Raw genomic sequence first — 57,671 nt, forward strand, 5'->3', positions numbered from 1 at the left:
CCTGAATAGGCTTCTTCTGCGCCTCGCGCGCGATTTCAATGTCCGATTTATAGCTCATTGGGCAAAACCCCCGGTTGGAAAAGTCTAACAACGTTTTGGTCGGAATGGTGCGTACCGTCTCAGATTCGTTTTTTCTTTAAAGTAAATAAATATTCCCTTGGGTCAATGCGCGAGTTGTAGTGGTCAAACAGCCCGTTGCCAAACTCACCATCAATGCCCAGCCACCAACAACCCAATTCAGGCGTATCTTTTCCGACCTTCACTAAGACCCAGCAGCCAATCTTCGACTATCAACTGCTCTGGAAAAGCACTGTTGAAAGGTCTTTTCAGCAGGTAATATCCTGACTCAGTTCGCACCGATGCACCCTGGACTGGTCTGACCAAAGCGCCGCTTTCAAGCAATGGGTCAACAAGATGGGCCCAGCCCAACGCAATGCCCAACCCATCAACCGCTGCCTGTACGGATAATGGGTAGGTGTTGAACGCGACAGCCTGTTCCATTGATGATGTTGATACACCATTGCCGCTGAACCACGCACGCCACGTCATCCATTCGGCATGCCCGCTGGTGACTTCAATAAGGTCAAGTTCCGGTAGCGCAGAAAGATCCGCCGCATTGGGATTGCTTTTTAGGTACTCGGGGCTGCAAACCGGAAAAACGGTTTCCCCGAACAAAAGCTTTGCCTCATACCCCGGCCAGTCGCCATCCCCTCGCAGAATTGTCAGGTCCATAGAATCTGACAGACATTCTGCGTCACTGTCAGAAGACACCAAAGAGATACGGATACGGCCATTGGACTTGTTGAACTTGCGAAGTTGCGGCATCAGCCAAAGAGACGCAACAGAATTGGTCGCCGAGATCGAAACCGTATTGGCCTGATGCTTGGCCAGCATGTCGCGGCTGACATCCCGCATCAGGTCTAGTGATTTTTCCACGGTTGCCAGAAGGATGGCACCCTGCTGAGTAAGGGAAACAGAACGATGCCCCCTTACAAACAAGGGCACGTCATAGTGCTGTTCCAGCAAGCGCACTTTGCGGCTGATTGCGGTCTCTGAGATGTTCAGCACCTTGCTGGCTTGCGCAAAACTCTGTGCCTTGGCAGCGGCTTCAAATGCCAACAAATAGTCTAGCGGCGGCAAGACTTTCCCGGTGACTGGCGCTTTTTTTGGCATTTGGGGGCCTTTTCCCGAGCTGGACGACGGCGCGATCGAAAACATTTGCCCGCATCTGGCAACATTCGATCAGGCAACTGTCTGTTAAGATAGCAAAAAGTCGGATTAGCCTCAAGAATTTATGGTCAAAGCCCCTCAAATTTCTGTTCTGCACATTAGACGATCTTGGGCAGAATGCATGAATTCGGGGCCGGAAGAGTCCTCAACTCAAAAATGAATGTCACTCAGGGAGCAAACATGAAACTTACAAACCTACTTTCTGCTGCAACCTTGGCAGCAGTAGCGGGAACTGGCGCGGCTGCCGAAGACAGCAGCGACCCGATCGTAATCCCCATTCACAACTGGTCCAGCCAGATCGTGATGTCGAACGTTGTAGGCCTGATCTTCGAAGAGATGGGCAACAACGTAGAATATGTCACCACCGACAGTCAGGCCGTCTATGAATCGGTACGTTTGGGCGATGTCGCGCTGGAGATGGAAGTCTGGGAAGGTGCCTTTGGTGCATCCTATCGGGCGGCACTGGAAAAAGGTGGTCTGCATGATGCGGGCGATCACGATGCGGTCACGCGCGAGGATTGGTGGTATCCGATGTGGACCAAGGAATCCTGCCCGGGCCTGCCGGACTGGCAAGCTCTGAACGACTGCGCGCACCTGTTCGCGACAGCTGAAACCGGCGACAAAGGCCGATATCTGGATGGGCCGGTCGACTGGTTGAAGCATGGTAAAGAACGCGCCGAAGCACTGGATCTGAACTTTACAGTGATCAATGCAGGTTCAGCCGCAGCCCTTTGGGCCGAAATTGGCGCAGCAGAGGCCGACAAAACGCCGGTTTTGGTCTTTAACTGGACGCCAAACTTCGCCGAAGCTGTTTGGCCAGGTGAGTTCGTTGAGTTCCCAGCATGGGAAGATGGTTGCGACAAGGATCCAGCCAAGGGTCCCAATCCGGAAGCGCTGTATGACTGTGGCAACCCTGCCAAGGGTTACCTGAAAAAGGCAGCTTGGGATGGCATGAAAGACAAGTGGCCGGCCGCGTATTGCGCCCTGACCGAGATTTCTTTCACCAACCCGCAGATTGCTGAGATGGCGAAGCTGGTCGACACTGATGAGCTCGAGCCGGAAGAAGCAGCCGAAGAATGGCTGGACGCCAACCGCGCCGTCATTGATCCTTGGATCAGTGCCTGCAGTACATAATCCGGTTGCATCCACCGAAACTGGCGCGGCCTTGAACATCTCAGCGATGCAAGGCCGCGCTCAACACGAAAGAAAGGCAGCCATGTCCGCCTCAGCGCCTGTCATCTCAGCCAAAAACGTCTGGAAACTGTTTGGGCCCTCGCCAGAGAGCTATCTGAAGTCTCTGACCGCTGACCGCAGTTTCGATGAGATCCGCGCGGATGGGTACATCGCCGGAGTCAAGGACGTCTCGATTGAGGTCGCCCGTGGCGAGATGCTGGTCATCATGGGCCTGTCAGGGTCAGGCAAGTCCACGTTGGTGCGGTGTTTTTCGCGCCTTCACGACATTACAGGTGGAACGATCGAGGTTGACGGTCAGGACATCATGAGCCTGAGCGAGCGCGAGCTGATTGAGCTGCGCCGTAACAAGATGGGGATGGTGTTCCAATCCTTCGGTCTGTTGCCACATCGCACGGTTTTGGACAACGTGGCCTTTCCGCTCGAAATGCGCGGGCAAGATCGCTACGACCGGCGCGAACGCGCACTGGAGGTCATCAAGTTGGTTGGCCTTGAAGGTCGGGAAGAATATTTCCCGCGTGAACTCAGCGGCGGTCAACAGCAAAGGGTCGGCATCGCCCGATCACTGGCGATTGAGCCGGATATCTGGTTTCTGGATGAGCCCTTCTCGGCGCTAGATCCGTTGATCCGCCGTGAAATGCAGGATGAATTCCTGCGTCTGCAAGAGATGCTGGGCAAAACCATCGTCTTCATCACGCATGACTTCGATGAGGCGCTGCGCCTGGCCGACCGGATTGCTATCATGCGCAATGGCGCGGTCGAACAGTGTGACACCCCCGACCAGATCGTGATGAACCCTGCCACCGAGTATGTGGCCAAATTTACCGAAGATGTCGACAAGGCCCGGGTCGTTCATGCGAAGGGGCTTGCAAAGCCCGTGAATGGTCATGCTTTGGAAGGCGCGCCGATCAATGGCGGCTCGACTATTCACGAATTGGCGCGGGTACTGGTAAATGACAAACGCATCCTGTTGCCGGTCGCGGATGACAAAGGCGTTGTCACCGGGGTTCTGGAACGTGACACCGCGTTGAATGTTCTGCTTGGAGCGGAATGATGGCGACGCTGTCCACCGACATATCGGACACAACGAACCGTCCGTGGGGGCAAACCAAAGTCCTAACCGCGCTGCTGGTCACCGCTATTGCACTGATCCTGGCTAAGGCAATTGGCATTCTGCCCGAGTGGCTGAATCGCATTCCTGAGGCTGCAATCCCACCAACGGCGCAGGTTTTGGATGAGATTTTCAACTTCATCCAAAATGACCTCGGTCTGATCTATGTCACCCGCTTTATTGCAGAAGGCCCGCTAGAGTTTCTGCTGGATACATCGGCGAACCTTTTGGAAGGCAAGCGACGCTGGCCCTATCTGGGCCCGATCCCATGGTCCGCAATTGCTGCTGTGGCAGCCGTCGTCGGCTATGCCGTGGGTGGCTGGCGGTTGGCCGCATTGGGTGCGGGAACCTTTATCTGGACCGCCGCAATCGGACAGTGGAAAATCGCCATGCAGACGATGTCCGTCATCGTGGTTGCGGCACCATTGGCTTTCTTGCTGGGTCTGGTACTGGGCATCGCGGCCTGGAAATACGGCTGGTTCGAGCGGTTGCTGAAGCCCATCCTGTCCGTGCTGCAAACCCTGCCATTCTTCACTTATCTCTTGCCAGCAGTGATCTTTTTTAAGGTCGGACCGACAGCTGGGGCCGTCGCAACAATTACCTTTGCCATCCCTCCGATGATCCTGATGACCACGCTGGGCCTGAAAAAAGTCAGCCCCGAAGTGATCGAAGCAGGTCAGATGTCTGGATGTACCAAATGGCAGATGTTGCGCCATGTTTATGTTCCGGCCGCGCGCACCGAGGTTCTGGTCGGCGTCAATCAGGTGATCATGCTGTGTCTTGCGATGGTTGTTCTGACCGCCTTTATCGGAATGCCCGGTCTTGGCGCGAAACTGCTGGCGATGATGGGTAGTTTCAAACTGGGCCGTTCTTTCGAGATTGGTGTCACCATTGTTCTTTTGGCTGTCACGCTGGATCGGATGTCGAAGGCCTTGGTCGTCAAGCAGCCGGTGCACTTCGAACGCGGGACACCTTGGTGGAAAAGGCATCAGATTTCGCTAGTCGCACTAGGTCTGTTTGTTGCATTTACTCTGCTGGCCCAGGTGTTTCCGATCCTGGCTGAAGTTGGTCGCAAGCAGCATCTAAGCCAGGGCAAGGAAATCGACGTGGTGATCAAGTCGTTCCTGGCCATAGACGCGATCAAGGGCACAACCGAATGGCTGCGCTGGTTCCTTAACGTCAAGGTATTGATCCCGTTCCGGAATACGCTACTCGCCATTCCGACGCCTGCTTTTATCCTGCTGGTTGTATCCTTTGCCTATTGGGTCGGTGGCCGAAAGCCCGGCATCTACGCTGCAATCTTCTTTACAATTGTCGCGTTCTCGGGCTGGTGGGATCGGTCGGTCATCACGCTCTATACTGTGATTTCGGCAGTCGCGCTGGCGACTATGATCGGTATCCCCTTGGGCGTTGTTGCAGCCCGTTCCAACCGCTGGTCCAAGAGCATCCTACTGGCCTGCGACACCGCGCAAACCTTCCCAAGCTTCATCTACCTGATCCCCGCGATCATGTTGTTTGGGGTCAATGATGTGGCAGTTGTGTTCTCAATCCTGATCTTCGCCGCCGTGCCGCTGATCCGGTACACGATTATTGGCCTCAGTAATGTACCGCCGGAAATGACCGAGGCGGCAGACATGTCCGGCTCGACCCGTCGGCAAAAGCTGATGTCGGTGCAATTTCCGCTGGCACTGCCGACAATGGCGGTCGGGTTTAATCAGGCAATCATGTTCGCCTTCTTCATGGTTATCATTGCCGCCTTCATCGGCACGCAGGATCTGGGGCAGGAGCTTCAGCGAACACTGGCGGGCACCGAACTGGGCAAGAACTTTGTGCTGGGTCTGAACGTGTCGCTGATGGCGCTGACCTTTGACATGGCAATCAGCAGTTGGGCCGAGAAGCGCAAGCGCGCTTTGGGGCTGGATTAACCGGAGTTTCGGAGATGAACGTAAAACCTGTATTTGAGGTCCCGTTCGAACGCAGCGGAGTTCTGGCCCCCGGCCTTCCGATCCTGCCACATGGAACGGAACGCCACCCGGTCCCCGGAATGGGGTCGCGCGCTGTTCCGGTTTCCAAAGGCGATACGATAACCTTGCTGGACCGCGACGGGATGCAACAGGCCGAGATGGTCTTCTTTGCCCCTAACCGGAGTTCTGATGCGGCCATGCTAGGTGCCTTGGGACATGGACGCCCGGATGGTTTGATTGCGACGCTGGCAAATGGATCACCGTCCGGTAAGAACGTACTACGCGCTTTAGAAGTTGCTGGATTTGACATCGGAAAAGGTGACGCGATCCGGGCGTTTACCGACGGGTCGCGCCCCGGTGACATGGTGCATTTCGTCGCTGAATGTGATGGTCTTCTGATCGTGGCTGCGCCCGGCAGGGCGATGCGTCCAGAAGATAACAACCCTCCCACAGATATCATCCTGTACATTCAGCGCACTGCACCCGGTTTGGCAAAACCCGATGTGGGACCACCCGAACCGCTGGCCGATCCGCTCAAGGACTTCAATATTCAGCCGGGCAATGCCCACTCGTACGAGGTCAAGGCTGGCGAGTTCATCCAGATTGTCGATATTCGCGGGCGTGAGTGCTCGGATTTTCAGGCCTTCAGCCGACGGGCACTGGATCAGGGGATCGAACGCGAGATTGATCCCACAACAACGCGTAGCCTGATGGGCAGCTTGTATCCAAAACCGGGGATTTTTTCGAAGTATTGGTCAGTAGATCAGGAACCTCTGATAGAGATCGTTCAGGATACGTGCGGACGCCATGACACGTTTGGCCTTGCCTGTACGGCGCGGTATTATGAAGATCTCGGTTACCCTGGCCACGTGAATTGCTCGGACAACATCAATAAAGACTTGGATCAGTATGGCATCAAACCACGTGGTGGTTGGCCTGCAATCAACTTCTTTTTCAACACGATGCTGGACGACACCAACGCCATTGGCATGGACGACCCCTGGTCGCGCCCCGGTGACTTCGTCCTGCTGCGCGCGCTGACAGATCTGGTCTGCGTCAGCACCGGCTGTCCCTGCGACATTGATCCAGCAAATGGCTGGAATCCAACCGATATTCAGGTGCGAACCTACAAGGCGACCGAGGATTTCAAAAGATCCTACGGCTATAGAAAATCTGCGGAGGCGGATGTGGAAGAAACCAAGAAAACTGCATTTCACGACTGCTTTGCACGGCACACCCGTGATTTCGTCGAATATAACGGCTATTGGCTGCCCAACACGATGACCAATCACGGCGCGATTGCCGAATACTGGGCCTGCCGCGACAAGGTTGCGGTTATGGACCTCAGCCCCTTGCGGAAATACGAAGTTGTCGGACCCGATGCAGAAGAGCTGTTGCAGCTTTGCGTAACCCGCAACATGAAAAAGCTGAGCGTTGGTCAGGTCGTCTATACGGCTATGTGCTATGAGCACGGCGGCATGATCGACGACGGCACCGTCTATCGTTTGGGTGAGACGAATTTCCGCTGGATCGGCGGGAATGATACCAGCGGATTGTGGCTGCAGGAACAGGCCCTCAAACGCAATATGAATGTCTGGGTGCGCAATTCAACTGATCAATTGCACAACATTGCGGTTCAAGGGCGGTACAGTCGCGACATCCTTTCCAAGATTTTTTGGACACCGCCTCAGCAACCGACGATCGAAGAACTGCCATGGTTCCGGCTTACCGTGGCTCGGGTTGATGATGTGCAGGGGACATCTGTCGTAATTTCTCGGACCGGGTATTCAGGTGAGCTGGGATATGAAATCTTCTGCCATCCCAAAGATGCTGTTGAGATCTTTGATCGCGTCTGGGAGGTTGGCCAGGACTATGGCATAGCTCCGCTTGGACTTTCGGCACTGGATATGGTGCGGATCGAAGGTGGCTTGATCTTTGCCGGGTCCGAATTCGACGATCAAACCGATCCCTTCGAGGCTGGCATCGGCTTCACCGTACCACTGAAATCAAAGCCCGACGATTTTATCGGGCGGCCAGCGATTGAAGAACGCAAGGCCCATCCTCATCGCAAACTGGTTGGTTTCGAGGTTGAGGGAGGTACGGTCCCCTCGCCCGGCGACTGTGTTCGTGTAGGGAAGGCGCAAGTTGGAGAGATTACCAGCGCGATGAAATCACCCATTCTGGGCAAGGTTATTGCGTTAGGCCGGGTTTCGGTCACTCATGCCGTCGTCGGAGCTGACATTGAAATCGGGCAACTGGACGGCCAGCAAAAGCGCCTGAAAGCCAAAGTCGTGCCTTTCCCGCATTTTGACCCAAAAAAGGAACGAGTGAAGGGCAACTATTCAATTGTTGATGTTCCTGATGCAGCAGAATGACGACTTTTTAACAAAAATATTGGTCACAGGGAATCTCCCGTCCGGGCGCAACGTATGCGATTGTTTGCCGTGCTAAAACTGCACGGCAACAGGAGTTCTGTCTGCCGCGCTCCAGCGTCCGATATCGAACCTCACAATAGTGTCTCGGTGTGTTTTTGGCTTTCACTTGTGACGGTTGTGTTCGTTCAACCAACCATTGGACTGGCTGCCGAATGCGCACAAATTTCTGCACTTGAAAGCTATGATGACACCGGGATTGCGCCTGTTGGGTCCGAATGCCAGCCATTCGATGGCTTGGGTAATTCCCGCGGCGTTTCGTGTTATTGGGAATTTCAGTTCAGAAGCGAAAGGGCCACAAACTACTTCCACGACACATGGGCTGAAGTAATGCGTTGTCGAGACGGTACGCCTGCTCCGATTGATAGGCAGGTCAATCACCCAGACAGCTATGAACTTAGAGAATTGAACGCCGGAATTCGTGTCTATCGGGTTGCCATAAAAGACAAGAGCCAAGAGAAGCGCACACTGGTTTTCCTGAGTGTCGAGCACAACAACTGAGGCGACTGTTTGACGTCAGTGCCTTTGGGATTGGTGGAAACTGCGTTTTAATCACAACCTTGGGTGTGCAAAATATTCTGCCCGTCGTCAGAAACCGTGATCTTTAATGACTTTGTTGCAAAATTTTTACCTGTCTGACTGAGGTGAGGCAATCGTGCTAAAGGCCTTACGGATTCAGACAAAGGCTAACCGCGACAATCATATTCAAGGGCGTGTATTTTCCAAAAGAAGTGATCCTGCAAGCGGTGTTCTTCCACCTCCGGCACTCAATTTCGGCCGCCCGATTCCAATTGATATGGTCAGGCGGAAATTCTTGAAAAACATCATTGAGCAAGATCAGTGCGCGTTCTTTGTCGATCCGACGATTCAAAGCGATCTGAAGCGCATCGAAGTTGATCTCGGCAAACATTTTAGCGGCCCGCAAGCCAGCAGAGCCGCCCAAGGCGCGGTTTGGACATCACCTTTCTGAGTGTCATCCAGACGGGCCGTTTGCCGCGCTCGTTCCGCCGTTCGTTTCGAACCATGGCAATCACTCGTCACGCGTAGGAACAAAGCTTCGAGGTCGTTAGCTTGGCTTTCACCAAGGCTTCTGCAAAAGTGACGGCGCAGGCAACACCATCGACGACCGGCAGGCCGAACTCTTCTGAAAGTTGCGACATGAGGTCCGTCATCCCCGCGCAACCCAGAACGATGGCTTCAGCCCTGTCTTCATCAATCGCCGCCCGAACTTCAGCCCGTATCTTGTCGACGGTCTTCGGGTCGTTTTCCTCAAGCTTCAGAACCGGAACATCCGAAGCCCGCACCCGAACACATCGGCGGTCCAGACCATAGCGCAACAGGTTCGCCTCTAACCCTGCAAGCGACCGGGACAATGTTGTAATGACGCTAAATTTTGGACTGATCATGGATGCGGCGTGATAGGCGGCTTCACCAACGCCGATCACTGGGGCAGACGTGACGCAGCGCACCGCATCAACGCCGGTGTCGTCGAAACAGGCTACCACGATTGCATCCACGTCCGGATATTGCGAAACGACGTCCAATAGGCCCGGCACACAGGTCGAAACATCCAGGTATCCCTGAATACTGGCCGGGCCATCTTGCGAGTTGACGGCCACTATCTCGGTTTCTGCATGCGCGACCGCCCGCGCCGCAGCCTCGATCTTTCGGGTCATGGAATTTGTGGTGTTGGGATTGACGACAAGCAGTTTCACAACATCCTCACACTTCTCCGCCCAGATAGGCAGCTTTGATCCGAGGATCGGTCAGAAGTTCCTTGGAATTTCCTGAAATCACGACATTCCCGGTGGTCAGCGCGTAAGCCCGGTGCGAGATCGACAAAGCCATTCGCGAGTTCTGTTCCACCAGCAGCACTGAAACGCCTTCGTCCCGATTGATGGCCACAATCGAACGAGCAATGTCCTGTACCAGTTTGGGCGCAATGCCCAACGATGGTTCATCCAGCAACAACAGGCGCGGTTTAGCCATCAGTGCGCGCCCGATGACCATCATCTGCTGCTCGCCACCTGACAGTGTGCCCGCCGATTGGGAATAGCGTTCTTTCAAACGCGGGAACCGTTCCAGTACGGATTCCAGCGTTTGATGGATACCTGCCTTATCCGACCGGGTGAACGCCCCCATCAGCAGATTGTCTTTCACGGTCATGTAGGGGAAAACGCGGCGTCCTTCGGGCACCATGGCGATGCCCTTGGATACGATGTCGGCCGGATTGGCCCCATCGATCTGTTCACCCTCGAAAGAAACCGACCCGGATTTGACCTTGGCCAGCCCGGTAATCGCCCGCAGGATCGAGCTTTTGCCAGCACCATTTGCGCCGATCAATGCAACCGTTTCACCCTGTTCCAGGTCAATCGACACACCTTTCAGCGCATAGACGTGATCGTAGTAGAGCTCGACATCCTTGAAATTCAACATCTTTGTCATGGCTCAGATCCCGATCTCGTCATCTGCGCTGCCCAGATATGCTTCGATGACTTTTTCGTTGTTCTGGATTTCAGCAGGTGTGCCTTCGGCGATCATTTCGCCAAAATTCAGCACAACAATCCGGTCGGAAATATTCATCACCGCAGGCATGTCGTGTTCCACCAAAAGGACGGTGACACCTCGGTCATCACGCACCTTTCGCACCAGATTGACCATCTTCATGGTCTCGTCGTGGTTCATTCCAGCAAAAGGTTCGTCCAACAGCAGGACCTTGGGGTCAGTGGCAAGACCAATTGCGATCCCCAGCGCCCGCAGGTTGCCTTGTGGCAGGTTCGAGGCCTGCTCATTGGCGATTTCCGTCATGCCAAGGAAGTCGATCAGATCGTCGGCATATTGCCCAAAGCTATCGACATCCTCATGCGCTGTCTTCGTGCCCCAGAAGTACCCCGCCAATGAGGCACGGGCCCGCAAATGCTGAGCAACGATGATGCTTTCGCGCACAGTCATCGACTTGAAGATTGTCGTTTCCTGAAACGTGCGGACAACTCCCTTACGCGCCACCACATGAGGCTTCAGGTTCGAAATCCTCTCGCCCTTAAACAGCACTTCCCCTGCCGTCGTGGGTAGAAAGGACGAGATCATCTTGAATAGGGTGCTTTTACCGGCGCCATTCGGACCGATCACCGACAGGATTTCGTTTTCATTGACGTTGAAAGAAATATCGCTGTTGGCGGTCAGACCGCCGAACTTTTTGGTGACATGGCGAACTTCCAGAAGATGGCTCATTTGTCGGCCTCCTTCTTTCCAGGCAGCCGAAGGCTAAGCAGGCCGTTGGGAAGAAACAGCATCAAGATGATCAACATGCTGGAATAAGCCAGCAGCTGGAAGCGGCCGAGCTCGAACAGCAGATCCCAACCAAAGTACAGAACCAGCGTGCCCAGCATTGGACCAAAGACATAGCCAAGCCCGCCAAGGAAGCAGTTCAGCATGAAATTCACACTATCGGCGACCTGAAAGCTAGAGGGATAGACCGACTGCGCGATTGAGCCGAACATCGCCCCGCCAATACCGCCCAAAAAGGACGAGATCGCGAACACGATGACCCGGATGTACGAGATATTGACGCCGATAGAACTTGCCAGCTCCTCGTTCTGCTGCATCGATCGGCACAGATGGCCAAGCCTCGAATTCACCAGCCGGTACATGGCTGCGAAGGTCAGTACCATCAGCACGCTGGCAGCGTAGTAGAAAGCCAACCTTGGGTTTTCCAGTGTCGCAAAATCCGGGATTAGGTTCAGCCCCAATACCGACACACTGCCGGGCAACGGGATCGAAGTGATGCCCTTGGCGCCGTTTGTGATTGGCAATGCCAGTGCAGTCAGCGTGACCACCTGTGTCAGCACCAGCGAAATCATGGCGAAGTAGACACCCCTAAGGCGCAGGATTGGAACCCCTATCACAACCGCCACAGCGGCGGCGAACAGTCCCGCCAGCGGCAGTGACAGCCAGAATGACATGCCTGCTTTTGTCACTAAAACGGCCGACACATAGGCCCCGATCAGGGCAAATGCCCCCTGCCCAATATTGATGCGCCCGATGTAGAAGGTGAGCCAGACCCCTGCGCTGGCGATAGACAAGAGCGCCACCGAGGTCAGAGTATAATACAGGTCGGACCGTCCGGAAGCCGCGATAAAGCCAGGTATTGCGATGAAAACGGCCAGTAGGAAGATAGCCACACCGGCCCATTGGATCATGTTGAGTTTCGGCACTGCGTTATCCCCACGGCTTGCCCATCAGCCCCTGCGGACGGATGGCAAGGAATATCATCAGCGATACGAAGATCAGCAGATAGGTGATGTCGCCATATTGCGAGAGGACGGCCAGACCGATGGCTTCGAGGAACCCAAGAATGATCCCACCTGCGATTGCGCCGGATATCACCCCCGCACCACCGATCATCACCATCATGAAGGCTTTGATCGAAGTCGGCCCGCCCATGCCAAGATTGACGCCCGTGATGGTCACCAGCAATCCACCAACCAGACCGGCCAGCATGGCGCCAAGCGCGAACCCGATCATCGAATACCGGGCGACGTTGACGCCCATCAATTGCGCTGCCGTCCGATCCTGCGCCAGTGCCCGCAGTGCTCGACCAGTTTTGGAATATTGCATGAACAGGATGAACGAGACGATCGACAGAATGGCCAGAACGCAGATCAGGATGCGATCATAGGGCATGATCAATCGGAAATCCCAATTGAAAACCCCATCAACAATTTTGGGGACTCCGCGCTGTTTCTCGCCAAAAACAAGCAGGATAACCGCGTCAAAAAAGAACGCCAAACCTGCCGCCAGAAGCATCGTGCTTTCCTCGCGCGAAGATCGGCGTATGACCGGCGCAAACAGAAAACGCTCGATCAATGCGCCAAGCACCGCAAGGGTGATGCAGGACGCCAACAGCGCCACCACAAACGGCAACCCCAGTTGGCCGTAAAATGTATAGGTGACAAAACCACCTAGAACATACATTTGTCCGTGAGCGAAATTCAGTACGTTCATCAGGGCGAATATCAGCGTCAGTCCAAGGGCGATCATCGCATATTGCGCGCCCAGATAGATGCCGTTTGCTAGTATTTGTTCCATGAGTGTCCCGCGTAAGGTTCGGGTATCCCGGGCTGATTATTAGCCCGGGATAGTGAGTGGTTTGTTAGGTTATTGCCTGAGTTGGGAGTATTGCCTCAGTCGACTTCAGCAACAAAGAGCGTTTCAAACGCGCCATCCTGATAGACATTGACGACCAGTGGAACGGCAATCTGCCGCTTTTGTCCAAAGGACGTTGTCCCCACATAGCGCATCTTTGCGTCGCCCTTCATAAAGGGATTGGGGGCTTCGAACGTGTCCATCGTTGTCTGGAACACCGCGACATCTTCAATGCCGGCCGGGTTCGCATTCAACGTCGCTAGAATGTACTCCAGCGCATAGACCTTGGTGTTGGACTCGTCATTGTATTCGCCGAACATATCAGTATAGCGTTTGACGAATTCCTTCATGTCATCCGATGCAATCTCAGGCGTCGACGCGCCGCCAACCGAAATGAACCCGTTGGCCAAGTCTCCTGCCCCCTCGCGCAGAACCGTCGCATCCTGCGCAGTTTCGGTTGAGATAATGCCTTGGAACCCAAGTTCACGCGCCGAACGGATCAGCTGCGGGGCATTGGCCGGGGAAACGCCGGACAGGACCAGCAAGTCAGGCTGTGTGCGCATGACGGGGGTTAGAACCGGAGTGAAATCCGTAGTGTCCACCTGATAAGTTACGTTGTCAGAAACAACCTCAAGCCCCAAAGCCTTGGCAGCTTCGATACCTCCATCCCGTTGGCTCAGCGGATCGGATTCGTTCGCGGCCACAAAAGCAACGGAGTTTACGCCCTTTTCATCCTTGAGGTATTTGTAGATCGCGGGACCTGATTGATAGTTCGCAACCATGCCCAGAACGGCGTTTGACGCCGGGGCCGAATACAGCTCTTTCGGGAAAGCATAGGGGAAATACATGATCCCTTGGGCTTCGGCGACAGGTCGCACCGCTGCAGCACCGTCATCAACGTTGGGACCGACCACATAGTGGATACCTTCTTGCGCCATCTTTTCCATACCGGCGATCGCGCGCTTGGGGTCCTTTTGGTCATCAAAGGAAACGATTTCGATATCGTAAGTGGTGTCTCCGATCTTGTAACCGCCGGATTCGTTTATCCAGTCGGCCCGCGCCTCCATCGAACGTTGATTTGATATACCCCAGGCTGCCGCCGGACCAGAGGTCACGCCAACAAAGCCTATCTTCAGCACCGGGTTTTCGGCCCAGGCTGTCGATCCAAGGACGGATGCGACCAAAGCCAAAGCAACAGAAGATTTCATCAGATTTCTGCGTTTCATTATTTCCTCCCTACTGAGGTCTCAGCGCCTCTTTCGAGCGCTTGCAAAAACAGACAGTGTCATCGGTCGAATCCCGGTGAACGGGTTAAGTTCTGCATTGTTAACAATCTGTGTCAACATTTTTTGTCATCAGTATCATTGATATTGTCAACGCAATTCCGATATATTGTCAGAAGAAAACCTTGCAGCTATTAACAATTTTCAGACCACTTCCACCGGTACGGAACGAGATGACAAACCAAGCTGAAGACAAGCTCGACACCTTGCGAACCGATCCAGACGAACAAATGATCGTCGACCGGATTTATTCAGCCGTCATGGAACAAAAGCTCGCGCCCAGAACCAAGCTGAGCGAATTGGCATTGTGTGAAACCTTTGGCGTCGGACGCATGCGCGTGCGCCGCGCGTTGCTGTTGCTCAGCAGTCAGGGGATCGTCGACCTCCAGTCTAATCGCGGCGCCTATGTTGCCTGCCCCAGTGCTGATGAAGCCCGCGAGGTTTTTGTTGCCCGCCTGATGATTGAAACCGGGATCGTGCGGGAACTGGCACGCGACGTTGGCGAAACTGGCGTTCAAACCCTGCGCGCGCATGTCGAGAAGGAAGAAGTCGCGCGCAAAAACGATGACCGAACCGAAATTATTAGCCTTTCGGGTGCCTTTCATGTCGAGCTGGCGAGGTGCCATGAGAACTCGGTTCTGACCCGCGTTGTACGCGAATTGGTAACCCGAACTTCATTGATCGTAGCACTGTTCGGAACAAACCAAGCCTCAACCTGCCCGGATGATGAACACGCATCTATTATCGATGCTATCGTTAGCGGAGACCCGCAATCCGCTGAAGACGCCATTCGTCATCACCTCCTGCATGTTCAAAACAGTTTGGATCTGGAGCAGACCCAAAAAGCAGAACCTGACTTGGTCAAGATTCTAACCGGGCGTATGTGATTTGGGTCTGTCAAAATTCTTCTAGAGCTGCAAAATGGAACTGTTCAGTCGACTATCCAGCTAGTTGGGCGAGCTGCTGAAACGACGAGACACCGGGTGTGAATTACCTTTAAGGATCATTTTGACCAGCTCGATGCCAGCCAGGGTCGATGCAGCTAAATCGAGAGACGTGAGACCCAAAATCGGTTTGATCCGACGCTTGATGAACCGATGGTCTTGTTCAATCACGCTGTTGAGTTATTGCCGCCTGACCATCTCGAACGGGATCGGGCAGCCAAAACCTTTCAATATCTAGTTTAGGCTTTGTCCAAAAGTTCTTTAGTAAATGAAGGCCGGTGGAAGTTTCAGTCCTAGTTAGCTAGCTTCGCAAACGGGTTGATCGGGCCGATTGCGACTCCAAAATGGCCCGCTCTAATCATCTGCGCGGCTTTGATCCCATCCAGCGTTGCGGTCGCAATTCTACTTTCGACGGCGTGCATTTCCAGCAACAAAGGGTGCACCTTTGAATGAGATTGTCAGGGCCTGCTACAATCGATTTTGAGCAAGCGGCTATCAGAAATGCCTGCCGCCCGACAGACAGTCAATAATTGACGACAAAACCTGGCTGCAATGGATCATATTTCTGGCATAAAAGACAGTTTTTGTACTCGTTTGCCATAAGTCTGCTTTGACGAATCTGCGCCGTGGGATTCGACTGCATTACCAAGGTCTGGAATGAGCCGCTTTGAACATCACCGTCGCGAATGCCCGCAATTGGGTACTTGGCGGCCAAGATGTCCAATACGCAATGTCGCCAAGTCACTTCAAATTTGCAGTCGACCTATGCCGATTTGTTCTGCGCCTTTTTGCCTGTCTTAGTTGGTCGCTCCCCATGTTGTCCGGCAGTGCCGTTAAGCGCTTGATGCCAAGCAGGCTTCTTGACGGGATTTGCACCCGGGCGCCTTGCCTTAGGTTTTTTGGATTTAGGCATTGGGTGTCCTCTTTTGGTTCCAGACAGGCTTATTAGGTTTGAGACCGGATTGATACTACCCAGTGCGGGCTTAGACATGATTTTAGGCAAGAAGAACCAAAGCAATCCGATCGTACCTCCAGGTGAAAACTCATCCGGGTTTGTTTTGCCCCAAAACATAACAGGTCATTTAAGGATGCTGCGTCGTGCATATACAGCGTGCATTCGGGTCTAAGGAATTGCCGAAACTGTGCAGATTTGCGTGCTGCGGTGCGGTTGGAGATCCGCACGTTCTTGTCCGCTGCGGCGAGGTTGCCAATCCAGCGACGCCGTCAGTGTAATCTGGCGCGTACCAGATAGGCTTCGACGGTATCACCACCGAGCGCACGAATGGCCTCCAATCGGTGAAGGCCTTCGATCAGCACAAACCTTTTGTTGTCTGCTCGTATTTGAATCGGGGTTTTCTGGCCATTTTTCAGGATATCTTCGGCCAGCGTAATAACTTTTTTCTTATCAAGTGATTTTACACGCTTTACAGGTACATAGATCAATTCGAGCGAATATGATTTTTTCTCTAGCATGATCTACCTTCACAACCTTTCGTGCATTTAAACTGGTTCAGCGTTTTCTTGGAAAATGGACACTGATACATACCTCATAGAACCGAACGGACAGCATTGCGCAGTTCCTGATGCATGACCCAAGTTGCTGGTTCGTCTTCACTTTCTATGTGAGAAAAAGCCAGGACCTGAACAGCGCCATCACTCTGCGCAGTTCCGGGATCAGGAAGATCCAGCTCCAGATATTCCGCGACCATTAACCCTATTTTTTTGAACACCTTGATGGACGCCTCGCGAGACGTGTAACCAGCCGCATGAGACAATTGGCCAACCGTCAGACCTTCCTTCCCGGCGATAGAAAGTGCTTTGAGTATGGTGATCTGTGCTGGTGTAAACCTGATCTGACGCAATGCTTCAATATACTCTCGCTCACCAGGAACAAGGGTGCCGGAGTTTCCTTCCAACCGGCGTTGGTCACTGCGATTTCTGTCACGCGCTTCGAGAACTTCTTTTAACGCATCAATTGCCGATGCCGGTGTTTCACCAACAGCATCTGCAATCATGGCCTGCGTTTTAGCGGGCGGCTTTGGGAATGCCCTCGCAACACTGTTGCCGCTCAGAATACCGGCTTTTATTAGGTACTTTCCGTACTCTTCTTCAATTACACCGGATACATCGGCATTCCGCGACTTACGAACACTGCGATCCTGAAACGATCTTTGTTCCAGACCTTGTGCTGATGACTTTGAACCCTGAAGAGTTACGGGAGGGGCATTTTTGCGCTTCAAACGAACACCACAACGGCTATCGCTGCGATGAGCACCACGGACACGATCACCAATTTGACCCCGTAGGACCGGCGGCGAGCCCTTTCGGCTTTGAGCCTTTTACCTAGATTTTCGTCAATCGAGTTAAGATTCACGGCTTGGTCCTTCCGGATAGTAAGGCGATTTTGCATTCCAACAGCCTATTGTCGCGGCACGTTTCCATCGCATTTATTGTTCTGGCGTCTGAAGGGTTGATTGCATTCCCATCCATCGCCTCTACGATTCAAGTGAGCGTTTGATGGGACGACTATCGTCATGCATCTGCCTTGGTTAGCCCGAAATCCCCGCTCGCATCTCCATCCTGAATAAGTGTCAGACGCAAGATAAGCGTGATCAGGAAGCCCCACTGGCTCACAACCGCTTTCCGCAACCCTGTAGCCTCTGAGGCACACCCAACCGTCCACACTCGTCTTGTCTGTCAGGCGGCCGTTTTTTGGGACATCTATTGCAACACAATCCTGACCTTCCCTACGAAATCCCCAGTTGCAATGTAATTCCTGTACGCCAAATCTGGATTCGACAAACCCATTATTTGGCACAATCACCTCTTCACAGTTTTCTCCGGCACGTCGGAACAAGCGATTGCACTTCCAGCGGTCTCCCGTTGACGCGAGGTAGGCGTTCTTTGGAACCTCTATTCCCTCACAATTTTCCCCGACACGTTGGAAACCATGGTTGCATTCCCAGCCTGGCCCATAGGAACTGCCGGTCAAATGCGCGTTTACAGGGGCGTTTACACTTCGGCATGATCCGTCCCTGTTTTCGTAACCCTCGTCACAAACTGATCCGTCGGCACCGCCGGCATCCTGTGAATTTTCAGACGCGCCCTGAGCTGGAACAATCGTTGGCGAAAACAAAACGATAAGTGTCAGGATCAAACGCAATCCATTGCGCAAACATTCGCATGCAGACTGATCAGAGCTGGGTTTTCTGCCAGATCTATCGGCCATCAAACACGCGGATTCCAAGCCATAAACTGCCCATTTGTCGCCTTCTTCCTTGGGCTCTACAACGTCTGGAACGTGCCAGGCGAAAATGCAGCCTTTTCGGTAGAGAGTTCTTTTCGAACATCCCAGCGCCCCTCCGACTGTGTCACGGGACATGCTACTGATATTTTGAAGGCCATTGGATCTCCGAAGTCGGCAGCATCGCGACAACGAGTAAACTTCACCAATACTCCCTTGTGGTTCTAAGCCGACATAGAGTCAAGGAGCATACCCTCGTTGAGAAGCCATTACCGCTGGGACTAATCGTTTTTGAGACAAGAGCGTGATCAGGCGGTCTGGTGAATCACCGAATGGAGTTATCCCACCGACAAGTGGGAAGCAGGATTACCCCACGCCTCAATTGCCGAAGCTGACCGCACCGAAAGGACCCTTTGAGAACGGGCGAAGTCAGTTCAGATAGATGGAAGTTTCGTTGGAACCTGCCGCGTTTGCAAATAGGTGATGCGGCGGGGGCTAAGGTTTTTTGGGTCAGCTGTAGCGGCGTGGGCGACAGTCGGCTAACTCTGCAGGGCGTACGTTGAGCAGAATTTATTGTACGTATGCAACGAGCCCAAAGCCGACTAGCGTCACATCCGGTCGCATTCTCACAGCGACCAAAATTTCAAACGTCCGGTCAGTTTCACCAATGCAGCAGGCCCGGTTTTTGGGCCTCAAAACCTTTTGTCGTTGGAAAAAGCGAGCGCATCCGAGCAATAATTTCGATGTCACCATCCAACATCGTTTGGACCGTGTTCAACCAGTTCTTAAAAGCTTCAGAGTCCCAGTGGTCCTGAACAGCTGCTTCGTCCCGGAACACTTCGTAGAAATAGAACCGATTGGGATTTGCCATGTCCACCATGATCTGAAACTGGAAAACTTCTGCCTCTTCGCTGACAACACTTTGCGCTTTAAAGATGCTGGCGTTCAAAAAAGACTGCCGGTGCTCAGGTTTGACATTAACAGCGAAGAATCCCCCGCGCATTCCATCGTCCATAGTCAGCCTCCTTAGTCGCCCGCAAACCCGCCTCATGGCATCAAACGTTTCGACGCCGCCTGATGACGTGAACCTTCTCCACTGCTTTAGCCAACACTAACCTAGGCGGATTTCATATTCGCGTCTGCACCATCCCATCCTAGGGCAGATGATAACTCATGCGACATTTCGATGAGTGCTTGGCCGATTTTAACCCGCATTGGAGGGGTAAACACCCGAACGGACGCTGTGGCGCCAATGGACAACGTCGAACCAATACCCGTTTTGCCCAATGTTGTTGCGACAGAGCTTATACCTCTTTCCAGCTCCTCGACACATTCGGCGTACCCTTTGGCCCGAATGGCATCGAGTTCTTTTGCCAGTTCTTTTCGGCTGGTAATGGTGCGCTCTGTGTACCGTTTGAGCTGCCCGTTCAGTTCGTCATGAGACAGCAACTCTGGAGAAAGGGCTGCAATTGCCTTGGCGCAAGAGCACGCGTGCATGGGCCGCTTGCCCACACCCGGGTGAAGATATGACACCCCCGTTTCTGGCGTGGCCACGTGAATGATCTCGACCCAATTGCCGCGCAGTCGGGAAAGAAAGAACGCAGCCCCGTAGTCTCTGGCGCCCTTGGCCAGGACCGGCGCAATCACTTCCAGAAGCGCAGGATCAGAATGATCACTTAGCGTGATACGCTTTAATCGTGTTCCAATGGCAAACTCCCCGCGTGCAGAGGTCTCTAGCAGGCCGGACGAAACAAGATCCTGAACCAGTCTATAGGCAGTTGGCTTGGGGAGATCGGATTGCGCACAAATTTCCGCGACTGTCGCACGCCCTTTTTGACCTACGACTTCCAATATCAGCGCTAAACGTTCTAGATGCATTTTTCTCACTATACGATAATAGTATTTTCGATATACGATACAGCTGTTGCGATCAAGGGAGGGTTCAACGATGGATGGTGCATGTTGCGGACCGGGCTACGCCAGCCCGCAAGAGGCAATCCAGGCCCCGCGTGAGAAGTTTCTTTACACGATTGCCATTTATACAGGCACGGGCATTCAGAAGCCCGACTATCTTGCGACAGTGGATGTAGACCCGGAAAGCCCGACTTATTCTCAGGTGATCCACCGGCTGGAAATGCCGGGGATCGGGGATGAGCTTCATCACATGGGCTGGAATGCATGTTCGTCCTGTCACGACGACGGCTCAATGTCGCGAAAGTACCTGATCCTGCCCGGCGTGCGTTCTAACAACCTTCACATCGTCGATACCGCCACCGACCCACGCGCGCCGCGGCTGCACAAGGTTATCGAGGGGGCCGAGATTAAGGCGAAGGCCGATCTGTCAGGGCCGCATACAGTGCATTGTCTGGGCTCAGAGATCATCATTTCCTTTCTTGGAAACGCCAAGGGCGAAGCTCCAGGCGGCTATCTGCATCTGGACAAGGAGTTCAACATCGTCGGCCGCTGGGAGAACTCGATGGGCGGCATCAAGTTCGGTTATGATTTCTGGTACCAGCCCCGTCACAACGTGATGGTGAGTTCCGAATGGGCCGCGCCCAACACCTTTATGCCAGGCTTCGATCTGGAAGAAGTAGGCCATCTGAAATACGGGCGCGAGTTGCATTTCTGGGATTTTGAAAAACGCGAACCTGTTGAAACCTTTTATCTAGGTGAAGACGGGCTTTTGCCGCTGGAGGTCAAATTCCACCATGACCCAGACAGCACGCATGGGTTTTGTGGGGCCGCGCTGTCGACCAACGTCATTCACTGGTGGAAGGACGACGCGAATAAGTGGCAATGGGAAAAGATCATCGACGTCGAGAATGAGATGCACCCTGAATGGCCGATCCCTCTGCCAGGAGTGATGTCGGCGATCCTGATCTCGATGGATGACAAATACCTCTATCTCAACAATTGGCTTCATGGCGACATGCGCCAATACGACATCACCGACCCGCATAATCCCAAACTGACCGGCCAGGTGTTCATGGGTGGGCTTTTGGGCAAAGCGCCAACCGTTAATGGGGTTGAAGTCGCCGGTGGGCCGCAGATGTTCCAACTCTCTCTCGACGGGCGCAGACTCTATGTCACCACCTCGTTGTTCTCGACTTGGGACAACCAGTTCTATCCCGAGATCCGCGAAAAAGGCGGTGTGATGGTCATGATAGATTGCGATCCTGAAAACGGCGGCATGAAGATCAACGAGGACTTCATCGTGGACTTTGGGAAAGAGCCAAATGGCCCCTCGCGCTGCCACGAGAGCCGGTATCCAGGCGGTGATTGTACAAGCGACATTTGGCTATGACAACGCATACTGTGACGATCGCCAACAGGGATGGCGCGACATATGAGGTGGACGCACGACGCCCACTTCTGGACACGTTACGCGAACAGGGTGTTGATCTGCCCTTCGGCTGCAAATACGGCGGCTGCATTACCTGCGCCGCAAAACTTAAAACAGGCACGGTGGATCAGCGCCGACAGGTTGCGCTCAACAATCGGCAGATCGCGCACGGCTACGTAATCCTTTGCGTGGCTCGCGCGACGTCCGACATTACGTTGGAGATCGGGGTTGAGAGCCATGACAAGCTCTACCGCAATCCGTTCCTCGATCCGCTCAAACCCCACGAACTCAAGGCAGACATTGCGACGCCGAAGGAAGGTTAACCGATGCCCGAAGCAGATATCGACCGTATGTATGATTACGACCCCAAGTATCTCGCCGAGATCCTGAAGTCGGTCAAAACCATTGCAATGGTTGGTGCAAGCGCCAACAAAACGAAATTCAGCTACGGCGTTCTGCGACAGCTCAGCGAAATTGGTTACGACATTCTGCCGGTGAACCCTAACCCGAACGTCAGGGAAATCAGGAGCCTGAAGGTCTATCATTCACTCGAAGAAATCGACAAATCCGTTGATATGGTGGATGTCTTCCGCCCCAAGGAAGAACTCTTTGGCTTTGCCGAGAAGGCCATCGCGATCGGAGCCAAAGTTCTTTGGGGACAGATCGGCGTCTACGACGACAAAGCAGCCCAGCTCGCCGAGAATGCCGGCCTCAAAGTTGTGATGAACCGATGTCCGAAGATTGAACTCTTCCGGCCGTTTTGGAAGCCCCGCCTCGATCTGAAGATATGACGGATCCTAATGGAATGTGGTTTACTGAGTAGCCAAACAGGCGATCAGCCGAGCCAGTTTTCTTCCAAAAGATCAGGTAAGGGCGCAATTTTCAGGGGCAGTTGTACAACCAAAATACACCAGTGTGCATTATTGGATTCCACAGCGCGACCTAAAGAAGCGCAGAACCTTGGGCGTGGCTTTGATTGGGATTTGGAAAGTTCCCAATTCCGATTTCAAAGAGACTGTCGCCTTCGCATTTTGCGCGGCTGCCTTACTGATTGCCTGAACAATCTTTGCGTCATCGCTTTCATTTTTTGGGACAAGCCGATGAGGTCCAGGGGGTTTGTCCTGAACGAAATCAAATGTCCGCCCCGACACCTCAAGCTCGGCAGTAAACCCCTTCGGCAAACCTTCACCCAATCCGACTTGGGGGGTAATTGCGTTCCGATTCTGCGAACCCCAGAAAAACAAAGAAGCATTTGACCGCCGGTTGCAATTTGGTTTGTCACATCGAACGGCTTGGCAGGATAAACCGTCCTTATTGGTCTGCGCCTTTATTACATCCCAGCCAGAAATAGCCTGCTGTTCTTGTATCTCTAGTGCCAACAACGGACCATTCGTCAAAGATGCCGATAGAACCGCGATAACTGAAAAAAACCTATTTGAAAAAAACCGCATACGACACCTTACCCGGAACCTAAAACTTGCTTCGTAAGATTTAGGTTCCTCGAAAGATTTAAGTCAACTCAAGATTGTTGCGGAAAATACATACACTCCCACTGGACTAACAAATGTAACTCATGGAAAAACGAGAAAATGGCTGACAGGTCACCCATTTTTTGATCCTTAACAGTGCTTTTGCTAGCGTTTTCTTTTTGGGACCCCACTACTGTCAGCCTCTCGGTATACACACTAGCCGTACAAGAAATGATCGGATGGTTGTGCACAAATCTAGTTCGAAACTATGCAGTAACCTGCGGTTCGCGACCTGATGCGAGAGCGAAAGGTTAAAGTGTGATCAACGGCCGCTCGGGGGCTCAAACCGCACGTTCATACTTTCGTCAGATGTGTGTTTCAGAAACCACTGGCCAGATCTTCGGCCTCATGATTACGTGCGCTCGTACAGGCATCAAACAGCCAGGGGGCACCCAATGAACAGGCGATACAGTTTTCCCGAGGGGCACTGGGATTGGCCGGTAAAGCTGACTCACCACCATGCAGTACGTGCGGGCGACATGGTCTTTACTGGCGGGCAGGTGGATTTGGATGCCCAGGGAGCTGTACGCAACATCGGTGATCTGGATGCGCAGGTGCGCAATTCGATGGCCTATATGCATGATCTTCTGACCGACCTTGGCGTGGGATTCACCGATCTGGTGCGGCTGGTTGTCTATTACGTCGGTGACGCGGGTGACGAGGTCCGGATGCTGAACCTACTGGCCGACATCATCGGACATGAGGTTAAACCAGTGGTTAATCTGATCAACCTGCCTGAACTCTGCTACCCTGACATGCTGTGCGAAATCGAAGGCGTCGCCATGCGCGCTCCTGATGGCAGCGCTCTGCCCCGACAGAATTACCATCTCGATGCTCAATCACCCCTGCCTAGGGCTTTCTCGCATGTGGTTAAATGCAGCGACATGATCTTTACCGGTGACATGACCGCCCGCTCCGCCGACGGATCAGTCACCCATCCCGGCGATATCGTAGCACAGACCCAATTGATGATGGAGAGTCTCTCTCGCGCACTTCAGGCCGCAGGCGCAGGGATGCAAGATGTGGTCAAGGTCAACGCGTTCTACCTTGGCGACGGTACAGCAGAAGATTGGGAAGTTTCGGCCCGCATCCGTGCCGATTACTTCCCTGATCCCGGCCCGGTGCCCACCGGCATTCCTGTGCCTGCCTTTCCCCATGACGGGCTGACCACACGCATCGCCGCCACCGCCTGTGCCCCCGGAGCACGTCGCATCCACCATGCCTGGCCTGACGGGCATTGGAATTGGACCGCCGCACTGCCGTACAAACACGGAGTCAGCGCTGGCCAGGTCATCCATGTGGGCGGCCAGGTGGCACTGGACAAGCAGGCAAAGGTGCTGGAACCTGGCGACATGATCGCCCAAACCCGTATCGCAATGGAAAACGTGGCTCGCGTGTTGGATGAGTTTGGCGCCACCCTGGACGATGTTGTCAAGGTCACCACCTTCTATCAAGGCAGCGCGTCAGCAGAAGCGCTACACGAAAACCTGCTGATCCGATCCAATTCCTACACCTCACCCGGCCCAACCACGACAGGCATCCCGGTGCCCAATCTGGTCTACGAAGACATGGTGATTGAGATAGAGGTAATCGCGATGCTCGAAAACCATACAGGGGCGTGAATTCTCGTCAAAGGATATTCACCAACGCCAGGCGTCTCTCAGTTGCGAAAAGAGCGAGAAAGACGATTGCCCAGGGAACCAGGCCTTTGAGCGTCTAGCCCTTCCAGACAGGTGTTGACTGCCCCGTAATAAACGCCTCCGTTCAGTACTTCGTGAGATTGACTGTTTTTTCCCGCCGATGAAAGCTTGGAAAAACTGATCCATGACCGGAAAGAAATACCCTTGAATGCCTCAAATAGTGTGTCGCGACACGATAACTTTTTGTAGGCAGTTAAGAGCTTGCCGCCGCAACTCTGGAAATCATCAAGAGACGTTCTTCCTAAGGCTGCACATAGAAATCCACCATTGAAAATCAGCGCGCAAACTATTTTGGCGGGTAACGATTGTATTTCGCCGCTTTGTTTCACGTAGTAAGCGTCCAGCAACGATATCTGTGTTATAGGTAGAAAGTTAATTTTAGCGCAGGCGGTTCTGCGTGATTGACGGCTGCCCGCGATTGGGTTCCACATTTAGTTGCGCAAAGATCAATTCCACCGCTGGGCGCATACTGGTACTCATTGCCGACATTGCCGGACGAGTCCGGCTACTCCGAACACCTCGTCGATAAACTATCATTTGTAGACATGTCAGTTGTGCAGTGTCGAATGCGACGGGCAGATAGCAGAGACCTGTAACCAGACTTATAACATGGCAAGTAGAATGTCTGGTTTTTTACGCGTAGTGTGAATTTGACCAGCCCCGGTTTCGTGCTTGCAACGAACGGCAAAAATGACGGGCCGGGCCTTCACCTGTACGCAGCGTTTGGCAAAATTGCCGACGTCAGATATGGCAATCAGTGTTCAGCCACTTCAACACAGTCTTTTGCTCCTACCTAACAGTTGCGTGATATTTCGGGTCTGTGTCTAAGAAAACTTTGCTCTCTTAGCAGTCTCAACTCAATACTGAAACAAGTAGCTTTTCGGCGGAGATTTAATTGCGATTTAGTGTAGGCATTGCGGTGTCAATTCTGGTGGCTGTGTCTATCGGAGTGTCGACGTTTATTGTTCATTCCCTGTGGTGGACGACAGCGCGGGACAATAGCCGCATGCTTGCGGCAGAAATCAACGGCCAGATCGCAAACACTGTCCGTATTGAGGTAGGCGTGACACTCAGGTCGGCCGAAGCCGCCTGGGCGGCCGTTCGTACGATCTTTGTTCAGAACGTCATCGCGACGCGACAGGCCGACAAGCGGGAGTTTGTTTTCCTGTCACAATTGCAGGCGCAGCCGAATATCTCATGGATGTTCTTCGGCTGGCCTGACGGGAATTTTTTTGCGTCACATCGCCTGGGTGACGGCGGGCTTGAGATGATTGAAATCGACGAGGGAATCCGCGACCGAATGCTGCGGAAAGACCGCTACATCTTCATTCCCGGTGACATACAATTCGAAGAGCGGTCCTTTACCGAAACATCCTATGATCCGCGCGAACATGCCTGGTTTAAAAACTTCATGGGCCTCAACTCCTCTGGTTGGATCGAAGCGCGCGACCTTCCAGATAGTGACAGAACCGTTTACGCCTATGCCGGTCCGATAGACGTCAATAGAACGCGGCAAGGCGTTCTCGCCGTTGCGATCGAAACGGATCGTTTGTCACGGTTTCTTGCAACGCTTGCACCCGGCGAGTTTGGCGCTGCATTCATATTGAACGCCGATGGAAAAGTCATTGCAGTACCCGATGCCGAAGCGGATGAGGTTACTCCGGCGCGCATGGGCGAGGGCAAGCTTTATGAAGTGGCCATGATCACGGGCGAAAGGCTGTTGGCCGACCCACAAGCAAATGCCTCTGGCACATTGACGAAACGTGTCGTCATTGACGGCGTGCCTTATGCGGTGGCGCTGACGCCTCTGGGGTTTTACGGCTGGCGCGTTGCCACAGTCATACCTGAATCGGCCTTTCTTTCGGGCATCGACGAGACGCTGATCAATCTGATTTACGTTTTGATCATTGTGGTGGTTGTTGCAACCGGATTAGCGATCTGGCTGATCCGCAAAGTTGTGGCAAACCCGCTGGCACGCATCGCCGAAGACCTTGGTAAGATTGAGCGCTTTGACGTCGAGCAGATTGAGCGCAGACCGTCCAAACTGTCTGAGCTTGCCAATCTTTCTGCGGCCACTGCTAGCATGGCGGCTGGTTTGTCGGCATTCCGAAAATACGTACCCACAGATCTCGTGCGCATGCTGCTTGCTGAGGGTATCAAGATACAGCCCGGCGGAGAGATGAAGCAAATCTCTGTTTTGTTCTGCGACGTCACAGGTTTCACAGGGCTGTCCGAGAAACTTGGCCCCAAGATTACCCAACTGATGGAGCCCTTCTTTAGCGCGGCCTCCACGGCTATCGCTAAAAATGGTGGGACGATCGACAAATTCATGGGTGATGCGGTGATGGCGTTTTGGGGGGCGCCACGCAAGGATGTGAACCACGCTGAAAACGCCTGCCGCGCAGCATTGGACCTTGTCGCTGCAGTGGACGCGTCCGGAATTGAAGATGATGACGGCGCTCCCTTGCGAGTCAGGATCGGGCTGAACAGCGGCGAGGCTTTGGTCGGAAATATCGGATCAGAGCAGCGGTTGAACTACACCGCGATTGGCGATGTCGTGAATGTTGCCAGCCGGTTGGAAGGAGCCAACAAAGATTATGGCACGTTGATCCTCATTGGGCCGGAAACGAGACAACAGGCAGCCGACACAATCGTGGTGCGCGAACTGGACACGCTTACCGTATTCGGGCGCGTTGAAGAGCTTGTGGTCTACGAACTGATAGCGATGGCGGATGGGTGTGACGGATCATTTGCCTGGATAGAGACCTATGAACAAGGCCTTGCGCACTACCGGGCAGGGCAGTTTAAAAAAGCTGTTGCCGCATTTGAGGTTGCGGACCGAACACGAAACGGAGATTCCGCCTCAGTCGCCATGATGGCCCGCGCCCAAAGCCTGTTAGACAGGCCTCCACCGGAAGACTGGCGCGCAATTACAAGCACCAAAAAATAGTAGTAGTCAGATTTGATCAAATTAAGATGTTTGGGTCCTGGGCTTTTTCGCGGACATGATACCAACTGATTGCGCGCATAAGCGGCAGTGATTTGGGCAGCGTTTCGGCAAAGTCCGACAAGTCGCGTGTTGGATGAGTTCAGCGGGTGTTGTCAGGTTGTTGAAACGGGGTTGCCGTTGCAGCGCGATACCATGTTGAATCTATCTGAACTATCCCGCTTCAAGGGTTTCTGTTTCCCGCATTCGGTCGTCGGCTGCGCAGGGCATCACTGTCTCCTCCGAAACGGACCGGGGCTGGATAGCCCGTTTTGGTATCCAATTCGCCGCGAAGGTTCGACGGGACCGGCCATACCCGGCGGACAATTGGCACCTCAACGAGGTCTTAGTGCCTTTCAGCGGTCGAATACATTGGCTTTGGCGTGCGGTCGAAGGCAACTGCAATGCACTTGATATCTTTGTCCAGCCGCGTCGCAACAAGCCAGCCGCGACGCGCTTTTTCAAGAAACTGTTCAAGAACCGGGGGCAACCGCACGTGATCTTCACAGACAAACTGGGCTCCTACGGTGGCGGGAGAAAAAATGGGCCGGCTCAAGTCACCCTTTCAGGCGCAACGGTTCTTTTCGGTCCACGATCAAACCTCCACCCTGTTCCGCCCCAAACGCAACCGCCTTTCAGCCTGTTCTTATCGCCACTCACGAGCGGATGCCTTTATTCTTTGGGTTGAATACACCGGCCAAAAGGCCGCCTAGACATCGCGGCATGGCAACGCTCAGTCAAACCAAAACAACCTGACAATGCCGTCTCGAATGCTGCGAATGGTATCGGCGTCTGCTATTCGCAGTGAAGCGTACTTTGCAAAGTTGAACGATTAAAAAAAGCGGATCTAAACCAAAACGACCATGTTTGCGTGCCAGTTGCCGCATTGCCGCCCCTCACATGAAGGAAAGTATTGAAAACCAGCGAATGCGTAAGATCCCGAATTTATTCACAAAGCGTTACTCTTCTAAAAGTTCCCGAATATTGGCATCTAACTGCGCCGTGAAACCTTTGTCATTGCCTGGGTTGGCCGCACAATGGCCCCAAGGGGAATTGTAAGGGCGGAAGATGGCGCGAGGTATGTGGTGGGCCTCAATTTCATTGTCCTCTGGTGGGAAATAGAGATCCTGAGTACAGGGCATCAGAATGGCACGAGCCTTGATGGCACCCAGTGCCAGTTTATAATCTCCACTGTAAAGCGGCCCGGCTGAGATGTCGCCTGCCTGCCAAGTGGCAAGCTTGGCCAGCAAATTGTTGGCATCCCAGCCCTGCACATGGTCCTGCTCCCAATCCTGCATCAACTCTTCTATCGATCGAAATCCCAGCTGCCGATAAAGCCCCTCGCGATAGAAGGTCTGAGAGAAGGCCCAGCCTGCGTAAACCCGGCCGAAGGCGCTAAGCCCAGCCTTGGGTGGGCTGTCATAATTGCCGCCGTTCCAATTCTGATCCGCGCAAAGGGCGGCCTTGACCCCCTCGAGGAAGACGAAATTATGCGGTGAGGTTTTGGCCGAGGCGCAGAAAGGCAGGATCGCTTGGACCATGTCCGGGTATTGCGCCGCCCACTGGTAGGATTGGCAGCCCGCCATTGACCAGCCAGCGACTAGGGCGATTTTCTCGATCCCCAGGTGATCATGGATCAACCGATGCTGGGCAGCGATGTTGTCCCACATCTGCACCAGCGGAAATCGCGGGCCGTCCTGGGGCGCAGGCGTATTCGATGGCGACGATGAGCGACCATTGCCGAACAGGTTCGGGCTGACGATAAAATGGCGGCTTGGATCAATCGCGCGACCTGGGCCAAAGAACCCCTCGTTACGGGAATTAGTGCCGGTATAAAAGGTGGGCAGAACGATGACGTTGTCACGGGCGGCCGACATTGTACCGTAGGTCTGATAGGCAAGCTTGGCATCCTTCAATACCTTGCCCGACAAAAGCGGAAAGTCGCCCAGCTCGTAAATCTCAAAATCTGGCACCACCCGATCCTTTCCTGTCTTAGTAGAGCCGCAGATATTCCTGCACTTCCCAATCGGTGACCGATTGGTGATACCGCTCCCACTCGTCGTTTTTATATTCGAGATAAGAACTACGCATCACCGGGCCCATCACATGTTCCGCCATGGCATCGCCACGCAAAGCCTCAATCGCGTTATAGAGCGTTCGCGGCAATCGGCGGATTCCGAGTTCGGCAAGTTCAGCTTCGGTCTTAGAATAAAGATCAAAATCTGTTGGTTCGCCCGGGTCGGTCTTATCTTTGATGCCCTTAACACTACAGCTCAGATGCATCGCCATTGCCAGATAGACATTCATGGTCATGTCGCAGGCACGGTTTTCGATGCAGTGACGGCTTTGCGGCAGGCGGAACTGGGCCGAGCGATTGTTGAAGCCATATGTGATATTGGTCGGAGCCCAGGTGACGGTGCCGCCTTCAAAACCGCCAACGCGCGGCACCAACCCGTTATAAGAATTCACGGTCGGACAGGTGATCGCCGTGATTGCTTCGGCGTGCTGCATCAATCCGCCCACTGCCCAGCGGCTCTCGTCGCTCCAGTTGCCATCGGGTGTCTCAAAAATGTTTTCGCCGGGGCGACTTTCATGCTGCATCGACAGGTTGATATGCGCCCCGGAACGCCAGTCCCCCACAGTTGGTTTGGGCATGAAGGTCACAAACAGCCCATGCTGCTTGGCCACCTCTTTCAACGTGATGCGCAGAAAAGCCAACCGGTCGGACATTTCCAGCAGGTTGGTGTAGTGGAAATCAAGCTCAAACTGGGAGTACGCACCCTCAGCCACCACGTCATGCAGGTTCCAGCCTAATCCTTCGATGATGTCGATCAGGGTTTTTAGGAATGGCATCGAGTCTATGGAATACTCAACATCATAGCCAAATGCCTGACGACGCGGACGAAGCCCATCTGCAGGGTCATCGTCAAATGCCTTTACCGGCTGCCCGGCGTCGTCATATTTCATCACGATAAACTCGGGTTCTACCCCGGCGTAACCAGTGTACCCTTCCAGTGCGGCCTCGTGCATGGCACGTTTCAGGGCCTGACGCGGGCAGACATTATAGGGTGCGTCTTCCCAGTAGAGATCCGAGAAGATGATCGCCATCGATGTGTCCCACGGACAGACGTAGACGGCATCGAGATCCGGAACCACCACCTGATCGCTGTCGGCGGGGCTTAGCTCGGGCACGTACGAAATCGAATGCACCGCGAATTGTGGCCCTTTCCCAAGGCATAGCGGTTCAAAATCACTCATCGGTACGGGTTTGGTTTTTGGAATACCGTGCAGGTCAATCCAGGCGGCCATCACGTATTTGACGCCAGCCTCCTCCAGACGTTGCCGTACCTCTGCGATACGCGGGCGGTTACGCTCGACAGCGTCATGGAAAGTCTCGTAGTAGATGCGGGTGCTGGCATTATCCTTGGGCATTCGGCGTCCTCCCATCGAATGGCAATCAGATTTGGTTCACCGAGGGTGACCCCTCAGTGTTGGTACTGGTTTCGTTTGTTCTGTCGCTCAGCGATTAAGGTGTTCAGCCGGGGACAAAATCGTCAGGGTCGATGCCCGGAACCTGCGTGATCCCGGCAAGCTGTTTCCAGTTGTGAGGGTAGGCGGCATAGAAGATTACGCATTTGCCGTCCGACTCGTAGGAAATGTGGTTGTCCTTCGGGACAAACAGCACATCACCACGATCGCAAACATAGCTTTTGCCATCGCAAACCAGTCGGAATGTACCCTCAAGGCAATAAATGATCTCGTCGCAGGTCAGATCCCACGGCACCTTGATGTTGTTCAGGACGTTGATACCGCCGCACATGGACTTGCTGAATTCACTGGTCACCATCGGTTTGATGTAGGTGTCGCTGTCCCCCATCGAGTCGTAGCGGTTTTGAACCAGATCGAATTTGAAAAGTTGAGGTGTGTCACCCATTTGGTCAGCCTTCCTGTGCCAGGTGTTTCAGTATGGATTCGTTCAATTCGACCTTGTAACCGTCAGGGTCCTCGCAAAAGGCGATGACCCTTGTGCCGTTTTTCATTGGCCCCGGTGGGCGGGTGATGTTTACCCCCGCCGCAGCCAGCTGTTCGCACGCGGCATAAACATCTGGCGTTTCGATGCAGATGTGACCCCATCCGTCGCCTTTGTCATAGGGCGTGCCCTGATCCCAATTGGCGGTCAGCTCCAGCGTGGGAAACTCGGCCTCAGGCCCATAACCGATAAACGTGTTGGTGAACTTGCCTTCGGGGTAATCCGTGCGCCGCTGCACTTCCATACCCAGAATTCCGCAATAGAAGTCCAGCGACTTCTCCATGTCTGTGACACGCATCATCGTATGGGCCAGACGAAACCCTTTGGATATGGACTTATTCATCGATTTTGTTCCTTCTTTCTTAAGCACCGGCCACATCACGCTCGATCAGATCCTGAAAGGCGCGGACGCTGTCCTCCCAAGCGGGCGACAACAGCCCCCCATCCTCGGCGACCGGGGATTTGCGGCCCTCAAACATGCGCTCAACCATCTCGTGATCTTCCTTGTGGACATCCCACCATAGGTTTCTGAGGGCTTGTACTTCCTCGGCGCTCAGTTCCTGGCCTTCTGTTGTGTAAAGTGCTCGGTACTGGCGCATCTTTCCCGGACCAATGGGCACGTTCAGATAGACGCCCAGCTGATCCGGGAAATAGCGGCCCAGAATGAAATTGGGGTACAGGGTCAGATAACGAGAGCTGACACCCAGACTGCCGGATGTGCCCAACTCTTCGTTCAGATCCACCGCACTGCCGATGCAGGTGCCATCAGTGATGGTATAGTGGTTCTCCAACGGCTGATCGGTGGTTGAGGCATGGACAAACTGGACGTGATAGGGCTCGATAAAGTTCTCCATGATCAGCTTCCAGTTGGTGCCAATCTCACCAAAGTCGAGCAGGCCGATTGGTTCCACTCTGGTGAAGTCCATCCCCTCTAGCCGGCTGATCAAAGGCGCGGCATAGTCTTCGAAATCAGGCGCATTCCCGTCCAGATTGACGAAAATCCAATCATGCCAGACATGGGTGCGCACGGGCTTGAGGCGATGATTTTTGATGTCAAAGCCGTCGAACTCCTGCTTTCCAGTTCCGGCAAAATGCGGTGCAGCCCGCAGGCGTCCATCCAGATCGTAAGCCCAGGCATGATAGGGGCAGCGGATCAGCTTGCCGACGTTCTTGGGCTTGTCGACCAATGTCATGCAGCGATGCAGACAAACGTTGTGAAACACCTGGATGTCGCCATCACGACCGCGCACCGCCAGCAGTGGCAGGTTTGCGCAGGTGATTGGATGTGCATCGCCAGGGTTAGCCATCTGATGGGCAAACCCGATGAACACCCAGTTCTTGGCCAGGACAGTCTGGCATTCCCGCTGCCAAAACTCTTCGCTGCGATACGCCCCGGCAGTCAGCCCGTGCTGAGGCCCGCCAATGGCCTGCGCTCTTTCCTCGGCAATTGTCATTTGTCCTCCCTTCGACACTGCCACCTGCACCCGCCGGTTCAACGGTATGCTCATGGTTCTTACCGTTTCCCGCGGTCGCCCTGCTTGCAGGCTCTATCCCGATGCGCCGGGTTTTGAATCTGCGACTACGAATATCGCACTCTTATCCTTACTTTCCTTCGTTTTTCGGGGCTATTTTGAATTCTCGGGTAAGAATCAGAAATAATCTGGTCAAAAAGCGGCACTGGGGTGCGAATTTCGAATAACGTGATCGTGTGGATTGCGAGAGCCGCAATTCCAGCGGGATTTTGCAAAAAATCTGGCAATAGGCCCGCGTCACGGTCCTTGGAAACTGCGGTGTCGAGGGCGAAGGATGTCGTTTTCTGCACTTCCTGCCACAGAATTCTTAGGGAAGAATTGCGGATTTCGATGTCCTCACCTAATCTCAGCTACGAATGCAGCAATCGAGCATCGGGTATATGGCAGTCAAAAAGCAATCAAACCTGCGCGCCACCGCACAGAGCATTAGGTCCCCAAAGGATGACTTGAACCAACAGATCATCCGGCTATTGCAGCAAGATGGCCGGATGGCCTTTTCTGAGATTGCGCAGCAGTTGAATGTGTCCGAAGGAACCATCCGCAACAGGGTGAGCGGTCTGCGAGACAACAACATGTTGCGGATCGTCGCGATGTCGGATCCGGTGGCTACGGAATACACCACCGATGCGATGATCGGGTTGAATGTGGCTGTTGGCGTGACCCCACGCCAGGTGGCCGAACGTCTTGAAAAGAACCCTCGGGTCGTCTTCATTCTATGGGTCGCAGGGCGCTACGATCTAATCATTGAACTGGTCAGCGACGATGGCGACGCATTAAAGGAATTTCTTGAACAGGAAATCCACGCAAGCGACGATATCGGTAACGCCGACGTCATGCCGGGGCTGAAGAATTTTAAGAACCAGTTCTTGCTAAAGCAAGGTGTGAAACAGTGATTAAGAGGACGTTGATCGCTGAAGCCAATAGGGCGAAAGGCTTTCAACAGAGTTATACTGGGTGGTGTTCAGCGCCGGTCTTAGTGCCGGTTCCGGCAGCAATCAATCTTCCGAACTACGCGATAGATGTTGTCTAAGACTTCACATTGAATGTCAGATCTTGCCGCGAGAATCTGGTGTGGATGACTCCTGCAAGGCGAGTCCATTTTGATCTGACCTGTGCGCTTGTCAAAAGCAGTCATGTGTCCGGTCTGTTTGCGCAGTTTTGACCGCTGACCCTGATGAGTTCCGCAAACCGGGTCCCTAACAGCTTTGCGGACTATGCTGCCCGAGCCAATCGACGGGGTGTACTGGTCTTGGCGGCTGATTTTTGAGCCATCATCTCCCGGGCCTTGCTAAAGTTGTTCCTTTCCTGTTGTGCGGGTTAACGACAATGCTGTCGCTCTTGGCAATTCAATAAATCGGAAAAACGTTCTCGGCCAGATCCAGGCTATTCGTGGTAACTTGTATGGGGAGGCTCTTCTAAAAAGCAGATTTAGCACCTGAATTTTGGCACATAGCGGCGGCGCTTGGAGTAGTAGCCAATCACCCTAACAGTTTTGACCCGCTAACCTGCCTTAAGTCACCAGTACGACCTATGTCCGGTTTACACCGTAGTTAACAAATGCACTGACAAAACTCTACTCAACTAGGAATGGGCTCAAAAACACCTATCTGACACGGTTCTGTTGCAAAGTTTGTGTCTGTTTGGAAAGTCGCTTTTGTGCCGATGGTTCAGGCGGCCCGTCCGGCGAATTGTTTGAAAGGGCAGATCCTGGAAGTGATTTGACATTTGCGGATCATGTGAGCGACTTCGATAGCTGAAAGCGTTGCAGACACAGAGACAAAGCGCATGAAGCCGAACATCGGGCGGGTTCGTCTTTTGATGAACCCGTGATCTTGCTCCGCGATATTGTTTAGGTTTTTCCGCCTCACAATCTCGATCGGGACCGGGCAACCGAAGCCTTTCAGTATCTTTTTGATAGCTTTGATCACAGCTGTATTGGCACCACTCTTATCGATGACAATCTTTCTGGGAAGACCGTTGATCTCAATTATCCGAGCAAAGAACTTCGTAGCCGCTGGCTTATTTCGGCGCTGCGTAAGCATGAAATCAAGCGTTTTGCCGTGTTTGTCGACAACTAGATAGAGATGACCTACGTCCCTTTAACTCGGGTATAAGTTTCACCCCTTCTCCAAGAACGGTCGCATGGCCCCTTGCGACGACACGCCACCTCCGCGATCGCGCCAGAGTACCGTGTCACCCAGCGGTTCGGCGTGTGTGATCAACCGATACACCTCTTTCACCCATAATCTCTTCCAGATCCCGGTATGACACGCCGTACCTGACATAGAAAAACACCGCAAACTGGATCACTTCCCTAGGATATTGCACACCTTTGGAAGAGATCATGAACTGACTTTCAACTTGAAAAAACTGAAAGGCATTCACCCGTTGTTGGCAGGAGGGTCAATGGCCAACAGTGTGCAACAGATCCTACACTATCTGCATCGATTGGGTCGACCGTTGTTTCGCGCGACCTGATTGCCCCACCGCAACAGATTGACGTTGCAATCATCCCGATCGATCAGAACTTCGATCAGGCAAAGACCGTCATGATCCAGAGCTGTTTTAATGGCCTTGTCCAACTCGCCTTCTGTTTTCACCTTGCAACCCCAGGCGTTACCCTCACCGGCGCTAAACACGTCAATCAAACCGGCGTAATCCCAATTCTTGATGGTGTTATAAGGGCCATCGTGGATTTCAACTTCGATCGTGTAGCCGCCATTGTTGATGAGGAAAATAATCGGCTTTGCGTTATACCGGATCATGGTCGAAATTTCTTGGGCGGTCAGTTGAAACGAACCGTCGCCAATGCATGAGATCAACCGGCGCTTCCTGTTACCCAACGCGTATCCCAGCGACGCGCCGACAGACCAGCCAATCGATCCATACTGCATCTGTATCTCGAACCGCGTGCCCTCGGGCAAATTGGTCTCGATGCCGTTGAACCATGAATCACCCGTCTCCACGAGTAACGTGCTGTCTTCATCCAGCATCTTCTGCACACGGGCGAATAGTTGGCGAACCGTCACCGGTGTATCGGCTTCACCTGGCTCCGGCGGGTTTTGCTCGGTTCTGACACGGTCGAAGGCCGTGACGGCACCGTTGTTCGGCGTAAGTTTGTCAGTCAGCGCATCCAGAAATTCATCCATGCGGACATTGCTGAAATGTGTGTCACCCAACTGTATGGACGTTGGATGCACCATAACCGCTTTGCCGGGATCAAAACCAAGCTGATGACCCGCCGTGGTGTAATCGGTAAAAACAGGACCGACAAACAGCAGCCCGTCCGCGGCATCGACAATTTCCCCACAGCCTGGCGTGCTGACCGGCCCCCAATAAATCCCCATGAAGCTTTCGTTTGTTTCAGACAGAAAACTCTTGGCGTTGGGCATTGATGCCTGGGCGTATTCGCAGGCCACGGCAAGGCTGCGCAAGGGGCGCTCGGCCTGACCCGCGCGCACTTTGCTTCCCGCGACAAGAACTGGCCGCTCTGCCGCGTTCAAGAAGTCAGAAACTTGTGCGACCGCAGTCGCTAATGTGTTCGGATCACTGCTGGACTGCCTGGCGAAACTGCGCGGTACAGGCGCGGACGTAGGCGCATTTGCAATGTTCGAGGCGATTTCGATATAGACCGGTTTGCGTCGAAGCATTGCGGTGTCTATCGCCCTGTCGATTGCCACAGGCGCAAGGGACGGATGATGAATCGTGACAGCCTCTGCGGTGACGCGGGCGAACATCTCATGCTGGTAATCGTAATCAACCTTGCCAAGCGTGTGGTGCAGGTATTCCCACTCGGCTTCTGAGTTTGTGTTCGGCCCACCGGAAATCGCGATCAATGGAAGATCTTCGGCATAGGCGCCTGCGACGGCATTCAAAAGGCTCAACCCTCCGACCGAATAAGTGACGACAGCTGCGGACGGCCCCCCTGTTGCGCGGGCATATCCGTCTGCTGCGTAGCCTGCGTTGAGCTCGTTACAGCAACTGATCATCCGCAGATTCCGATTGCCAAGCAGCTCATCCAACAGCACCAAATTGTAATCGCCAGGAACCACAAAATAATCCGCAATTCCAGCTTCTTGCAACCTTTTTGCAAGATATGATCCGACGGTCCAGCGCTCTGTTGCCATGCCATAACTCCAATACAATTTTTTAAAAAGAACTGGGCACATCCTATTCACGAAAGCCGGATTCGCAAAACCAAGAGAGTTGCGCTTAGCTCTGTCACGGAGAAGCTGGAAACCGAAACCTGTTTTGAACTAGTGGTTGCTGTCTGCGTCAAAACTCTACTATCGGTCTGCGCGGCCACCCAGTCGAATGACATTGCGCGATCAAACCAACAGAAAAGGTTCCGAGCCTGAGGGGGCTTTGGTAACAACTCGAACCACGTATTGGGCAAATTCGCATTCTGTAGACGTTCCTGCCGCTCCCTATTGGAAGTAGATAACATTGCAGTATGCTCGATCCACCGACCAACCGATTGAGTGGTTGGATTCCGCTCGTTGCCTTTCCGCTGAGGAAAGTTGGAGGCAACCTCGGACGCAGGTCGAATTGGGGAGAAAAGCATGCCGGTAACCGGGCCGCCACTGGCCGCTCCTGCGGATTTATCGAACCTTTTTCGCCGGGGATTGTCGGCGGATCCCGAGGCGATTGCGCTTTACGCGTTGGACGGGGCTTTGACCTGGCAGGAGCTGGATACCGCCTGTACACGGCTGGCGCTTCGATATCTGAGCCTGGGGCTTAATCCGGGGGACCGAATAGCTTCGATTATGCCGAACCGGGCGGTGTTGGTGATCCATTATCTGGCCTGCATGCGGGCCGGTTTGGTGGCGATGCCGCTGAACTATCGCTACACGGCTGCGGATATCGACCATGCGCTGCGGTTGGCGACGCCGGCGGCGCTGTTGGTGCATGGCGAACGCGCCAAGGACGTGGCCGCAGTGCCAGGCGTAGGACAACTTCCTATGGGAATGATGTCCTATGAAGGCGAAGTGGACGGGGCGCTCACCTTGGAGGACCTGATGGACGGTGAGGCTGAGGGGACACTGCCGTTGATTGGGTCTGACGCCCCGGCGTTTATATTTTTTACTTCAGGGACCACAGGCAAGCCGAAAGGCGTGACGCATAGCCATGCCAGCATGGGCGCTATGGTGGCAAGCAATGCTCAGGGGTTGGGGTTGGGACCCGGGGATGTGGTGCTCCCGGCGTCGTGGATTTCCCATACTGCCGGGTTGCGGCTGACATTTGCAGGGCTTTGGGCTGGTGCCAGAACGAACGTAGTGCGGCAGTTTTCGCCCGACGAGCTTTTGGGGCTCCTGCGACAGACAAAGCCGACAGTGGCGCAGATATTGCCCGCGCCATTGGCTGCATTGGTAACGGGGCACGGGGCCGTTCGCGAAGACTTTGGGTCACTAAGAACGATGATGGCAGGTGGCGACAAACCCTCGCAGACACTGGTCGACGCCTTTGGTGCGTTGGCAGGTGTGCCGATCGGCGCGTTTTACGGGATGACGGAAATGGGGACGTCACATTCGAACACCCATGGAGGAGTAGAGAAAGTCGGTGCCATTGGATTGAACAATCCAGGCTATGTCTCGGCGCTTCGTGATGAGGCCGGCGTAGAGGTGCCCGTGGGAGTGGACGGTCGGCACTGGGTAAAGAGCCCGACTATGATGACGGGGTATTGGGACGACCCGGTGTCGACAGCGGCAGCGTTTCGGGATGGCTGGCTCGATACAGGCGATTTGATGCGACGGGATGACGACGACTATTTCTGGTTCCGGGGACGGCAAAAACAGATCATCGTGCACGACGGCTCGAACATCAGCCCGGCGGAGGTGGAAGATGTACTGACAGCGCACCCCGCCGTTGCAGCGGCAGTGGTGGTAGGGGTGCGAGACGAGATGCACGGTGAAGATGTTTGGGGATTTGTGAGCTTGGTCGAAGGGGCGAAACCGGTGCGCCCCGGAGATATCATCGACTTCGCGCGGAAACAGATCGGATACAAGGCGCCGGATGTGGTTCGGGTAGTTAATGCACTGCCGTTGACCATGGGAGGCAAATTGGACCGGATGGCGTTAAAGCGGATGGCAGCGAAAGAAAGCGGTGCCGCGCATGTGCTGTGATACCGTTAACGATCAGGTCGCAGATGTAAAATGCTGCCCTGAGGTAAGAAACAGCGACGACGGGCAACGGAACTGAGGATCTCATTCCTTTAGCGCAGAAAGTGGCATTGGAAGTCGAACCGCAACTTGTTGTAAATAGGCAGTCTTGAACTGCGCAAGCCCTACCAAAAGCGTCCGCCCGAACAGTTGGGATTGCACGGTCAGGTGCCTTGAGGCACGGTGTGGTTCAACCTGGAAGGATGTTCATGGCCGCCGCAAAACCTACCAACCCGTGGCTCATATTGCTGGGCCTTGCGCTTGGTGTCAGCATATCCAACGCTTTTGGTCGCTTTGCATACGGACTAATCCTGCCATCAATGAAAAGTAGCCTTGGCTGGAGCCTCACTCAATCCGGGTGGCTCAATACGGCCAATTCGATTGGCTACATAGTGGGTTCGATTCTAACGCTTTTACTGATCCGGCATTTTTCTCCGTCGCGATTATTTGCAAGCGGAACTGTGGCGACCGCATTGTGCCTTTTGGCGACCGGGTTTGATGAGAGCCTCGTGTTTCAAACTGCTTGTCGTACTTTGGTTGGGTTGTTTGGTGCACTTTCCTTTGTGTCCGGCGGCGTACTGGCAGCATCGCTGTTCCAGACCAGCGCCCGAAAGAATGCGTTGGCCATTGCCTTATACTTTGGCGGTGGCGGTGGATTTGGTATCGCATTATGTGGCGCGATCCTTCCGAGTATGTTGGACGTATTCGGACCACAATATTGGGACTGGGCGTGGATCGGGGTCGGGTTGGCAGCCCTGGTCATTTGCCCATTTTCGGTTTGGGCTTCCACAAAATTGAACCAAACCGAGCATGACGCCGCACTGCCTTCCATCCCACCGGTGCGCAGAATGCTTGGCGAACTCGGCGGGTATGCGCTGTTTGGATTGGGTTACATTGTGTACGTCACTTTTATCTCGGTCTGGATGAAAGAGCAGCACTCCAGCGTCCTGTTGACCACCGCAACATGGATGGTTCTTGGCGTCAGTATTATGGCGTCTCCTTTTGTTTGGCGCGGGGTCTTGGCCCGCTTTCCATCCGGAACACCGTTGGCGCTAATCCTTACCGGGGTTGCATTTGGATCAGCCCTGCCAATCCTGGTTCCATCCGGATATGGATTGATTTTGTCGGCACTGGTGTTCGGACTGTCGGTCTTTATGCCACCCACTGCGGTCACCAGCTTTGTCCGTCAGAACGTGGATCAGCAGGATTGGGGTGCAACCATAAGCTTTTTCACAGTTGTTTTCGCCATTTCACAGACATTGGGTCCAATCGGGGCTGGTATCATCGGCGACTTAACCGGAGAAATAGGAGATAGCCTCGTCGTGGCCTCTGCGGTCCTGCTGGTGGGTGCCCTTTGTGCTGCGATGCAAAAGCCGCTCAGGCGTGAGGCGGCGTAGCCGTCGTATTCAGAACCATACTGATTCATTCCCTATTTGGACGCGGTGGGTTCTGAATGCGCAATGTGAGACCTTCCGGTCACTCCAACCTGACCTGCTTTAGGCAATCTCCTCATAATGCGGGGTCCAGAACTTCGCATCTATCGCCGCTTTCAAATCATCCCCCGTGGATTTAGGCGCAACCCCATCCAACTGCGCCTGTTGACCAACGGCAAATGCGATAGCTTTGCTGACCTCACGAATGTCCCCCACATCGGGCAACAAGCTGGCTGTGCGATCGGACTTCGCAGGTGACAAGGTGGCGAGCGCCTCGGCGGCGGCCATGAACATTCCGTCCGTGACGCGGCGCGCGCCTGCCGCCAGCACGCCCAACCCCATACCTGGGAAAATGTAGGAGTTGTTGCACTGCGCGACATGATACGTCTTGCCGTTGTAGACAACAGGATCAAACGGGCTTCCGGTGGCAACCAATGCATGACCATCTGACCACCGGATAATATCCGCAGGTACGGCCTCAATTCGCGATGTCGGGTTCGATAGCGGCAATACGACAGGATGATCTGTGTGAGCCGCCATCGCCCGAATGATCCCTTTAGAGAACAAACCTGCCTGACCGCTGACACCAATTAAAATGTTGGGCTTGGCCTGATTAATCACATTCAGCAGTGAAATTTTGCCATCGGACCAACTCCCCACTTTGGTGAGAGGTTGAACAATTTGCGTTTGGAACGGCAGAAGGTCTGTCATCGCATCGGCTAACAACCCATTCCGGTCCACCATGTAGATGCGCGCGCGTGCCTCGGTCTCGGGTAGTCCTTGACGGACCATGAGTTGAACCAGTTGCTCAGCGATACCCACCGCCGCTGATCCCGCTCCAAGAAACGCGATGGTAGCGTCCTTTAGCGGAATGCCGGTGACATTAGAGGCAGCCGGCAAAGTGCCCGCCGCTACCGCCGCCGTGCCCTTGGTATCATCATTGAATGTACCGAGCTGATCGCGATAACGCGCAAGCAGATGGTTATGTGCATTACTCTTGTACCCATAGGAGCCGGTGGACGCGGTGCGGTTGCCCTCCCGATCATACTGTTAATCCTTGATCGGCACCGGCACGCCGCCGTCGATGGGCGGGATGCCCTGGCGGACCTGTACCAGACGGTAGAGGTCATCATAGGAGATGAGTTTCCACTGCGCCGGGTCGAGGCGGTCGAGGATCGCAGTCAGCTGGCCGACGGGGTCGTAAGTGTATTCCAGATCGGTCAGCGTCACCCCGGACTGCGCACGGGTCAGTGCCTAGAGCAAGCCATTGGTATAGCCATAGGTGGTCGCCCGGCCGCTGGTTGAGGTCAACGCGGTTCGGCGGCCTTCATCGTCATAGCCGAAATTGTAGGTGCTGCTCCAGGACGAGGTCAGATCGGTCAGTCGATCCTCGGGGCATCCCAGACATAGGATGTGCCCCCGTCAAGGCTGTCCTCCATCCCCGTGCGGCGGTCGAGCAGGTCGTATCTGTAGGTCAGAGTGACCTGCGGCTGCGGCCCGACGGTGCCATCGGTGGTGGTGGTGGCCACGCGCACGCCACAGGGCGCCGTATCGTTGGACCGCTCGACCCGGACGGCGAGATTCTGATCATCCCGCTCGATTTTTGTGACGCGGCCCAGAGGATCGGTTGTCTGAATTACAGAGCCGAACTGGTTGACAATTAACTCGGTGGTTTGACCCCTGCAGTCGGTGACCGTCGTGACCCGATCTTCGGGCTTAACAAAGACCAGAGGACTGGTTGCAGCGCCTCCCAACTCATCTATCAAGCACAGAGACGAGCCACCTGGTTTGCAACGCTGGAACCATCGGGCAAGGTGGCCCCTTCGAATTTCCCATACCGTCATAGCTGTAACTGGTGACATTGCCATTCTCGTTGTTTGTCGACACCAGACGCCCTGTACCTCATAGGTGAAGCTCGTGATACCGTCGGCCTGGTCGGTGATGGTCGCCAGGCGCCCATCGGTGTCATAGGCGTATTCATTGCGGTTGCCCTGCGGGCCTAAGATCGCCGTTTGCTGTCCACTTGCGTCAAAAAGAACGGTGTTGACAACTTTGTCGCGCCGCTGCCAGGTGCCGTTATCAAGGCCCTCTTGAGTCGAGAACTCGCCTAGGCCCGAAACAAACTTGCTTGTTGCCGAGGGCTTGGAGAAATGCACCCTGACCCAGAATCGCTGCGTGGTTAGCAGGTCCAAACTGCCATCACCATTGATGTCGGCAATCTCAATCAGGCCGAAGCCATAGTTTACAAACCCACTCTCAAACGGTTGGAATGTTCCGTCCCCATTGCCGTTATTGACATGGACCTGCCCGCCGCTCGCCGTAAATAGATCCGGGATGTCGTCGCCATTGGCATCGCTGCATGGTCACTTTCGACCAAATTGTTCCGCCACTGTCGAACAATATGCCTGATGCTGTCGAAATGCGGATCGTATCGGTGGTTGATTTCGCGGATGACACGTCGATATGCGTAGGCGTCGTCCACATGCCAGTCTACACTGGCGCGGCGTAAGTGCTTCTCGGTTCGTTTGGTCAGTTCCGGGTTAAACTTCTGGGCCCAGCAGAACACGGTCGAGCGATCAACTTCGACGCCGCGCTCGGAGGGCAAATCGACAAAATCTTGGTACGAAAGCGGATACCGCAGATACCAACGAACCGCGCAGAGAATGATGTCGCGCGGGAAGCGGTGGTGTTTGAATGGCGATCAACGCGGCATGAGAAACCTCACAAATACAAAAATCCGTAAAGGCGACGATTAATGCAACAGCCCTGGTAATAGTGATCGCCAAAACGACTTGGCGCGTTCCGAATATTGCACCAAAACTCATTCATCCTTGAACATGAATATGCGCACTGTCACCTTGCGATGTTCGGCGGATTCCTCGTCGTCAGGCCCTTCCGCATCGAGTTCGCCGTGCGATTTTCCGGTGAAGACAGCTCCCGATCCGATATGATCATTCAGGAAACTAACCACGGTGTCTCTTCGGTCGCGGGCAAGTTGCTGGTTGTCAGAAACCGACCCCTTGGTTGACGCAAACCCATCGACAACAATTGGCACCCGCCCTGCCTGCACCAGCGAGATATCGCCCTTTGGTATTCCGTCGACAAATGTCTTCAGGGCGCGCGCCTGATCGTCCGACAGGGTCGATTGCTTTGGCTTTTCAAAGAGAATTGTGTGATTGCGCGTAGACCGGATCTTGCCGGGCAGTTTCTTGACCGACACCTGCTTTAGCGACACGATGCGGACGGCCTTGATTTTCTTGCTGCTGAATGTCGGACTGTCGAATTCGGACACCATCTGCTCGATATGAACCGAACCGTCAGCCCACAAGTCGATCATACCGTTAAAGTCGTAGTCCCCCGTGCCTTTCGGATCCCAGTTGCCCGAGAAATCATATCTGATTTTGCACATGGCTTCTTTTGGAAGACTTAGCGCCGTGGCCGTGAAATTCACGCTGAACGAAGACGCAATCAGGTCATCGGACTCGGACGCGACAAGGCCTATCTTTGCGTGACGGATATCGTGGCCGTCGATTTCGGTTCGAATCCGGATCTTGAACTTCTGATCGGAAATTCCGACACGCGGGTGATAAGCGTGGAAGATGAAATCGGTTACGACTTCATGGAACTTGCTGTCCGGCTGCGTATTGGGGTGGATGTATCGCGACGGAGTGGCTGAGACCGAGACATCGCCCTTGGTGAATTCGGCCTTGAATTCCTGGAAGACCGCAAGCCCAAGACCTATGGCAGCAATGGTGTCGGTGCTGCGCGAAATGCCCTCTTGAATCGCCACGTCCGATACGACGGCTGGCAATGAGATCGGCGTGATGTCCGGCAGAATTTCTTTTTTCGTTTCCTTGTCACTCATTTCGACGACGTCCGCTACCACGTCCACCGGATCGACAACTTCACCCTCGATCACGTCGTCCTGTTTGGGCGGCGGCGCGGGTTTGTAATACTTGTCGATCATGGACAGAAAGTCGTCGACCGCCGCGTCACGCATTGCATCCTCGCTGGCCGGGCGCCGCGGTTCAACGATGTGATCGACATCGTCCGTCAGGTCTGCATCATCGGGCATCGTACCAACGTCCTGAACCGAGAAGCTACCTGCTTCGACGAGTGGGATTTCTTCATCAGCGGGCGGCGCTGCTTCGGGAGCAACGGGTTCGGCCGGTATTGCTGCCTCAGGAACCTCTGCTGATGGCTCTGCCTGTTGAGGCGGTTCCGGCGGCACCTCTTTCAACGGTTCGGGGACTGGTAGATCACTATCCCAGCTTTTGATCACGCGTTCCTTCAGAAAGACGCGTGCTGTAGGAGCAGGCGCGCTTTGCTCTGCGGCCAGAACAGCGTTTTCCGCCCGAGGTTCGGGCATTTCCAAAGCAGGACGCCGGGTCCCATAGCGTCCCATGAGACGGTCGGTTTTCTCTCTCTTGTAAAGCGAGTCGAACGCCTCCAACGGGTCCGGCCCATGAGTTCTGCCAAACAATCCGTTTGTGTAACGTGTCATCTCAGGTCCCTCCCATTCAGGTCAGTTTCAGCCGCAGCCGCTCGTGCCCGAGCGTCCTGAATTCCAACTCGCGCACCCCGTCGGGCACATTTTCCACAGTCATCATGCGTCCAGTGGACTTTGCCCGGGCCAACCGCCCGTCCAGCCTGACGCTTTCCAGATCGACCTCGTCCAGATCGGCCCCAAACACCGCAAGGCTGAGGCCAAGGCCCTTGCGAAACCGAACCACACGTTCGGGCCGAGGACGGCGGCGCGGTGCGCTTGCCTGTTCCATCCGGCGTGCAAGATCCACAAAATCCACACCGTCTACCCGAACACCTCTGCGTGCCAGCCGGTTCACGTCCTCCTTCGAATCCACGCCATACCGTTTCAGCCGCTTCGCTTCGTCCGGTTTGATGGCGGCCTTCTCGACTCCTTCGATCGGGGTTCTGGGGGCAAGCGCCTCGTCGGTGGTCGTCTCGGCCACAATCTTGTCGGTGATCGACCCCAGTTTGAGATCCATCTTCGAGGCGCCCTCTTCCCCCGGTTTGGCAGTGCGAAACCGGACGCGATCGCCGTCGTATTCGGCAAATACATTGAGCGACAGCCCCATATCCTCGACCGTATAAAGCCGCTTGCGCTGCATCGCCTTCACGCGCGCGACCTGATGCACCCTCTCCAGTTCGTCGGCGAGGCTTTCGACGAATTCCCGAAGGTCCCAGGATGAGCGGTCGCCATTCAATCGCCGGGGCCCTCCTTCTGTGGGGGCGCATCCGAATAGCGGATATTGACCCTGAACTGGTGCAGCACCGGCATGAAGCTGGTGCGATAATGTTGATCCGTCGGCGCGCTGTTCAACTGCAGCGCACCTTTATCGCGTCGCGCCGAAAGCTCCATCGGCAACCGCAGCCGTACTTCTTCCAGGCTGAGCCCCGGCGCGCCGGGGTCCGCATCTTCCAGCATGGCTGCCAGCGTGTCGGACAGGCGCGGCAGTTTAGTCATTGATCCTGATCCCGGCTGGAATCGGCACATCGATTTTTCGTACTGTCCGACGCGCCGGGTTGCCGTTTTCATCGACATCATCGAAGGAAACCAGATAGGCCGGTGCTGCCTGCAGCACTGTTTCGACCATCAGCGGCTGGTTGCCCGCTGGCAAACGTTCAACCGCTTCAGCGCCAAGCTGCATCCGCAATGCCGGGTCCATGGACATCGCCGCATCGATTGCAGCCAAGACATCCACCGTGACCGTATCGGGCGACAGACGGCGCGCAAGATCGGCAAACCCCGAAGGCGTTATCTCCAGTGCGCCTGACAAGTGGTCCCCTGCGCCGCCCGGCGTTCCTGTGAGTGGTGTATGACGGGCCAGACCAGCAACCGCGCCTGATGCCACAAAGCGCATGCCATAGCTGACATGAGTGGCGTTGGCGCGTGCGTCCATCGGTATGTGTCTTTTCAGCGCTGGTATGTCATCAAACGTGTTAGACATCCGCGCTGGTGCTGCCCCAATCAGAAACAGCCGGTGTGGCGCGCTTGTATGGGCACACAGGCGGATTTCATTGCCAACAAAACTGGCCTCGGTGCCTTTTCCGTTCTTCTGCACCAGCCGCACGGAGACACAGATCTTACCCGAATGCCGGGAAGCTGCGGTCAGAACTTCTGGTTCGATTTCAATTGTCGAGGACGCGCTGGCCCCTGCTTCCAATGGTGCAAGGCGGAAGACACATCGTTTCAGGCCGGTTTTCGGGGTGCCGTCGCAGGATACGCGAATATCCAGAAACGGGTTGTCCAGACGCTCGGGGCCTGCTGTGACTGAGACAGGTATTTTCGCCGGACGATCCGCCGCAAACATCCAGCTTGAATTGCCGTCACCAAGATCTGTCATGGTTTGCTTGGGCAATGCCAGTTTGATGCGCCGGTCCGCCTTGATCATCTTGCGGCCCGGAACAAATAGCTGACCTACGGTCCCTTCGGCGTCGCTCAGCGACAGCACCCGTTCCCACGGCAGGGTCGATACGAACTGATCGTGATTGATCTGCGGTATCCAGGCTTTGCCGTCGAACATTTTTTCGATGGGCAGCCGCTCGACCACGGATTTGACCAGTTCATGACCTGGCCCGCCCAACAGTTGATTGATGCCACCGGCGTTTCCGGCAACCCCCTGTATTAGGCCGGTAATATGCTCGGGCTTAATATTCTTGAGCAACCCGGTGATCATCGCGGGGTCGATCTTGCCGCCCGCCCCACCCAACAAACCGGCAAGCGCAGAAGCATCCATACCCTGCGCCAGCAACGGCGCACCACCCGGGGCAGGCCCTGCAACAGGTGCTGCTGGCGCAGCCGCCGCGCCGGGTGCCGGGGCGGCCACCGGAACGGGCTGCAAAATAACCTGTGGCTGGGGCTGCTGCTTGGGCACAAGACCTTTTACGATTTGACCTGTGACCCCAGGCGCAGCGTCCGAAATCATCTTGGCAAAGACAGGCGCCAGTTGCGGTATCAGATCCATGATGACCTTCACGATCGAATCCAGCGCAAGTTCCGAGCTATAAGTCCCGTCCGCTGCCAGGCCATAACTGACATCAATGCCGCCGGTTCGGCCCAATTGCCGCGCCGATGCGGTGCTGGCGACGCTTTTGCCGCCAGCCAGCCCGCCCAGTAGATTGCCCAGCATAGGTGCAAGCATCGGAATGAGCGTCGGCAAAAGGCCTTTGACCATTGGCAACAGGGCCGCAAGAAGCGGAAATGCCTGCGCGCGCGCGGTCGATCCCGGCTGTGCCATGGCCGCCGCCGCGCGGTTGATCGACGCTTCAAGCGCGCTCGCACCTCCGATTGGCGTGCCGCCGCCTTTGATCCGACCGTTAAGCTCGGCCGCCAATGACGCGCCCGAACGTCCCTGCGCCTGATCCAGACAATGGGACAAAACGCGCGTCAGTGTCTGTGCGGACGGTGCCCCCGGAATCCGGGGATCGCGTTTGCAGACCTCGTGCATCCGGGCAACCATTAAAGCCATTCCGCCAGCCAATTCGGGTTGCGGCTTTCGTTTGCGGCGCACGACGCGCTGTCCTCCGGTGCGGGTGCTCAAGGCGCCTGCCCTGCTGGCTGACGTTGGGCCAAGATCCGCGAGCATCGCCTCAAAATCGCCCCCATATCGTGACATCTCGCCCTCCAATCTGCTGTCCACGCTGACGTCCACGCCCCAGCGCCGTTCAAGCCCGCTTTCGATATCGGCATCCGGGTCAAAACGGGGCGCAGCCCCACGTTTCAGCCGAAGCGCGATATGCGGGCGTTGCGTCATGCTTTCGCGACCACCGCGCCGAAGTAAGCCTCTTTCCAGATCGGATCGCTTGCGGGTGGAAACTCTTTGTTCGCACCCCAACTCCAGACTTTGACGGGTTTGGTGTCGTCGGTAACGGGCGCCAGCAAAGGCACCCAGTGATCGGCCACAAGGCTTGCGCCTTTGGCTCCGATTTTGCCCAGAATCCCTTGCGATGGAACATAAGACTGGGACAGCTTTTTCGCGGACTGCTTGCCCTTCTTGCCTTCTTTTTCCAGCAGCAGGCTGACATTGATGAACAGGACCGGCTGATCGTCCGCCGTAACCTTGAGTTTCTTGAGATGATCAACGCTTTCATTGAGAATAAATGTCGTCGTGGTCTGATCATCCACCGAACTGAAGCCGATGCCGGATTTCAACCAGGCAACCATATCCGACGGCCACGAGATCGCGTCCCATGCCTCTTCCGGCGTGCCATCGAAATCGTCGTTGCTGGTTCGGCGTAGGCAGGCCAGCACCATCCAATCCAGCAACAGGCTGGGCGGAAACGGATCGGCCTTGAATTTTAGCGGCTCCAGCGGTTCCAAACCATCGGATTTTACCTTCAGGCTGCCAAAGGCTCCGGACCCGGTATTGTAAAGGCCAGTCACAAGGTCGACAAAACCCTCGAAATTGCGGGTCGCAAACAAGTGCATGACCGCGGCCGGGCCACAAACGTTCAGTCGGTATTGGCGAATATTGTGCGGTTTGCCCTGTAGGACCGCAAGGCGGGCGGCAATGTCGGCGCGTGGCAGGTTGGGCCAGACCCCATTGCCGGTTTCAGCCGCAAAGGCACTGATCTTCTGCGAGATTGCCGATGACTGACCCGATACGACGGGCCTGGCTGGTAGCGCCTTTGCCAGATCGGCAAACGGGTCGTCCCCGGCGCCGTGATGTGGAACAAACGGACGCGGTGCGCCTGCCTTGTTGCCGGTTCTCTGCATGTCCATGTCTCACGCTCCCTCAGGCCGGTTGGCCCGCTGCGTCCTGCTGTGCACCCTGTTTCTCGGCGATCAAAGCCTTGGTGCTTTCGTCACCGAAAAGGTCCGCGAAATTGTCGAGCTTGAAGTAGTCGCTCTTGAACTTGACCTCGACAAAACCCGTAATCTGCGCGTTCAGTTCGGTATTGGTGACCAGTTCTCGCGAGGAGACAGTGATCTTGGTCGATTTTTTGGAACCGCCGCCCCCAAACAAACCGAAGAAGCTGCCGCCGCCCTGGCCGCCTTTCTGCTGGATGTCAGTCGATTTTTCTTTGGCTTGCCCCACTTCGGTCGAGCGAACGTTAAAGACCAGACCAGCCCGGATGACGCCTTCGGTGACGACAAGACGGTTGTTGATCTGCAACATCACCTCGCGTAGCTGCAAGCGGCGTTCCTTGGCCAGTTTCAAGCGGGCCTCGAACATCAGCTTCTGAATTTCATCGTTGGATGTATCGACCGCCATGCCCGAATTGGAATCCGTCAGGTCCCCTTCCGGCCCCATCGTGAACCGCAGGGGATCCGAGGTTGCCATTTCCGCCTGCGCATCCAGAGACGAAATATCGTCGCGTGCAATCGCCCCTAGCGGTTTGCTGAGTTGTTTGAACATGTCAACCATGCTTTGCGACTGCTTGATCGTGGAATCCACGATTGAATCGTAGGTTCCGGTGATCAAATCCGAAACGAAGCCGACAAAGTCAATTTCCCCCATAAATTCAGCGGCTAAACCGGGGACATCTCTGATGCCGGTTGGGTCCAGATCATCGCCTGCCGCAAAAGCCCGCGCGGGTCCGCCCTGCCCCTTCACCTTTTTCTGGGCCAGCGCCACACCGCTGCTGAGCATCTCGCGATACATCTCAACCTGTTTGTCGCGTGACATGGACAGGAACGTCGTGTTCTCTGACAAGTAGCGCTTCAGGTCCGCACGCACACGATCCACAACCGCTTGATTGGCGTCGCCCGTTCGAGCCTCGGTCATCATGACTATGTCCTTTCGCGCTTAAAGCATGTCAGCGTCTTGCAAGGCCGCTTCTTCGGCCTCGGCGGCATATTCGTCTCCGACATCCATCGGAGCCTCTTCGCGCCCGTCATAGAAGTCGTCGTCGTCGATCCAATCGCCTACGGTGTCCGGTCGTCGGAAGGCCGCCAGCCAGTTCTGCAGGATTTCAAGGCCACGTTCGATTTCCGCGTCGGGCGCGGTCTGCAACGTCGACGCGTTATCCGCCAGCCAGGCAAACAGATCGAACCCGTACACCGCCAGAGTGCGGCCGCGGTCGGTCAGCTGAGTGCCATAAACCATCCGGCGATCCTCGCGGTCATCTCCGATGGCTTCGTTGAGAAGGCCTTCAACCACAGCCCAAAGACCAGAGTTGAAACGGCCACCCCAATACTGCTGCACTTCGGGCCGCTCGAGAATCGAGAAGCAGAAATGCATCTGGTGCCAGCACCGCTCAACAAGGTCGGGCATGTGATAGCCGCCTACATCGGACAGGAAGCGCTGCAGATTCAAACCAGCCCGCATAAAGCGGAACTTAGCGTAGGAATACCCGCGATTGCTGTCCTCGCTGAAGTAGGCACCGGCGTTGTTGACACGTTGCAGATCGATCCCCGCCTCGCCAATTGCGCCCAGCAGGTTGCGGGCTGCTTCTCCGCGCGAACCTTCCTCGAAGACCATCGAGAAGGTGCGCCGCCGGTCTTCAGCTGCCGGATAAACGATGCGATAGACCTGCCGGTAATGCGACAGCAACGCATTTGCGGGTGAATTGCCAAGGTCGTAGGCAAAGCTGTGTTGCCGCGCGACCAGTTCCTCGACCATGTCGATGATGCCAAGGCGGTCGAACTGATAGATGTAATAGGCTTTGGCCATGGTACGGATACGATCGGCGTCGATTCCGGCTGTGAATTCATCCTCGAACCTTCGCATACGGATAGGTGGCAATCCGGGCGGTGATGCCAGCCCGCCGATCAACCCCCCGAAAGAGATGCCGCCACCGCCAAAGCCACCCCCGGCCCCGGCAATGGACAATGCCGCCCGCGCCCAGTCGTTATCGGGTGCGTTCGGGTCAACGTTCAGGTCGCTCAGCAACGAAATCGCCGAGCGCTTCAGCCCCGGAGGCAAAGGCCCGCCAAAATCTTCGACCGGCGCGGACAACCCGTCGTCGCGAAGGGTTGAGAACAGAGGTTCATAGCTTTCGTACATTCGCAGCTCAGGTAGACTTTCAACCAGCTTTTCTGCGAAATCCGGATCGTTGAGCGGCACATTCCGCTCGGTCAGTAACATGTACGCGGCGTTGATCCGGTTGGTATCAGCCTCGATGTAGCGCGCGGCGAAAACCACAGCGATCTGATCCTTGTACAGATCGGCCTGATGTTGACGAAAGAACTCTTCAACGCCCGCCCGCAGCGTTTCACGATCGACCTCAGCTGGTTTGGCCTCTGAGGCCAGTACCGAATACACGGCTGCACCGGCAAGTTCATCGAACCCGTAGCTTGCCAGAAAGGATGCACCGCCATTTGCCGAGATCGCGTTTTTCGTGATCGTCAAGAACCTGTGATACGTGGTGGATGGCAACGCCGCCTGAATTGCGCGGTTCTGAATCACCAGCGGGTTGTTGATCCCCGCAGCGATTAGCTCATCTGCGATCTCTTCGGCCCGGCCCGCTTTCAGAGAGACAACATTGGCGACCATTTTCTTCACTTCGCCTGGTGTAACAGGCTTGGTCAGATCAGTTGGGACATAGTCGTTCTCGCGCCCAAGCGCATCCAGTACCTCGCCTTTGAAACCAGCATCGCCCGGACCGACGCCGGACGCCTCGAGTGTGTTAAACACCTGATCAATCGTTTTGGCCTCGGCGCGAATACCTCGCGCTTCGAGCGTATCAGCGATAATGTCCTTGAAATAGTATTCGCGGTCCCGTTTGAAGATGCCGGCCGCGCGTTTGGCCATGGCGGCGTCAGGTTCCTTCATCAATTCCGCGTAGGTTTTACCCTCCATCAATTCAAACGCAATGCTTGCCACGATATTTGGTTCTTCGATCAGAAATCCTTGCGCGTTTTCAAATCTGACCCCCTCGCGCGCGGCTGTCATCACCTTGCGCCGCAGCGTGCCGTCTGCGACATCGTCCATGATCAGGACGCGGACGCGCACCGGCGTACCATATTCATTGTCATCAAGATCTTTCTTGATCTGCGCTACGTCAGACAGGATGGTGGCCTCGACTTTGTCGACTTCTTTTTTCCGTTGGTTTGCCGCCATTTGCTTTCTGATATGGGAAGGTCTGTAGGCCATATGTAAATCCTTTCACCCAGTTAAGAGCGCATGTTACTTGCGGCAATTTCTCTTGGCCCAAAGCCGAACGGCCAGGGCGGTTCGGGGGCCTCACGGTCCCGTCGATGGTTATCAATCAGGTTCCCGGCTGCCTCGAGTGCCCGTGCCATGTTGAGGACACCTGCCCCCCGCCGCGGATCGGTGGGGCGACCCTCGGTCCGTGCGCTGTCACGGATCAACCTCCGGATTGTGCTTTCCTTGAAGGTGACGCGCCGAGCACGCCCGAGAGAAATAATCAGGGCGGCCGTGGCGCTGACGAAAGGCGCTGCATGTGAAGTTCCGTCGCGGAACCGGTATCCGTTGTCCAGATCGGCAGAGTAGATCGACGAGCCCGGTGCCGTGATATCCAGATGCGGACCCCAGCCGGAAAAAGCCGTCACGCGCCCAAACGGATCGATTGCACCAACCGTGATCACCCCAGGAACCGCACCGGGATACACCGGGCTGTTGGTACCGTGATTGCCAGACGCCGCGACTGTCACGACATTGCGCATCCGCGCGTATCGGATCACCCGGGCATGCGGGGCCAACCCGGATGAGGCACCCAACCCAAGCGACAGGTTGATGACATGTGCCCCCCTGTCAGTCGCTTCCTTCACAGCTGCATCTATATCGCCGGGTGTTCCGACCCCGACTTTCGAGCCGTTCTCAATCGCGGTGCCCAACACGCGGTAAGCCATAAGCGAACATAGCCCGGCGGCTCCCACCGGCATATCAAGGCCCAATGCGCCAATGGAGCCTGCCACATGGCTGCCATGGCCACCATCGTCATCCCAGTTTGAATCGCGGTGCCGGATATCGCCAATCAGGGTACCCATTCCGGGATGCGACCAGTCCTCTGCCCCAAGCGTGACAAAGTCGTAGCCACCGCTGACCTTGCCGCGAAACTCCTTATGGTCGCGTGAAATACCACTGTCGAGCACGGCGACACGGATATCCGGATCACCGGGCATCTTTGCCAGTGCGACATCGGCATCAATGGCTTCAAGCGCCCAACTGCCGGGTTTTCCGGTTACCGCCGCAGCTGGGTCCTTTGACGGGGAACGCTGGAAGACCTGCGCCCGAACTGGGCGTATTTCAGTAATCAAGCCCTTTGACGAGAGCGTTTTTATGGCATCCGCAACCGCGTTTGGGTCCGACCCACCGATCCTAATTTGCCGGTGAAGGGAAGCAGCGCGTTCATCCTTTGTCGCATCAATCGCATCCGAAGCCGGGTCATCCGGGACACAACGATGTGCCGCCGGAAGCGGTCTTCCAATTCGAACGCCAAACGACAACCGCGCCCAGTTTCGGTCCTTCGAAATGTCCCGAGCGCGCACTTCTTGGCCCTGCGCCCAATGCGGCAGGCTAAAGGCACCAAAAGGTGGATCGATGTCTTGGCGCAGTGTAACGTCATAAACGTCCATGCAAGCACCAATTGGATGTAGATTAATTCGCGCGGCACTAAGGAATTAAGGGCAAAACAGCACTGATCGCCGCAAATCGTTCATAACATAATGTTTCGATTCTTTCAATTATAGCGAAAGTTTTTACCTATTGGCGCCTAAATAGTTGCAAACGCTGACTCAGTGGGAAATGGCTCGGCGCATGGGTTGGGATCCAAATTCCGCATTTTTGGTCAGATCTAATTGAAGTTCCACAGAGTGGCGGTGGTTAGCGATGTCCAAGAATCGCTTTGCTGCTTTTTGCAAGTCGAAGTGATTGCGTTGATGCTGGTTCATCCCAATCTTGCCGGGCGCATTTCCATCTGTAGAACGCGCGATTAAGCTGTCTTCACCATTTAGACGTCCGGGGGATTGTTTGGCATCTCGATGAATGTGTTGTGAGAACCTCTGGTCGTAAGTACTGGCTTTGGCGCGCGGTCGATCAACATGGCATTGTGCTGGGCAAAATACTCCAACCGAAACGGAACAAACAGGGCGCCCCACCGACATGCAGTCTTATTGCTCCGATGTTCGCCTTTAGTTGCTGTAGTATTTGTTGGCATAGCTGCCGTATGAATAACCGTAGTGTTTGGCATTGCGAGCGTTGATCTGACCCAAAACAAGACCGGTCAGGCGCTGGTTGTCAGTGTGGAACAGTCGCATGGCCTCGGTGACATCCTGCTCGGAGGTGGCGTTCCACTTGACCGTCAACAACACTGCATCCGCATTGCGCGCAATCAGGCGAGCGTCAGACACCAACAGCGTCGGCGGCGTGTCGATCAAAATGATATCGTATATCTTGCGCATCTCTTCCAGAAAGAGCCGGAACCGATCCGAAGCAATTAGATCCGCCGCATTCGCCGCAGTCTTCTCGCCAGCCAAAACATCGCAACCCAAAAGGGGGTCATTAAAGATCGCCTCTTGCGCTTTTATATCGCCAGCCAGAACCGAAACGATCCCCTTCTTCGGCACCCCCTGCAACTGCGCCGTCATCGTCAGACGGCGGATGTCACCTTCAACCAACAGCACCTTCTTGCCAATGCCGACAAAGTTCTGCGCCAATGCCATCGAATTCGTCGTCTTACCTTCTTCCGGCAACGAGGATGTCATAACTACAATCTGCGGTGGGCGGTCAACATTGGACAACATCAGCGAAGTCCGCAAGTTGCGCACTGCCTCAGCTCCGGCGGAAGAGGGCTTGTTGACAAGATATTCCAGAACCTTGCGCCGGCCGCGAACGGGAAAAACCGGTATTTGGCCCAAAACACTGTACCCGGTCCTGCGCTCCAACTCGTTCGCAGTGCGATAACCTTTGTGCCTTGTCTCGTTAAGCACAACGATAGCTGCACCCACCACAACGCCCATGATCGCAGAAAGAGCGAGAATCAATGACTTTTTCGGTTCCGACGGATCGCTGGGGACTACGGCGCGTGAAAGTTGCCGACTGTCCGCTTTCTGGATTCCTTCCTGCGCCGCCGTCTCTTTCAGACGTGCCAGAAAATATTCGTACAGCAAACGGACCGCTTCTGCTTCGCGCCCCAGTTGCTGCAGCATGATCAAGTCTGCATTCTGCAGCGCTATACGTTCGCCCAGCTCTTGGGTTGATTGCGTCAAAGCCTGAACTTGCTGGGTCGCGCGCCTCGCCTCAAGTTCGGAACGCACGAGCAGGCGCTCAAAGGCGGTATCAAAGGCGGCTTCACCCGTGCTTGATGCGTTGATCTGCGAAAAAACCCGTTTTAGCTGCGGGTCCTGACTGGCTTCGACCTGGGCCGCGCGGCTATCAGCAGCTTCTAGTGCTTCGTATCGCGCCAAGGCAGAGTCGCGAGTTGCTTCAGCCGACACGCGGCGTTCGCGCAGATCCTTAAGCTGAACTTCCTGTAGTTGAAGCGCCTCGGGAGAGATTAACGCCGTTGTTGCATTGAAATCGTTGAACTGCGCTTCGGCAGTTTCCAATTCTACTTGCAACTCAGCCACGCGCATGGTCAGCCACGCGGTAGCCTGTTCGGTGGCTTCGAACTTCACTTCGATCTGGTTCAGCACGTAAAGCTCGACAATAGTGTCGGCAATCAAGGCTGATTTGCGCGGCTCTTCGGTCTCAACCGTAACCGTAAAGACCAAACTTTGCCGCACGTTGCTCACCGATGCCTTCCGGAGCAAGGCCGAAATCACACCGTCCCGAGTTTGCTGCCCGGCTATATCCTCGGGCACCTGTTCGCGTTCGCTCCCTAGCCCGAGCAAGGATTTGACAAACTGCTTGACGCCGCCCAGAGCGGATACAGGTTGAAGCGCGATATTGAACTCGGGGTCCGAGACCAGGTCCAGCTTGTCTACGACCTTGCCCATCAGCCCGCGAGACTGAAGAACTTGGAGCTCTGAATTGACCTCAACCGTGTCTCCGGCCAGACCGCCCACCACGCTTTGCAGATCAACTACACTGGCCTGTTCGGTTTCCAAAATGACGACGGCGGTGGACCGATACAATGGAACTGAGGCCACAAACGCGTAATACATCCCGAATAGAATTGCAGCTGTGGTACACAGGGCAATGATCCATTTTTCGCGCCAAAATATTCCGGCCAAATCTCCAAGGTCGAACGTGTTTTCCTCCGACGTGTCATTTATCGGGGAACGATGGGATAGACCCGCCGCGTCGTGTATCGGAGTTTGCTTCATATCGAGCTTAAGGTCCCTGATGCCAAGTATACGCAAAGCACGTGCGCTGCCGCTCTCTACATGGCTGCAAAGCATAAATAAAGGTCTCTAAATCCTCTACGTCCCACCCTCAGAAAAACGGCTGAAATTACCCTCCGGGGGATGAAAAATCCCTCAAAACAATACGCCAAATCAAATAGTTGGAGACCATCGACACCTTCTTGAGGCAGAAGCTGTCATTG

46 protein-coding genes and 6 pseudogenes are annotated in these 57,671 nt (G+C 54.8%); 17 read left to right on the forward strand and 35 right to left on the reverse strand.

Annotated elements, in window-relative coordinates; genetic code table 11:
• Positions 1-237: 237 nt before the first annotated feature.
• Positions 238-1,119 carry a LysR substrate-binding domain-containing protein gene (locus AC2FIS_RS19955; protein ID WP_496775067.1) on the reverse strand — a complete coding sequence of 294 codons (882 nt, stop codon included), beginning with the start codon at positions 1,117-1,119 and terminating at the stop codon, positions 238-240.
• Positions 1,120-1,410: 291 nt separating this feature from the next.
• On the opposite strand from AC2FIS_RS19955, the gene AC2FIS_RS19960 reads away from it, so the two are divergent.
• The 6 genes from AC2FIS_RS19960 (at position 1,411) to AC2FIS_RS19985 (ending at position 8,898) form a co-directional block, all read left to right on the forward strand.
• On the forward strand, positions 1,411-2,364 hold the full coding sequence (locus AC2FIS_RS19960; RefSeq protein WP_496725134.1) for an ABC transporter substrate-binding protein: 954 nt from the start codon (positions 1,411-1,413) through the stop codon (positions 2,362-2,364).
• A gap of 82 nt (positions 2,365-2,446) precedes the next feature.
• Positions 2,447-3,475 carry a quaternary amine ABC transporter ATP-binding protein gene (locus AC2FIS_RS19965; RefSeq protein ID WP_496775068.1) on the forward strand — a complete coding sequence of 343 codons (1,029 nt, stop codon included), beginning with the start codon at positions 2,447-2,449 and terminating at the stop codon, positions 3,473-3,475.
• Positions 3,475-5,457, forward strand: a complete 1,983-nt coding sequence (locus AC2FIS_RS19970) for an ABC transporter permease (RefSeq protein ID WP_496775069.1) — start codon at positions 3,475-3,477, stop codon at positions 5,455-5,457. The genes AC2FIS_RS19965 and AC2FIS_RS19970 overlap by 1 nt, the downstream gene beginning before the upstream one ends.
• Before the next feature lie 14 nt (positions 5,458-5,471).
• Complete coding sequence (locus tag AC2FIS_RS19975; protein ID WP_496775070.1) at positions 5,472-7,871, forward strand: trimethylamine N-oxide demethylase; 2,400 nt, start codon at positions 5,472-5,474, stop codon at positions 7,869-7,871.
• Positions 7,872-7,925: 54 nt separating this feature from the next.
• The gene (locus AC2FIS_RS19980; RefSeq protein ID WP_496775071.1) at positions 7,926-8,429 is read left to right on the forward strand and encodes a hypothetical protein; all 504 of its coding nucleotides are present in this window, start codon (positions 7,926-7,928) and stop codon (positions 8,427-8,429) included.
• Between the two features lie 154 nt (positions 8,430-8,583).
• Positions 8,584-8,898 (forward strand): hypothetical protein, encoded by a 315-nt coding sequence (locus AC2FIS_RS19985; RefSeq protein ID WP_496775072.1) that lies wholly within the window; start codon positions 8,584-8,586, stop codon positions 8,896-8,898.
• A 67-nt stretch (positions 8,899-8,965) separates the two neighbouring features.
• Here the strand turns inward: AC2FIS_RS19985 and AC2FIS_RS19990 are convergent, their stop codons facing one another.
• The 6 genes from AC2FIS_RS19990 to AC2FIS_RS20015 form a co-directional block, all read right to left on the reverse strand.
• Positions 8,966-9,643, reverse strand: a complete 678-nt coding sequence (locus AC2FIS_RS19990; protein ID WP_113788696.1) for an aspartate/glutamate racemase family protein — start codon at positions 9,641-9,643, stop codon at positions 8,966-8,968.
• Positions 9,644-9,650: 7 nt separating this feature from the next.
• A complete protein-coding gene (locus AC2FIS_RS19995) occupies positions 9,651-10,373 on the reverse strand; it encodes an ABC transporter ATP-binding protein (protein WP_496775073.1) in 723 nt (240 codons plus the stop codon).
• 3 nt (positions 10,374-10,376) lie between these two features.
• The gene (locus AC2FIS_RS20000) at positions 10,377-11,159 is read right to left on the reverse strand and encodes an ABC transporter ATP-binding protein (protein ID WP_113788694.1); all 783 of its coding nucleotides are present in this window, start codon (positions 11,157-11,159) and stop codon (positions 10,377-10,379) included.
• Positions 11,156-12,127, reverse strand: a complete 972-nt coding sequence (locus AC2FIS_RS20005) for a branched-chain amino acid ABC transporter permease (RefSeq protein ID WP_496775161.1) — start codon at positions 12,125-12,127, stop codon at positions 11,156-11,158. The genes AC2FIS_RS20000 and AC2FIS_RS20005 overlap by 4 nt, the downstream gene beginning before the upstream one ends.
• A gap of 19 nt (positions 12,128-12,146) precedes the next feature.
• Positions 12,147-13,016, reverse strand: a complete 870-nt coding sequence (locus tag AC2FIS_RS20010) for a branched-chain amino acid ABC transporter permease (RefSeq protein WP_496721392.1) — start codon at positions 13,014-13,016, stop codon at positions 12,147-12,149.
• Positions 13,017-13,111: 95 nt separating this feature from the next.
• Positions 13,112-14,299 carry an ABC transporter substrate-binding protein gene (locus AC2FIS_RS20015; RefSeq protein ID WP_496775074.1) on the reverse strand — a complete coding sequence of 396 codons (1,188 nt, stop codon included), beginning with the start codon at positions 14,297-14,299 and terminating at the stop codon, positions 13,112-13,114.
• Between the two features lie 230 nt (positions 14,300-14,529).
• Between AC2FIS_RS20015 and AC2FIS_RS20020 the strand changes: the two genes are divergently transcribed.
• The gene (locus AC2FIS_RS20020; protein ID WP_496775075.1) at positions 14,530-15,243 is read left to right on the forward strand and encodes a GntR family transcriptional regulator; all 714 of its coding nucleotides are present in this window, start codon (positions 14,530-14,532) and stop codon (positions 15,241-15,243) included.
• 52 nt (positions 15,244-15,295) lie between these two features.
• On the opposite strand, the pseudogene AC2FIS_RS20025 reads toward AC2FIS_RS20020, so the two are convergent.
• From AC2FIS_RS20025 to AC2FIS_RS20050, 6 genes and pseudogenes are all read right to left on the reverse strand, one after another.
• Positions 15,296-15,534, reverse strand: a pseudogene (locus AC2FIS_RS20025) (DDE-type integrase/transposase/recombinase); the annotation flags it as partial.
• 289 nt (positions 15,535-15,823) lie between these two features.
• Positions 15,824-16,015, reverse strand: a complete 192-nt coding sequence (locus tag AC2FIS_RS20030; RefSeq protein WP_496775076.1) for a hypothetical protein — start codon at positions 16,013-16,015, stop codon at positions 15,824-15,826.
• Positions 16,016-16,524: 509 nt separating this feature from the next.
• Complete coding sequence (locus tag AC2FIS_RS20035; RefSeq protein WP_496775077.1) at positions 16,525-16,773, reverse strand: ParB N-terminal domain-containing protein; 249 nt, start codon at positions 16,771-16,773, stop codon at positions 16,525-16,527.
• A gap of 74 nt (positions 16,774-16,847) precedes the next feature.
• On the reverse strand, positions 16,848-17,540 hold the full coding sequence (locus AC2FIS_RS20040; protein WP_496775078.1) for a hypothetical protein: 693 nt from the start codon (positions 17,538-17,540) through the stop codon (positions 16,848-16,850).
• Positions 17,541-19,205: 1,665 nt separating this feature from the next.
• Positions 19,206-19,559, reverse strand: coding sequence for a putative quinol monooxygenase (locus AC2FIS_RS20045; RefSeq protein ID WP_496775079.1), 354 nt, complete (start codon positions 19,557-19,559; stop codon positions 19,206-19,208).
• 101 nt (positions 19,560-19,660) lie between these two features.
• Positions 19,661-20,422, reverse strand: coding sequence for an IclR family transcriptional regulator (locus tag AC2FIS_RS20050; protein WP_496775080.1), 762 nt, complete (start codon positions 20,420-20,422; stop codon positions 19,661-19,663).
• A 70-nt stretch (positions 20,423-20,492) separates the two neighbouring features.
• Between AC2FIS_RS20050 and AC2FIS_RS20055 the strand changes: the two genes are divergently transcribed.
• Genes AC2FIS_RS20055 through AC2FIS_RS20065 form a run of 3 tightly spaced genes read left to right on the forward strand, consistent with a single transcriptional unit; the run spans position 20,493 to position 22,678 of the window.
• Positions 20,493-21,848 (forward strand): selenium-binding family protein, encoded by a 1,356-nt coding sequence (locus AC2FIS_RS20055; RefSeq protein ID WP_496775081.1) that lies wholly within the window; start codon positions 20,493-20,495, stop codon positions 21,846-21,848.
• A complete protein-coding gene (locus tag AC2FIS_RS20060; protein ID WP_496775082.1) occupies positions 21,845-22,210 on the forward strand; it encodes a 2Fe-2S iron-sulfur cluster-binding protein in 366 nt (121 codons plus the stop codon). The genes AC2FIS_RS20055 and AC2FIS_RS20060 overlap by 4 nt, the downstream gene beginning before the upstream one ends.
• A 3-nt stretch (positions 22,211-22,213) precedes the next feature.
• Positions 22,214-22,678: a CoA-binding protein gene (locus tag AC2FIS_RS20065; RefSeq protein ID WP_496775083.1), complete on the forward strand. Its 465-nt coding sequence runs from the start codon at positions 22,214-22,216 to the stop codon at positions 22,676-22,678.
• A gap of 129 nt (positions 22,679-22,807) precedes the next feature.
• Here AC2FIS_RS20065 and AC2FIS_RS20070 read toward each other — a convergent pair whose 3' ends face one another.
• Positions 22,808-23,338 carry a hypothetical protein gene (locus AC2FIS_RS20070; RefSeq protein ID WP_496775084.1) on the reverse strand — a complete coding sequence of 177 codons (531 nt, stop codon included), beginning with the start codon at positions 23,336-23,338 and terminating at the stop codon, positions 22,808-22,810.
• 473 nt (positions 23,339-23,811) lie between these two features.
• Between AC2FIS_RS20070 and AC2FIS_RS20075 the strand changes: the two genes are divergently transcribed.
• A complete protein-coding gene (locus tag AC2FIS_RS20075; RefSeq protein ID WP_496775085.1) occupies positions 23,812-25,038 on the forward strand; it encodes a RidA family protein in 1,227 nt (408 codons plus the stop codon).
• 38 nt (positions 25,039-25,076) lie between these two features.
• Here the strand turns inward: AC2FIS_RS20075 and AC2FIS_RS20080 are convergent, their stop codons facing one another.
• Positions 25,077-25,547, reverse strand: coding sequence for a hypothetical protein (locus tag AC2FIS_RS20080; RefSeq protein ID WP_496775086.1), 471 nt, complete (start codon positions 25,545-25,547; stop codon positions 25,077-25,079).
• A 464-nt stretch (positions 25,548-26,011) separates the two neighbouring features.
• Here AC2FIS_RS20080 and AC2FIS_RS20085 point away from each other — a divergent pair, with 464 nt between their 5' ends.
• Positions 26,012-28,066 carry an adenylate/guanylate cyclase domain-containing protein gene (locus tag AC2FIS_RS20085; protein WP_496775087.1) on the forward strand — a complete coding sequence of 685 codons (2,055 nt, stop codon included), beginning with the start codon at positions 26,012-26,014 and terminating at the stop codon, positions 28,064-28,066.
• 352 nt (positions 28,067-28,418) lie between these two features.
• Positions 28,419-28,815 (forward strand): annotated as a pseudogene (locus tag AC2FIS_RS20090) (DDE-type integrase/transposase/recombinase); the annotation flags it as partial.
• A 246-nt stretch (positions 28,816-29,061) separates the two neighbouring features.
• Here the strand turns inward: AC2FIS_RS20090 and AC2FIS_RS20095 are convergent.
• The 5 genes from AC2FIS_RS20095 to AC2FIS_RS20115 form a co-directional block, all read right to left on the reverse strand.
• Positions 29,062-30,075, reverse strand: a complete 1,014-nt coding sequence (locus AC2FIS_RS20095) for an alpha/beta fold hydrolase (RefSeq protein WP_496775088.1) — start codon at positions 30,073-30,075, stop codon at positions 29,062-29,064.
• Between the two features lie 19 nt (positions 30,076-30,094).
• On the reverse strand, positions 30,095-31,534 hold the full coding sequence (locus AC2FIS_RS20100; RefSeq protein ID WP_496775089.1) for a glutamine synthetase family protein: 1,440 nt from the start codon (positions 31,532-31,534) through the stop codon (positions 30,095-30,097).
• Positions 31,535-31,637: 103 nt separating this feature from the next.
• The gene (locus tag AC2FIS_RS20105) at positions 31,638-32,036 is read right to left on the reverse strand and encodes an AraC family ligand binding domain-containing protein (RefSeq protein ID WP_496775090.1); all 399 of its coding nucleotides are present in this window, start codon (positions 32,034-32,036) and stop codon (positions 31,638-31,640) included.
• 4 nt (positions 32,037-32,040) lie between these two features.
• The gene (gene gloA / locus AC2FIS_RS20110; protein WP_085823161.1) at positions 32,041-32,475 is read right to left on the reverse strand and encodes a lactoylglutathione lyase; all 435 of its coding nucleotides are present in this window, start codon (positions 32,473-32,475) and stop codon (positions 32,041-32,043) included.
• A gap of 19 nt (positions 32,476-32,494) precedes the next feature.
• Positions 32,495-33,586, reverse strand: coding sequence for an aromatic ring-hydroxylating oxygenase subunit alpha (locus AC2FIS_RS20115; protein WP_496775091.1), 1,092 nt, complete (start codon positions 33,584-33,586; stop codon positions 32,495-32,497).
• Between the two features lie 434 nt (positions 33,587-34,020).
• Between AC2FIS_RS20115 and AC2FIS_RS20120 the strand changes: the two genes are divergently transcribed.
• On the forward strand, positions 34,021-34,557 hold the full coding sequence (locus AC2FIS_RS20120; RefSeq protein WP_496775092.1) for an Lrp/AsnC family transcriptional regulator: 537 nt from the start codon (positions 34,021-34,023) through the stop codon (positions 34,555-34,557).
• 774 nt (positions 34,558-35,331) lie between these two features.
• Here AC2FIS_RS20120 and AC2FIS_RS20125 read toward each other — a convergent pair.
• Together AC2FIS_RS20125 and AC2FIS_RS20130 are read right to left on the reverse strand one after the other, a co-directional pair.
• A pseudogene (locus tag AC2FIS_RS20125) lies at positions 35,332-36,010 on the reverse strand (IS6 family transposase).
• A gap of 89 nt (positions 36,011-36,099) precedes the next feature.
• A complete protein-coding gene (locus tag AC2FIS_RS20130) occupies positions 36,100-37,791 on the reverse strand; it encodes a thiamine pyrophosphate-binding protein (protein ID WP_496775093.1) in 1,692 nt (563 codons plus the stop codon).
• Positions 37,792-38,226: 435 nt separating this feature from the next.
• Here AC2FIS_RS20130 and AC2FIS_RS20135 point away from each other — a divergent pair, with 435 nt between their 5' ends.
• Both AC2FIS_RS20135 and AC2FIS_RS20140 read left to right on the forward strand, forming a co-directional pair.
• On the forward strand, positions 38,227-39,786 hold the full coding sequence (locus AC2FIS_RS20135; protein WP_496775094.1) for a class I adenylate-forming enzyme family protein: 1,560 nt from the start codon (positions 38,227-38,229) through the stop codon (positions 39,784-39,786).
• Positions 39,787-40,031: 245 nt separating this feature from the next.
• A complete protein-coding gene (locus AC2FIS_RS20140; protein WP_282121441.1) occupies positions 40,032-41,219 on the forward strand; it encodes a YbfB/YjiJ family MFS transporter in 1,188 nt (395 codons plus the stop codon).
• A gap of 99 nt (positions 41,220-41,318) precedes the next feature.
• Here the strand turns inward: AC2FIS_RS20140 and maeA are convergent.
• From maeA to AC2FIS_RS20200, 12 genes and pseudogenes are all read right to left on the reverse strand, one after another.
• Positions 41,319-42,239, reverse strand: a pseudogene (maeA, locus tag AC2FIS_RS20145) (oxaloacetate-decarboxylating malate dehydrogenase); the annotation flags it as partial.
• A gap of 66 nt (positions 42,240-42,305) precedes the next feature.
• The gene (locus AC2FIS_RS20150; RefSeq protein WP_496775095.1) at positions 42,306-42,485 is read right to left on the reverse strand and encodes a hypothetical protein; all 180 of its coding nucleotides are present in this window, start codon (positions 42,483-42,485) and stop codon (positions 42,306-42,308) included.
• Between the two features lie 149 nt (positions 42,486-42,634).
• The gene (locus tag AC2FIS_RS20155; RefSeq protein WP_496775162.1) at positions 42,635-43,591 is read right to left on the reverse strand and encodes an FG-GAP-like repeat-containing protein; all 957 of its coding nucleotides are present in this window, start codon (positions 43,589-43,591) and stop codon (positions 42,635-42,637) included.
• Positions 43,504-43,923 (reverse strand): annotated as a pseudogene (locus tag AC2FIS_RS20160) (transposase family protein); the annotation flags it as partial. The pseudogene AC2FIS_RS20160 and the gene AC2FIS_RS20155, both read right to left, overlap by 88 nt.
• 153 nt (positions 43,924-44,076) lie before the next feature.
• Positions 44,077-45,759 carry an OmpA family protein gene (locus AC2FIS_RS20165; RefSeq protein ID WP_496775096.1) on the reverse strand — a complete coding sequence of 561 codons (1,683 nt, stop codon included), beginning with the start codon at positions 45,757-45,759 and terminating at the stop codon, positions 44,077-44,079.
• Between the two features lie 16 nt (positions 45,760-45,775).
• On the reverse strand, positions 45,776-46,480 hold the full coding sequence (locus AC2FIS_RS20170; protein ID WP_113788668.1) for a hypothetical protein: 705 nt from the start codon (positions 46,478-46,480) through the stop codon (positions 45,776-45,778).
• Positions 46,477-46,740, reverse strand: coding sequence for a hypothetical protein (locus tag AC2FIS_RS20175; RefSeq protein WP_496775097.1), 264 nt, complete (start codon positions 46,738-46,740; stop codon positions 46,477-46,479). The genes AC2FIS_RS20170 and AC2FIS_RS20175 overlap by 4 nt, the downstream gene beginning before the upstream one ends.
• Positions 46,733-49,030, reverse strand: coding sequence for a hypothetical protein (locus AC2FIS_RS20180; protein ID WP_496775098.1), 2,298 nt, complete (start codon positions 49,028-49,030; stop codon positions 46,733-46,735). The genes AC2FIS_RS20175 and AC2FIS_RS20180 overlap by 8 nt, the downstream gene beginning before the upstream one ends.
• The gene (locus AC2FIS_RS20185) at positions 49,027-49,998 is read right to left on the reverse strand and encodes a hypothetical protein (RefSeq protein WP_496775099.1); all 972 of its coding nucleotides are present in this window, start codon (positions 49,996-49,998) and stop codon (positions 49,027-49,029) included. The genes AC2FIS_RS20180 and AC2FIS_RS20185 overlap by 4 nt, the downstream gene beginning before the upstream one ends.
• Positions 49,999-50,011: 13 nt before the next feature.
• Positions 50,012-51,004: a hypothetical protein gene (locus tag AC2FIS_RS20190; protein ID WP_147235146.1), complete on the reverse strand. Its 993-nt coding sequence runs from the start codon at positions 51,002-51,004 to the stop codon at positions 50,012-50,014.
• A gap of 21 nt (positions 51,005-51,025) precedes the next feature.
• Positions 51,026-53,314 (reverse strand): hypothetical protein, encoded by a 2,289-nt coding sequence (locus tag AC2FIS_RS20195; protein ID WP_496775100.1) that lies wholly within the window; start codon positions 53,312-53,314, stop codon positions 51,026-51,028.
• A gap of 20 nt (positions 53,315-53,334) precedes the next feature.
• Positions 53,335-54,759 carry a S8 family peptidase gene (locus AC2FIS_RS20200; protein WP_496775101.1) on the reverse strand — a complete coding sequence of 475 codons (1,425 nt, stop codon included), beginning with the start codon at positions 54,757-54,759 and terminating at the stop codon, positions 53,335-53,337.
• 395 nt (positions 54,760-55,154) lie between these two features.
• Here AC2FIS_RS20200 and AC2FIS_RS20205 point away from each other — a divergent pair.
• Positions 55,155-55,277, forward strand: a pseudogene (locus tag AC2FIS_RS20205) (DDE-type integrase/transposase/recombinase); the annotation flags it as partial.
• Positions 55,278-55,314: 37 nt separating this feature from the next.
• On the opposite strand, the gene AC2FIS_RS20210 reads toward AC2FIS_RS20205, so the two are convergent.
• Positions 55,315-57,450, reverse strand: a complete 2,136-nt coding sequence (locus AC2FIS_RS20210; RefSeq protein ID WP_496775102.1) for a polysaccharide biosynthesis tyrosine autokinase — start codon at positions 57,448-57,450, stop codon at positions 55,315-55,317.
• Between the last annotated feature and the right edge of the window lie 221 nt (positions 57,451-57,671).

This window comes from Ruegeria sp. CDSB113 (genome assembly GCF_059611045.1).

What these genes read in the sequence shown, in the direction of transcription:
- gloA (WP_085823161.1), bottom strand. Translation starts at nt 32,475, where the DNA reads ATGAATAAGTCCATATCCAAAGGGTTTCGTCTGGCCCATACGATGATG.
- AC2FIS_RS20200 (WP_496775101.1), bottom strand. Translation starts at nt 54,759, where the DNA reads ATGGACGTTTATGACGTTACACTGCGCCAAGACATCGATCCACCTTTT.
- AC2FIS_RS20185 (WP_496775099.1), bottom strand. Translation starts at nt 49,998, where the DNA reads ATGGACATGCAGAGAACCGGCAACAAGGCAGGCGCACCGCGTCCGTTT.
- AC2FIS_RS20010 (WP_496721392.1), bottom strand. Translation starts at nt 13,016, where the DNA reads ATGGAACAAATACTAGCAAACGGCATCTATCTGGGCGCGCAATATGCG.
- AC2FIS_RS20050 (WP_496775080.1), bottom strand. Translation starts at nt 20,422, where the DNA reads ATGCATCTAGAACGTTTAGCGCTGATATTGGAAGTCGTAGGTCAAAAA.
- AC2FIS_RS19975 (WP_496775070.1), top strand. Translation starts at nt 5,472, where the DNA reads ATGAACGTAAAACCTGTATTTGAGGTCCCGTTCGAACGCAGCGGAGTT.
- AC2FIS_RS20065 (WP_496775083.1), top strand. Translation starts at nt 22,214, where the DNA reads ATGCCCGAAGCAGATATCGACCGTATGTATGATTACGACCCCAAGTAT.
- AC2FIS_RS20015 (WP_496775074.1), bottom strand. Translation starts at nt 14,299, where the DNA reads ATGAAACGCAGAAATCTGATGAAATCTTCTGTTGCTTTGGCTTTGGTC.
- AC2FIS_RS20005 (WP_496775161.1), bottom strand. Translation starts at nt 12,127, where the DNA reads ATGATCCAATGGGCCGGTGTGGCTATCTTCCTACTGGCCGTTTTCATC.
- AC2FIS_RS20190 (WP_147235146.1), bottom strand. Translation starts at nt 51,004, where the DNA reads ATGACCGAGGCTCGAACGGGCGACGCCAATCAAGCGGTTGTGGATCGT.
- AC2FIS_RS20070 (WP_496775084.1), bottom strand. Translation starts at nt 23,338, where the DNA reads ATGCGGTTTTTTTCAAATAGGTTTTTTTCAGTTATCGCGGTTCTATCG.
- AC2FIS_RS19980 (WP_496775071.1), top strand. Translation starts at nt 7,926, where the DNA reads ATGCGATTGTTTGCCGTGCTAAAACTGCACGGCAACAGGAGTTCTGTC.
- AC2FIS_RS20060 (WP_496775082.1), top strand. Translation starts at nt 21,845, where the DNA reads ATGACAACGCATACTGTGACGATCGCCAACAGGGATGGCGCGACATAT.
- AC2FIS_RS20135 (WP_496775094.1), top strand. Translation starts at nt 38,227, where the DNA reads ATGCCGGTAACCGGGCCGCCACTGGCCGCTCCTGCGGATTTATCGAAC.
- AC2FIS_RS19965 (WP_496775068.1), top strand. Translation starts at nt 2,447, where the DNA reads ATGTCCGCCTCAGCGCCTGTCATCTCAGCCAAAAACGTCTGGAAACTG.
- AC2FIS_RS20075 (WP_496775085.1), top strand. Translation starts at nt 23,812, where the DNA reads ATGAACAGGCGATACAGTTTTCCCGAGGGGCACTGGGATTGGCCGGTA.
- AC2FIS_RS20045 (WP_496775079.1), bottom strand. Translation starts at nt 19,559, where the DNA reads ATGGACGATGGAATGCGCGGGGGATTCTTCGCTGTTAATGTCAAACCT.
- AC2FIS_RS20080 (WP_496775086.1), bottom strand. Translation starts at nt 25,547, where the DNA reads ATGTGGAACCCAATCGCGGGCAGCCGTCAATCACGCAGAACCGCCTGC.
- AC2FIS_RS20035 (WP_496775077.1), bottom strand. Translation starts at nt 16,773, where the DNA reads ATGCTAGAGAAAAAATCATATTCGCTCGAATTGATCTATGTACCTGTA.
- AC2FIS_RS20120 (WP_496775092.1), top strand. Translation starts at nt 34,021, where the DNA reads ATGCAGCAATCGAGCATCGGGTATATGGCAGTCAAAAAGCAATCAAAC.
- AC2FIS_RS20165 (WP_496775096.1), bottom strand. Translation starts at nt 45,759, where the DNA reads ATGACACGTTACACAAACGGATTGTTTGGCAGAACTCATGGGCCGGAC.
- AC2FIS_RS20020 (WP_496775075.1), top strand. Translation starts at nt 14,530, where the DNA reads ATGACAAACCAAGCTGAAGACAAGCTCGACACCTTGCGAACCGATCCA.
- AC2FIS_RS20175 (WP_496775097.1), bottom strand. Translation starts at nt 46,740, where the DNA reads ATGACTAAACTGCCGCGCCTGTCCGACACGCTGGCAGCCATGCTGGAA.
- AC2FIS_RS20055 (WP_496775081.1), top strand. Translation starts at nt 20,493, where the DNA reads ATGGATGGTGCATGTTGCGGACCGGGCTACGCCAGCCCGCAAGAGGCA.
- AC2FIS_RS20115 (WP_496775091.1), bottom strand. Translation starts at nt 33,586, where the DNA reads ATGACAATTGCCGAGGAAAGAGCGCAGGCCATTGGCGGGCCTCAGCAC.
- AC2FIS_RS20210 (WP_496775102.1), bottom strand. Translation starts at nt 57,450, where the DNA reads ATGAAGCAAACTCCGATACACGACGCGGCGGGTCTATCCCATCGTTCC.
- AC2FIS_RS19970 (WP_496775069.1), top strand. Translation starts at nt 3,475, where the DNA reads ATGGCGACGCTGTCCACCGACATATCGGACACAACGAACCGTCCGTGG.
- AC2FIS_RS20000 (WP_113788694.1), bottom strand. Translation starts at nt 11,159, where the DNA reads ATGAGCCATCTTCTGGAAGTTCGCCATGTCACCAAAAAGTTCGGCGGT.
- AC2FIS_RS19995 (WP_496775073.1), bottom strand. Translation starts at nt 10,373, where the DNA reads ATGACAAAGATGTTGAATTTCAAGGATGTCGAGCTCTACTACGATCAC.
- AC2FIS_RS20130 (WP_496775093.1), bottom strand. Translation starts at nt 37,791, where the DNA reads ATGGCAACAGAGCGCTGGACCGTCGGATCATATCTTGCAAAAAGGTTG.
- AC2FIS_RS20180 (WP_496775098.1), bottom strand. Translation starts at nt 49,030, where the DNA reads ATGACGCAACGCCCGCATATCGCGCTTCGGCTGAAACGTGGGGCTGCG.
- AC2FIS_RS20105 (WP_496775090.1), bottom strand. Translation starts at nt 32,036, where the DNA reads ATGGGTGACACACCTCAACTTTTCAAATTCGATCTGGTTCAAAACCGC.
- AC2FIS_RS20195 (WP_496775100.1), bottom strand. Translation starts at nt 53,314, where the DNA reads ATGGCCTACAGACCTTCCCATATCAGAAAGCAAATGGCGGCAAACCAA.
- AC2FIS_RS19960 (WP_496725134.1), top strand. Translation starts at nt 1,411, where the DNA reads ATGAAACTTACAAACCTACTTTCTGCTGCAACCTTGGCAGCAGTAGCG.
- AC2FIS_RS20140 (WP_282121441.1), top strand. Translation starts at nt 40,032, where the DNA reads ATGGCCGCCGCAAAACCTACCAACCCGTGGCTCATATTGCTGGGCCTT.
- AC2FIS_RS20100 (WP_496775089.1), bottom strand. Translation starts at nt 31,534, where the DNA reads ATGCCCAAGGATAATGCCAGCACCCGCATCTACTACGAGACTTTCCAT.